This window comes from Actinoplanes sp. NPDC051411, assembly GCF_040682075.1.
Taxonomy (GTDB): domain Bacteria; phylum Actinomycetota; class Actinomycetes; order Mycobacteriales; family Micromonosporaceae; genus Actinoplanes.
In genome coordinates, this window is the sequence record NZ_JBFBAD010000079.1 from 1 (window position 1) to 47,393 (window position 47,393).

Sequence of the window (47,393 nt, forward strand, 5' to 3'; positions counted from 1 at the left end):
GTGGAAAATCCGGACTGACCGCGCGCCCGCCCGGGCCGGCCGGCCCGGGCGGGCCGCATCCGATCGAGCTAGGCCGCGTCGACGTCCTCGATGAAGACCCCGCCCATCGAGCCGATGTGGCTGGCCCCGAGTTCGCCGTCGTCGATGACGACGATCTTCGGCCGGGACTTCCCGAGCACCACCCGGCGCCCGCACTGATCGTCGGTGCAGACGAAGAGGACCTCGGCGGCGTTCTCGCCCTCGCAGATCATCCGGTGCACGTTCATGATCGACCCCTCTCGGCCGTCGGTCCCTCTCTCAAATGTTCCACGGGAGCGAACAATGGACGAAATGCGACAATTATCGCCGGAGACCCGGGCCGCCCTGGTCACCCTGGCCCAGGGGTCCTGCCAGTTCCCCGGCTGCCGCACCCCTATCCTGGTTTTCCTCGGCGACGACCTCGAGGTCAACGTCGAGATGGTCCGCATACGGGACACCGATCCGGCCGGCCCGCGCTACGTCGCCGGCACGACCGCGCGCCAGCGGGACTCGTTCGCCAACCTCCTGCTGCTCTGCGTCCCGCACGGCCGGATCCTCGACCGGGACGAGAAGGCGCACCCGATCGAGCTGATCGAGACCTGGCGCACCGAGGTCGGCGACGACCTCGGGCCGATCACCCCGCGGCGGCTCGGCGAGCTGCTGACGACCGCCTTCACGGCCGCCCGGGAACAGGTCGACGAGGCGCTGACCCGGTTCGCGAGGACCGAGCCCGACGCCGCCCGGCTGCTCGGCGCGGTCATGGGCGACCTTCACCGGCAGCGCGGCCGCTACGGCGCCGATCGCCGGCTCACCTCGGCCCTGACCCAGGTGCTGGACGTTCTCACCGAGCAGCCGCGGCGGGCACCCCGCCCGGAACGGGTCAACGTCGGCTGGCGGTCAGGTCGCTGCTAGGAGAGCCCCGAGGGCGGAGGCCTGGGTGCGCCAGTCGCGCACGTTCGGGTACGCGGCGGAGCCCGCCCCCGACCATCGCTCCCCGAGCCGGTTCAGGGAGTCCCGGTCGGCGTTCCACACGCTGTCCGCCTGCGTACGCGCGTACGCCCGGTAGCTCGCCTGCCCGGTCACGTCGGCCAGCTCCATCAGGTAGCGCATGAAGATGCCCTTGAACTGTTTGGCGTTGTCGTCGCAGGTGCTGGTCGTGGCGTCACACGACTCGGTGAGGAGGCCGTTGCGGGTCAGCGGGCCGGCGGTGATGGCGGCGTCGGCGAGGCGACGGGTGGTGGCCAGCACCGCGCCGTTGCCGGTGGCCCGGTAGACCTCGACGCCGGCGCCGATCGCCAGGCCCTGGTTGTAGGTGTAGACCGTGCCGCCGTTGTTGGCGCAGCCGCCCGTCAGGCCGTCGTTGACCAGGCCGGACGCGTTGATCAGGCCGCTGCCCGTGAACCAGTTCCAGCCGGTCACCGCCCGGTTGAGCCAGGTCGTGTCGCCGGCGATCCGGTTGTGCAGACTCGCCGCCAGCCGCACGTACAGGCCGATCGTGACCGCGTTCTTGTAGGTCCGCTCCCGGTCCCACCAGACGCCGCCCCCGCAGGTCGAGGTGTCCCAGAACCCGTTGACGTAGTTGGCGATCACGGTCGCCTCGCTGAGGTATTTCGGGTCGCGCGTCAGGTCGTACGCCTGCACCCAGGCCAGCCCCCACCAGGCCGCGTCGTCCACCGCCCGGCTGATGAAATCGCCCTCGATCGGATCGGTGCTCTTCTGGCCGGCCGGGAAGGCGGCCTTGTCGACCGTGAAGCTGCGGTCGACCACCCACAGGTAGTCGGTGCGGCCGCTGCGCCGCATCCACGCCATCAGGGCGGTGAGCGCGTCGGCCGAGTTCCACCAGCTGGACAGCCACCACGCGGTGTCGGGCTGGTAGGCCCACACGAGCGCGTCGGCGGCCGCCGCGGCGCGGTCGTTCGCCGGCCGCGCCCACGCCGTACAGGAACCGTTGTTGCCGGTGACCGCCCGCTCAGGAGCGCGGCGATGAGGACGAGGGCTGCCTTCATGACTAACGTATAGGCGTACGTGAATGCCTTGAGCAACGAACGTTGCCCGATCACCCTCGGGGTCGGCCCTTTGAAGACGGGGTGCCGCGGGCGGCACCCCGTCGTTGCTCAGCTGGCGTCGGCGAGCGCCGCGATCGCCGCGGCGGCCTTGAAGTACTTGTTGCGGCCCAGCTCACCGATGGTCTTGATGCCGAGCGCCTGACGGATCAGCTGTCCGCCGCTCTCGCTGACGCCGGCCAGCGCCTCCACCGGGGCGTCCGCGATCTCGGCCAGCGACTTGTCCTGCCAGCCCTTGTCGACGATCGACGTCAGATCCACGGTGCCTGCCATAGTTCCTCCTAGAAACGGCAGAAATCCACTATGGATTCCTCTTTGCCGGATGCGGAGCCTACCCGATCTTGTTGAAGGCGAGGTTTCAGGCCAGCGGCGCCAGTCCGGCGCACTCCGATCGCGGGAAAGTCGGCGCGGCCTTGAGAACGTCATCGCATCCGCCCGCCGCGGTCCGGGCGACCGTCGCCCAGCCGTCCCCCTCATAACGCAGGAAGTAGCGCCGGACGCGGGCGTTCGACTGACACCCCGGCCGGCCGCCGACCCCGCACGCGTCCGGGTCGTCGGGCACGGTCATGACCATCCAGGTGCCGTCGCAGGACTCGACGTTGCCGCGGGAGTGACGGGACACGTCCATGTGCGCCACCACGTCCTGGGCCAGGTCCGGATCGCAGTGGCCCGGGGGGACCTCGCACTTCTTGCCGCTCCCGCAGAGGGTGTAGGCGCCGTTCCTCCTCACCCACACCTGCTGGTTGATCGACAGGAGGCGGTTGCCGAGCGGCTTCTCCGCGGTGAGCACGACCTTCGCCGGCGCGAAGGACGGGCAGCCCGTCCCGGTCGTGTCCTGCACGACGGTGGCGTAGACGACCTTGCCGGTCTCCTCACGCCCGTCGATGCGCGCGTCGGCCGAGCAGCCGGACGCCCCGGTCTGCGCCGTGACGCTCACGGTCACGCTTTCGGCGCCGGGACCGGCCGAAACACCCTTCACCTGAACCGGGGCGGTGACCGGGACCGGAGGGGCATCGCTCGCCGGCTTCGGCGACGACCCGGCGCAGCCGGCCATCCCCAGCACGGCGACGGTGAGGGCACAAAGGACGGAAGGAAGGCGATTCACAGCCCGCCATCCTTCCATCGGCGCCTACTTCCCGTGGACGGTGATCGCCACCTCGGCGTCGGGATGCTGGACGCTGTGGCAGGTGTAGGCGCCCGGCTTGTCGAAGGCGAGAATCTGCGTCTCACCCTTCTCCAGCCGCGTGTTGTCGCCGTTGCCGCCCGGGTCGGGGTCGCAGAGGATGCCGTGGGCGGCCCCCGACTTGTTGACCACGGTGAAGTTGGCGGTCGCGGCGACCTCCAGCTTGGCCGGCGAGAAGGCGTACCCGTCCTTGATCGTGAGGGTCGGCTCGGGCGTGCCGCAGCCGCTGTCGCCCGACACCGTCACGTGCATCTCGGCGTCGCCGGCCGAGACCGTGAACTTCCCCGCCTTCGGAAACTGGACGACCTGCTTCTCCTTCCTGCCGAGCACGCTGGTGACCAGCCCGGCGTCCGGCGAGTCGACCAGCTTGAACGTCTTGTCCGACTTGTTGGTGACGAAGATGAAGGCGCCGCGCTGAAGCGACAGGTCCTCCGGGCTGATCGACCCGTCCGACCCGATCGTCACCTTGCTCGCCTTGGTGCAGTCCGCTCCCCCACCATCGCCGCCCGCCGCCGGCTGCCCGGTCGCCGTGCCCCCGCCGTTGCCGCTGTCGCCGCCATTTCCGGCCGCCGGGGCGGCGGCCGGGGCGGTCGGCGCGCAGGCCGTCAGCGTCAGAAATGCCATCACAAGGCCGGCTGCCTGCCGTCGCACCAGGAATCCTCCAGAGCCCGCGTCGGCCGGGGATCCCCGGCCGCAGTGCACTACGGCCCGGCCGGACGATGAGTTCAACCCGGCCCACTACTTCCGGCGGTCAGCCGGTCCGCGGGATGGCCCGGGAGTTGTACAGGTAACGGCCGTCCCGCAGGAACCTGATCAGCGGGTATATGCCCTCGTCCTTCTCCACGCCGATGAACACGCCGCCCGGGGCGTCCAGAGGCACGTACCGCATCGTGATCGGCTCGTCTTCGACCTCCCGGGATATGCCCTTCGGTATGTACGTGACCTCCAGGGCGCCGTCGGCCGGCTTCACCTCGTAGTCCGCCATGGGCGACGAGTAACGACCGGTGAGCGGCTCGGCCGGGGCCGGGCTCGCCGGGGGCACCGGGCGGGCCGGCACCTTCAGGCCGGCCGTGGCGGCCAGGACCGCGTCCAGCACCTCGTCGATCAGGGCCGGCCCGTCGCCGCCGTTCGTCATGATCGCGACCACCACGTCACGGCCCGGCACCACTCGCCAGCACGCGCGCTGGCCCGGTGTGCTGCCGTCGTGGCCCACCACCGGCACGCCGTCGACGTCGAAGAGCATCAGGCCGAGACCCCAGCCGTACGCCGCCCGGGCGCCCATGTCGGGCAGGGTGATCTGGGCTTCCCGCATCGCCGCGAACGTGCCGGACGGCAGAATCCGGGGGCCGTCCCCGGCCACCCCGTCGGCCAGGAACATGCGGCCGAACCGGACCAGTTCGCGCGCCGCCGCGCTCGGGGTGGAGCCGGCCGGGGCGTTGGACCGGGGCAGCTGCCAGCGCGGATACACCTTCTTCGCGTCGCCGATGTGGCCGGCCGCGACCCGGAACAGGACGGCCTCCTCGGCGTACAGCGCCATGTGGGTGACGCCGAGCGGCTCGATCACGTGGCGGCGGAGGGCCGACTCCCAGGTGGCGCCGCGCAGCCGCGCGGCCAGGGCACCGAGCGCCACGTAGCCCGAGTTGCAGTAGGAGAAGAGCGCGCCGGGCGGGGAGACCTGCCGCGCGTTCGCCCGCATGAACTCGACCAGCCTGCCGGCCGCGTCATCGCCCCGGCCGGTGTCTTCGAACAGGTCGCCGTCGAAGCCGCCGGTGTGCGCGAGCAGCTGCCGGACGGTCACCGCCTCGGACGCGTCCGGGTCGAGCACCCCGAACTCGGGCAGGTAGCGGCGGACGGGCTCGTCCAGGTCGACCAGGCCCTCGCCGGCCAGCTGCATGATCAGGGTCGTCGTCCAGACCTTGGTGACCGACCCGATCTGGAAGACGCTGTCGGGGGTCGCCTCGACGCCGGTGCTGAGGTTGACCACCCCGGTGGCCGCCTCGGCGAGCTCGCCGGCGGCCCCGACGGCGACCGCCACCCCGGGCACCCCGTGCCGCTCGGCGGCCTCGTCGATCCACGCCTGCAATTCGGGGAGCAGCGCCATGCCGACCACCGTACCGGTTTCGCAGCGGAGATCGCCTTTCACCTCGGGCGACTACCAGAGAGACATCGACGTCCAGGAATGCGGCTAATACGTGACCGACGGGCATGCCGAATATCGGTCAGGCGCGGCCAGCAGCCGATCGGCCCACCGTTGCCGCGTTCGCCGCGCCTCACCGGATCCTCACGTCGGGCCGTCACTCATCAATGCGGGCTGCGCCCTCAGCCAGGTATGGCGTCGAATCGGAGCCCGAATCTTCACCCTGGTGGCGACGGTCGCCGTAAGCGCCCCATTCTTTGCCGCGAGCGATGCCCGAACGGTGGTCGACTGGACGTTGATCGGCCTGCAAGTCGGCGCTGGGTTCGTCCTTTTCTGGCTCGAGATGAACAAGCCGTCACCAAAGCGGAAGGAGCGCCGACAACGGCCCTTTCCCCTCCCCGGCGGCGCAGACTCAGCTGGAATGAACTAGGCGCTCCCTGGCGGGACGTACCTGCCGACTACAGCCCCTGCTGGCAGCGTGACGGCACCTGCGACATCGTCCTGGCCGCTACCCGGACCAGCGTCGACGCCGAGGGCCGCATCATCGGGGACGTCAGCATCGATTCGATGACCAGCCAGCCGTCCTGACCATCACAGCCATCTGCGAATGGCTCTGACTCATGAAAACGCCCTAGTTCGCGACGTCCTTGGTCAGGAAGTTGGCCCACGCGGCGCCCAGCAGCACCACCAGATAGACCAGCTGAATGCCCGCGCCCCGCTCGATGTCGCGCCACAACACCGGCTCCCGGAAGAAGTCGATCCAGGCCAGCCAGTAGCGGGTCGGCAGGTAGGGCCGGATCGCCGCCGCCGCGTCCAGTGTGACCAGCACCTGGCTGGTCACCAGCACGGCCAGCGCGCCCATCGCCGCGCCCAGGGCCGAGTCGGTCACCGTGGACAGGAACAGGGCGATCGCCGCCACGCTGAGCATCGAGACGACGATGTAGGCGACCGTGCCGAGCAGCCGCAGCAGCAGCCCGAACGGCGTGATCGTCACGCCGGACAGGGAGGTCACGTCGGCCGGCAGCGCCACCCCGGCCGCGGTCGTGGTCTGGCCGAACAGCAGCGTGCCGGTGAGGTAGGCCGTCACCAGGACGGCCCCGATCGCGAACAGCACGAACGTGACCAGCGACAGCAGCTTGGCGATCAGGAGGCGGGTGCGGGAGACCGGGCGGATCAGCAGGTAGCGCAGGGTGCCCGCGGAAGCCTCGCCGGCCACCGCGTCGCCGGCCAGCACGGCCACCGAGACGGGCAGGAAGACCGGCAGGACCAGGGCCATCGCGGCGGCCGGGTAGAGGGCGCCGTTGCTCAGGACGGCGGACAGGAACGCGCCGCCCTGGCCCGGCGGGGGCGGGATCCTGGTGGTGGCCAGGAAGATGGCCACGATCAGGGGCAGGCCGCAGAGCAGGCCGGTGATCACGTAGGTGCGGGGGCGCCGGAACAGCTTGGCCAGTTCGACGCGGATCATGCGACCCGGTCCGAGCTGGTCGTGGTCGCCTCGAGTACGACGTCTTCGAGGGTGCGGCGCTGCGCCGAGATTCCGGTGACCGCGATGCCGGCCTCGACGAGCCGGGCGTTCAATGCTCCGGGGTCGTCGTGCCGCACGGTGAGTGTTTCGCCGGAGATGTCGGCGACGCGCCCGTCGAGCATCTCCACCACCCGGGACGGCGTCGGCGTGGTCAGCACGACCTGCCCGGTGAAGGCGCGCAGCTGATCCAGCTGGTCCTGCACGACGAGCCGCCCCCGGTCCATCACCCCGACCCGGGTGCACAGGGCGTCGATCTCTCCCAGCATGTGGCTCGACAGGAAGACCGTGGTGCCCTCGCTGTTCAGCGAGGCCAGCAACTCGCGGATCTCGCGGATCCCGCGCGGATCGAGGCCGTTGGTCGGCTCGTCGAGGATCAGCAGCCGCGGCTGGCGCAGCAGCGCCCCGGCGAGCCCGAGTCGCTGCCGCATTCCCAGCGAGTAGGCCTTCACCGGCCGGCGGTCGATGCCGCCGAGGCCCACCCGCTCCAGTGCCTCGCCGACCCTTCGGCGCCGATTCCGGCGCCGGCTGCCGGGTCCGGCCGCGTCGAACAGCGCCAGGTTCGTGCGCCCATTCAGGTTCCCGTACGCGCCGGGGCCCTCGACCAGCGCACCGATGTCCGGCAGGACCTCGCGTACGCGCCGGGGCACCGCACGGCCCATCACCTCGATCTCCCCGCGCGTGGCGAAGACCAGCCCGAGCAGCATCCGGACCAGCGTCGTCTTGCCCGAGCCGTTGGGGCCGAGCAGCCCGTAGCGGTCGCCCTCGCGCACGTCGAGCCCGACTTCGTCGACCGCGACCGTGTGCCCGTACCGCTTGGTCAGGTCGTGGGTGGTGATCATCGACCGCGCTCCGCCAGGCTGCCGGCGACCCGCTGCATGAGTGGCGGCCCGACCAGGCCGGCGACCAGGAACACCCGGTCGCCCGTGCGGACGGCGAGCACGCTCAGCAGCCCGGTCGCGATCAGGGACGCCTCGCTGTCTCCGGGCACGGTCACCTCCTGGCCGTACGTCTGGATCTGCTGGTACGCCTGGCCGCCGTAGCGCCCGGGCAGCGCGACGACGACGACCGACGCCAGGCCCGTCCCGTACACCGCGACCGCCGACAGGCCCGCCACCGAGTCGCGGCGCGGGAGCCCGGCCAGGCCGGCGGGCAGGAAGGCCGGCCGGCGCCGGTTGATCGCGCTGATGATGTCGGGCGCCTCGGTGACCGTGTAGCCGATGCCGGGCCGGGGCGCCGGCGGGGTCAGCACGGCCGCGTCCGGCGAGCTGAAGTGGATCTCGAGGAAGCGGGTGACGAAGACCGGGCGGGTGCCGCCCTTCGCCGTGATCTCGGCCTGCACCGGCAGCCCGTGCGCCGGGTCGGCCCAGATGTCGACGTGCGCGACCGTGGTGTCGGGGCCGGCCGGCACCAGCCGCAGGCCGGCCGCGTCGACGCCGGCGATCCGCCTGGCCGGCAGCGGCTCGACCCGGTCGGTGGCCGCGATCGACAGCACCCGGCGCGCCAGTTCGGGCGGTGTCAGGTCGGCGGCGCGGGGCAGGCGCACGCTCTGGTCGCCGACGACCCGGGTCAGCTGGTTGTCGCCGAAGTCCCAGGTGAACTGGGCGTCCGGGGTCTGGTAGAGGTCGCGTTCGGTGCCCTCGCCGAGCACGTCGACCCGCCAGCGGTCGGGCCCGGCATACCAGGTGCGCATCTCGGTGACTCCGCTGACCAGGGCCGTGACCTGGGACAGGTTGGGCAGCGAGGGGAGAGGCAGGAGACCGGAGCTCTGCGCGTACCCCTGGAAGGCCTGGCCCGCGGAGGCCGCGACGCGGGCGCGGAGCGTGCCCACATCGATGCCGGCCGCCCGGACCGGCCATCGGCCGACGGCGATCGGGATCGCCGCGAGCACGACGATCAGGCCCAGCACGAGGCCCCACCGGCGCAAACCCGGCCCGGTGACGACGGTGCGGCTGGTCCCCATAGGCCGCCAAAGCTACCTCGGGCTTGGTGGAATGTTCATCGAATGCACGCTGCGGCCAGCGCGGGTGCGGTCCAGCGTGTCCCCGAGGGCTTCTCCTACCGGACCTTCGGCGCGGCCGGGACCCGGATGAACGACGGGCTGCCGACACCCCCGGCTCACGACGGGCAGGCGGTCTTCGCCGCCGGCTCCGGGCGGGTACGCCTCGTCCGCAACCACGAACTCGACCTCGACCTCCCGGGCGTGACCCGGAAGGCGCTCGGTCCCCGTAACGCCTACGACCGGGCCGCGCCGGCCGGCTGCACGTCGTCGCTGTACGACCTGTCGTCGGGCCGCCTGCTCGAGAGCTTCCTCGTGCTCAACGGCACGCTGGACAACTGCAGCGGCGCCCACACCCCGTGGGGTTCGTGGCTGTCCTGCGAGGAGACCACCGACGGCGTCGGCGCGGGTTACGAGAAGCCGCACGGGTACGTCTTCGAGGTACCGTCGTCGAGCCGGGGCCCGGTCACCCCGGAACCGCTGAAGGCGATGGGCCGCTTCGAGCACGAGACCGCGCCGGTCGACCCGGCCACCGGCATCGTTTACATGACCGAGGACAACGGCGACCCCCACTGGGTCGACATCGACGAGCCCGACCCGTCCGACGCCGAGGACAACCCCGGTTCGGTCTACTCGCAGGGCCGGGCCGAGGGCGGCTGCCGCTTCCTCGGCCTGGAGGGCTCGGCGTGGACGGTCGGCGGCGTGACGTTCGTGGCCAGCGAGGCCGGCGATTCGCAGAAGACCCTCAACCAGCCCGACACCGTCGGCGTCTCCCCGGATGGCACGGTCTTCCTGGCCGAGGACGGCGACGGCGAGGACGCCGACGGCGGCGACAACTGGCTGCGCGTGCTGACCCCGCGGGGCGGCATCGCCAACCTGGCCCGGGTCATCGAGCCGCTCGACCTGCACTACTGGGACCCGTCGGACTTCCCCGCCCCCGGCCCGACCGGCGCCTCGGAGCTGGCCGGGGCCGCCTTCACCGCCGACGGCCGGCACCTGTTCATCAACGTCCAGTACCCGGGCGTCACGTGTGTGATCACCGGTCCCTGGCATCTCGGTGTCTGATCGCGCCCCCGTCGTTCGTAGTAGAGATGAAAGGCTGACCCCACGACGACAGGAGTGACCCCGATGGCGCAGTACCTGATGTCCGTCCTCAGCGACTCGACCGAGTTGGCGAGCGACGAGGAGGCGGCCGCGATCGACGTCTTCAACGCCCAGATGCAAGCCGACGGCCACTGGGTCTTCGCGGGCGGCCTCGCGGGACCCGGCAACTCGACCGTCGTCGACGCCCGCTCCGGGGACGCCGTCTTCACCGACGGCCCCTTCCTGGAGTCGAAGGAGTTCATCATCGGCTTCTGGATCATCGAGGCGCCGCACCTCGACGTGGCGCTGAAGCTCGCCTCCGGCGGCTCCAAGGCGTGCAACCGCCGGGTCGAGCTCCGTCCCGTCCTGTGACCGCTTTCGACGAGGCCGTCACCCGGGTCCACCACGAGGAGTGGGCCCGGGTGGTCGCGGCCCTGACCAGGCGTTTCGGCGATCTCGACATCGCGGAGGAGGCGGCCGCCGAGGCGTTCGCGGCCGCCGTCGAACGCTGGCCGGCCGACGGCCTGCCGCCGAACCCGGGCGCGTGGCTCACCACCACCGCCCAGCGCAAGGCCATCGACCGCCTCCGGCGCGAGGCCAGACGCGACGAGAAGCACCGGGAGGCGCTGATGCTCTTCGACACCCCGGAACCGCTGGGTGCCATAGACGACGACCGGCTCCGCCTGATCTTCACCTGCTGCCACCCGGCGCTCGCGATGGAGGCCCGGGTGGCGTTGACCCTGCGGATGGTCGGCGGGCTCACCGTGCCCGAGATCGCCCACACCTTCCTGGTCGAGGAGACGGCGATGGCCCGGCGCATCACTCGCGCCAAGGCGAAGATCAAGACCGCGAAGATCCCGTACGGGGTCCCGCTGCGCGACGACCTCCCGGCCCGGGTGACCGGCGTGCTGGCCGTGCTTTACCTGATCTTCAACGAGGGCTACCTGGCCTCGAACCCGGCCTCCGACGCGGTCCGCGCCGACCTGACCGCCGAGGCGATCCGCCTGACCCGGCTGGTGCGCACGCTGCTGCCGGCCGACGGCGAGGCGGCCGGGCTCCTGGCCCTGATGCTCCTGACCGAGGCCCGCCGCACCGCCCGGGTGTCGCCGACCGGTGAACTGGTCACCCTCGACGACCAGGACCGGGCGGTCTGGGACCGCGCGCTGATCGCCGAGGGCCACGCCCTGGTCCGCGCCCGCCTGGCTGCGGGCGAGCCACCGGGCCGCTACCAGATCCTGGCCGCCATCAACGCCGTCCACACCGACGTCCGCGACTGGTCCCAGGTGGTCGCCCTGTACGACCAGCTGGTCCACATCGACCCGTCCCCGATCGTCCGGCTCAACCGCGCGATAGCGGTCGCCGAACTGGACGGCCCGGAGGTCGCGCTGGCCCTGATCGACAAGCTGCCGCTGTCCGGTTACCGCGCCTACCACGCCACCCGGGCCGATCTGCTGCGCCGCCTGGACCGCCGGGCGGAGTCGCGGGCGGCCTACGACCGCGCCATCGACCTGACCGGCAACACCGCCGAGACGGCCTTTCTGATCCGCCGCCGCGACGAGCTCAGCGGGTGAGCCGGCCGGTTTCGGCGGGGTAGCGGGGGTTCGAGGGCAAGACTAGGGTTGCGGCGTGTCCGATGAGGCTTACACGCAGTGGCGTGTGTGCATTCGGGACGAGCGGGGGTCGGCCGTCGGAGGCGGTGTGGTGCTCGGGGACAGGCACGTCCTGACCTGCGCCCATGTGGTCACGGCGGCGGTGGGTGGTCCGTCGGCCGCGGTGCCGGTGGATTTCGTGGCGCGGCCCGGTCTCGCCCCGCAACGTGCGCGGGTCGTGCGCGACGGCTGGTTCCCGCCGCTCGCCGACGAGAGCGGTGACCTCGCGCTGCTGGAGTTGGCCGAGCCCGTGCCGCACGGCACCGGCCGGCTGCTGCGACGGGTGTCGCTCGGTGCGCGCCACCAGGTGCGGGTGTGCGGGTTCCCCGGCGAGGCGCCGACCGGGCTGTGGGTGCGCGCGTGGATGGAAGGCGAGTGTGGACCCGGCGAGGAGTGGATCCAGCTGACCGCCACCGGAGGCGGCCCGCAGGTGCAGGAGGGATTCAGCGGCACACCGGTGTTCCACGACGCGAGCGGTTCGGTGGTCGGCGTCGTGGTCACCCGGCCGGCCCGGGCCGATTCGACGGTGTCCTACATCGTGCCGGTGGAGACGATCCTGTCCTACCTGCCCCGCACCCGGGACTGGGTGAGCGGCGACTCGGGCGTCGACGGCAGCTTCCGGGCCCTGGCCGACGCGTCGCGGGCCGATCAGGCCATGGTGGACAGACTGACCCGGTTCTTCGGCCACGGCGCCGCGGGCGGGGTGATGATCCTGGTCGCCGAGCCGGGCTCGCCGACGCTGGACACGCTGCGCGACGTCGTCGCCCGCTCCAGCCGCGAGCGCCGTCCGGTCGACAGCCGTCCCTCCGGGCACGACTCCTCCGCCCGGCCGGATCCGCTGCTGGGCAGCATCGACCTGGCGCTGGACGTGTCCGGCAAGACCGCCGCCGAGGTCTCCGGCCGCATCTCGACGTGGATGAACACCGGCGGGGCCCCGACCGAGAGGTTGATGGACAGCCTCGCCGGGCGGCCGCCCCCGATGAACGTGGTGCTCGACGGCATCGACGCCGCCGCCGAGCCGCACCAGCTCGTCGACGAGGTGGTCGGGCCGCTGACGGCCCAGGCGGCCGAGCAGGACCGCCGGCTGCTGCTGACGTTCCGCGACAGTGCCTCGCCCAGCCTCTACCGCGCCGCGCTACGCCTGCTCGCGGCCCGGATCGACCAGGTCCGCGACGCCGAGCGCGAGGCCCGGGAACGCCACGAATTCGTCGCGGCGCGGGTCGCGCCGGTGCCGGAGCCGGCGTTGCGGAGCCCGTCGCTGCGGTTGCGGCTCACCGCTCTGCGCGCGGCCGCCGACCGGCCGGGGAAGACCCCGCTGCTGCCGGCGCTGGAGTCGTGCCAGCGCGACGCGGACCGGGCGTTGGACGACGCGTTGCGCGTGCGGCACCGCCTCGACGAGAGCCTCGATGCCCGGGACCGGCTCCGGGACCGGCTCGACGGCTACCGGGCACGCTGCATCGATCACGGGCTGACGGAGGACACCGACTTGGCCGAAATCTACGGGCAGGCGCGTGAGCTGCTCTGGAGTGGACAATGTGACCTGTCCCGCGGCGCGGAGCTGCTCGACAGCTACGCCACGCTGATCCGGGCCCGTCTCAGCGACCGCACGAACGGGTCGGCGCGGCGATGAGCGAGAAGTGCAACCGGCCGGGCTGTGACGGCACAGTGGACAGCACCGGCTTCTGCCAGATCTGTTTCCGCCGCCCGCTGCCACCGGGCACGACCCCGCCGGTCCCGCGCGCCCGCCCCACCGGCGGCCCGGTCGGCGGCGGGGTTCCCGGGTCCGTCCCGTCGACGCCGGCCCGCACGGCGTGGCTGGTGCCGGAACTGGTGTCGGTGCCGGTGCCGGAGCCGCCCGACCCGAGCGAGCACGTGCTCGCCGACCCGCAGGTGCCGGAGCCGAGCCGGGTCTGCGCCAACTGCCACAGCACCGTCGGCCGGTCGTACGCCGGGCGCCCGGCGGTGCTCGAGGGCACCTGTCCGTACTGCGAAACCCCGTTCTCGTTCGTGCCGAAGCTGCGGGCCGGCCAGCTGGTGGCCGACCAGTACGAGGTGGTCGGCTGCGTGGCGCGGGGCGGGCTCGGCTGGGTCTACCTGGCCAAGGACACCCACCTGGACGACAACTACGTCGCGTTGAAGGGCCTGATCACCAACGACGAGGTGGCGCTGCGGCTGGCGGTGGCCGAGCGGCGGTTCCTCACCTCGATCGACCACCCCAACATCGTGCGGATCTTCAATTCGGTCACTCATCGCGACCCGGAGACCGGCGGCGAGACCGGCTACATCGTGATGGAGTTTCTGACCGGGCAGTCGTTGCAGGAGATCCGCGCGGCGGCGGTGCTCGGCGACGCGCCGCTGCCGCTGGAGCACGTGCTGGCGTTCGGCCACGAGATCCTGGCCGCCCTGGAGTACCTGCACGATCGCGGAATGCTCTACTGCGACATGAAGCCGGCCAACGTCATCCGCTGCCCCGACCGCGTCAAGGTGATCGATATCGGCGGCGTCCGGCGCATCGATGACACCGACTCCCCGCGCGTCGTCACGCCCGGCTACATCGGCAAGACCGAGGTCGAGCAGCGTGGCCTGACGGTGCGCTCCGACATCCACACCGTCGGGCGCACCCTGGAGGAGATGCTCGCGGTCAGCCAGCCGGCGGACGCCGGCGACCCGGCCGCCGCCGACGTCGGCTTCGCGGTCGAGTCCATCCGCAAACTGATCAACCGCGCGATCGCGCCCTATGACGACCGTTTCGCCACCGCCGCCGAGATGAACCGCCAGCTCAAGGGTGTCCTGCGGGAGTTGCTGTCGCTGCGCACCGGCCGCGGTCACCCCGAGCCGTCGCAGGTGTTCGCGCCGACGCCGGTGCTGCTCGACGACGGGCTCGGCGCGATACCCGGCCTCCGGTTGTGGACGCGCCGGCCGGCCGGCCCGCTCGACATCGGCCGTCCCACGCCCTCCACCGTGGTCGTCTCCCTGCCCGAACCGCTGCTCGACCCGTCCGATCCCGGGATCGACCTGCTGGCGACCGTGAACGCGAACAACCCCCAGGATCTGATCGACAAGCTCTCGGCCGTGGAAGCCGACTCGGTGGAGATCCAATTCGCACTCTGCCGCGCCCACCTCGCCGTCGCGGCGCGGGAGCGGCCACCCTCGCCCGTCACCTACGAACGGGCTGCGCGGCACCTCGACGCGGCCGTCGCCGCGCTGGAAGACCGGGCGCCGCACGACTGGCGGGTCGACTGGCACCAGGGCCTGTCCGCGCTGGCCCGCGACGATGTGCCGGCCGCCCGGGAAGCATTCGGCGCGGTGAGCGGCGCCTGCCCGGGCGAGATCGCGCCGAAGCTGGCCCTGGGCTACTGCGCCGAGCAACTGAAGAATCCGGACGATGCCGGCCGCTACTACCGGGCGATCTGGCGGCGCGACCGCAGCGAGGGCGGCGCCGCCTTCGGGCTGGCCCGCATCGCCCTGGTCAACGGCGACCGGGCGACGGCGGTGGCGATCCTCGACGAGATACCGAGGGTGTCCCGGCACTACGAACCGGCCCGGATCGCCGCCGTGCGCATCCTCAGCGGCCGGCTGCCGGACAGCAGCCCCTCGGCGGCCGATCTGGCGGAGGCGGCCCGCCGGCTCGCCGAGCTGCGCCTGGACGGTGGCGCGGCGACCGGCGAATCCCGGGAACGGCTGACCGCGATCGTGGCGGCCGCCGAGTTGGAACACGCATGCGAGCATGACCACAAAGGACCGTCCGGGTCCTCGGAAGCCGGACTGTCCGAGGCCGAACTGCGCGCCCGGCTGGAGCGATCGCTACGGGCGCTGGCCGCGCAGGCCCGCACCCGCGACGACCACGGCATCCTGGTCGATCTGGCCAACGGGGCGCGAAGCCGGAGCCTGTGGTGACGGCACCGCCGGGCGGCGCCCGCCGGGAAGGGGAGGACGTGGAGACGGAGCCGGGCGTCGACTTCGAGATGCAGATCAGCCAGAACAAATACCGGTCACCGACCGACACCGGCATGGCCGCCGTGCTGACCGTGACCTCCCGCGGCCCGCACACCGAGGCACCCGCCACCGCACCGGTCGGCGCCGCGGTGGCGATCCTGGTGGACTGCTCGGGTTCGATGGCCAACCCACCGCTGAAGATGAGCGCCGCCCAGAAGGCCACCACGGCGGCGATCGACGCGGTCCGCGACGGCACCCGCTTCGCGATCGTCGCCGGCACGCACACCGCCCGGGTGGTCTACCCGCTCACCACGGAGATGGCCGTGGCCGGCCCGCAGACCCGGCACGAGGCCGCCCGTGCCGTCCATCACCTGTTCGCCGGTGGCGGCACCGCGATGGGCACCTGGCTCGCCCTCGCCGACACGCTGCTGGAACAGCATCCCGGGCTGGTCCGGCACGCGATCCTGCTCACCGACGGCTTCAACGAGCACGAGACCGCCGCCGATCTCGATCAGGTGCTGGCCGCCTGCCAGGGCCACTTCGTGTGCGACGCCCGGGGCATCGGCGAGGACTGGGACCACCACCAGCTGCTGCGGATCACCCAGGTACTGCGCGGCAACGCCGAGGCGATCGGCCATCCCGGCGATCTGGTCGCCGACTTCCAGGCGGTGATCGACCGTACGATGCACCGCCGCGTGCCCGCCCTGCGGGTCCGGGTCCGGACCACACCCGGCGTCCGGGTCCGCGCGCTGCGGCAGGAGACGCCGACGCTGATGGACCTGACCGAACACGGCCGCACCGTCGACGAGCGGACCACCGAGTTCGACACCGGTTCCTGGGCCGGCGACGAGGACCGCGAGTTCCTGCTCGACCTGGCCATCACCTTCCGCGCCGACGGTGCCCCGGCCGACCTCGACGAGGACCTGCTGGCCGCCCGGGTCGACCTGGTGGTCGACGGAACCCCGCGCGGCGACCCCCAGCCGGTGGTCGTGCACTGGACCGACGACGTGGTCGCCTCGACCCGCATCGACGCCGGCGTCGCCCGGGCCACCGGACAGGAGGCCCTCAGCGCGGCGATCGCGGACGGCTGCGACGCACTGCTGGACGGCGATCTCGCGGCCGCCACCGGCTACTTCCAGTCCGCGCACGACATGGCGCACACGCTGGGCGCCACCGAGATCCTGCACCGGCTCGGCGGCCTGGTGGACATCGACGGAGACGGCCGGGTCCGGGTTCGCGGCGACTGGAACCGGAGCGCCCTGTTGCGGGTGGCGGTCAGCTCCGTCATGTTCCCCGGTGACGAGAGCCGGGAGGGGGCCGGGGCCCCGGTGCGGTCCAGGGTCGTCACCGGGCCCGACCTGCGCTGCCCCCGGTGCGAACGGCTCTGGCCGCCGGGCACCCCCGCCTGCGAGGCCTGCCGGCGGGCGCTGGTTCCGGTGACCGGCCCGGAAGGCACCGATGACTAGCCCATCCGTGCCGACTCCGGCAACGACGAGCACCACCCGGCGCACCCTCTGGCGACTGCTTGCGGCGCTGCTCGGGCTCACGGTCGCGGTGCTGGCCGCCTCGGTGTCGGTGATGGCCGGCACGAGCCGCACCGCGGAGACGGTACGCAGCCGCAGCGCCCCGTCCATCCTGGAGCTGGCCGGCGTCCGCACCGCGATGATCCGCGCCGACGCGGCCGCCATCGACAGCTTCCGCACCGGCCGGGCCCGGCTGGCCGGCCCCGGCGACGACTACCAGCGCTACCTCGCCACCGCTACCCAGGGCCTGGCCCAGGCGGCCGGTGACATCGTCGCCGGCGAGACCAGCAGCCTCCGCATTCAGCTGGTCGAGGGGCAGATCGTCAGCTACACCGGTCTCGTCGGGCAGGCCGACGCGCACTACCGGCAGGACAGCCACGACAGCCTCGCCACCGACTACCTGTGGTACGCCTCGCTGATGCTGCACGACGACGGCGGCATCCTGGACCAGATCGACGGCCTGACCGCCGACGAGTCGTCGGCGCTAGCCGGCCGGCTGTCCTCGGGCTGGCTCAGCCCGGCCGCGACGCTGCTGTGGGTCGTGCCGATCCTGGCCCTGCTGGGCGCGCTGATCTACACCCAGCGGTTCCTGCGCGTCCGGTTCCGGCGGCGGCTGAACGCCTGGCTGCTGGTGGGCACGGTGCTGCTCGTGGCCCTGGCCGGGGGCACCTCGTTGGCCCTGGTGTCCAAGTCCCGGCTCGCGCAGACCCGCACCGCGCTGACCGGCGCCGAGCAGCTGGCGAAGGAGCAGGCGGCCGGCGTCGACGCCCAGGGCCAGGGCACTCTCGCCCAGATGCTGCGCGACCTGTGCCCGGCCCGGGACGGGCAGCCCCAGTGCGGCGGGACCGTCCAGCAGTTCCTGTCCACCCACCTCGCTCCTCCCCCGCCGAGCGCCGGCCGGCCCGCGGCCGCCCCGGGGCTGGACGAGGACAACAAGGTCGCCCAGGGCAGCCGCACGGTCAACCGGGAGGCCGAAGCCGCCTCCGGCGCGGCCTCGTACACCCTGGTCGGGCTCGTGCTCGCCGTGCTGCTCGGCACGACCGTCTGGCTCGGGCTGCGGCCCCGGATCGAGGAATACCGGTTCCGGTCACGATGAAGATGTCGACGAGAACGACGGCCGCGCTGATGACGGCGGCGCTCCTGATCGCACCGGCCCTGGCCGGCTGCACCGGCCCCGCCGCCGACGGCGCGGTGACCGTGCTGGCCACCTGGACCGGCGACGAGGAAACCTACTTCCGCAGGGTCCTGGACCGGTTTCACGAGACCACCGGGATCGACGTCACCTACCAGGGCACCCGCGCCGCCCGCGAGGTGCTGCTCTCCGAGGTGCAGAAGGGCACCCCGCCGGACATCGCCGTGCTGCCGTCCCCGACCGAGATGGCGACCTATCGCAGCCGGGGCCTGCTGCGCCCGCTCGGCCCGCCGGCCGGGTCGACCGCGGCCCCGCACTGGCGCGGCCTGGAGATGCTCGGCGCCCAACAGCGCTACGTCGTCCCGATCAAGGCCGACCTCAAGGGCCTGATCTGGTTCAATCCGGCCGCCTCGCCCGAGATCGCCGCCTCGCCGCCCGCCACCTGGGGCGCGCTGAGCGACCTGAGCCGGCGATATGCCACGGCCGGCCGCACGCCGTGGTGCATGGGCGCCGCCGCCAGCTCGGACGCCGGCTGGCCCGGCACCGACTGGATCGAGGACATCCTGCTGCACCGCTCGGGCGCCTCCACCTACCGTGACTGGGCCGCCGGTCGCCTGGCCTGGAACAGCCCCCAGGTGCGCCAGGCCTGGACGGCCTGGGGCAAACTGGTCGGCGCGCCCGGCATGGTCCGCGGCGGCGGCAACGCCGCGCTGCTGACCGACTTCACCGACGCCGACCGGCCGATGTTCACGGCCACGCCCGGCTGCCTGCTGCACCACCAGGCCTCGTTCCAGATCGGCATCCACCGCGACTATGCGAAAACCATGCCGGACGCCGCCCGGGCGAACTTCTTCGACTTCCCCCCGTTCGCGACGGCCGACGGCGGCCGGCCCGACGCCGTCGGGCAGGTCCGCGAGGTCTCGGCCGACCTGGCCGGCCTGTTCACCGACTCGCCCGCGGCCCGCGAACTCATCGACTTCCTGGCCACCGACGAGGCGCAGCGGATCTGGCCGGAATCCTCCGGCGGCACCGTCTTCTCGGTCAACCAGAACCTGCCGGTGGGCAGCTACGACGCGACCGGCACCCGCATCGCCCGCGAGCTGACCCAGTCGTCCGCCGCGTTGTGCTTCGACGCCTCCGACCTCATGCCGTCGAGCATGGCGAGCGAGTTCGAGCGGGCGGTGCTGGAGTTCCTGCACCTCAGCAACGCCCAACAGACCCAGGCCGACCCCGGCGCCGGCAAACCGGATCCACTCGGCGACCTGCTGGACGACCTGGACCGCGTCCGGCAGGGCCTCCGCGCCGACGGGACGACCTGGCTGGACCTGCCGTGCGGTAGTTGAGACCGGCGTCAGTCCTTGCCCGAGGCCCATTTGAGGGTCACCTTGAAGGTCGCCTCACCGCTCGACTCGGCGATGACGAACCCGGTCTTGGCGGTCAGCTTCAAACCGAGCTCCACATCGATCGAGTCGGGCGGGTCGGGCACGTCACGAGCCCGCTGGATGACCTGCTGCCCCATCCGGACGACCCGGGCGACGGCATCGTCGAGCCGCTCGGTCGCCCGGCCGATCACGTCGCCGGCACTGGCGCGAACCAGCCCCTCCGGGCTGATCTCCACCTTGATCGTATCGGTGCCGTCGATCGGAAGCACGACATAAGCGGACACCTTGACTCCTCACGGACGCACGAATCGTTCCCCACCAACCTCTCATTGCTGGCGGCCCGCAGGAAGCGGAGGACGGCGGCGCGGTGGCGCGTCCGGACGGTCCACCGTCGAGCTCCAGGCCCTCGGTGCGAGCCCTGCCGGCCTTCCGGCCGACCGCGAGATCCTGCTGTTAGGCGGGGCAGGCCCGGGGCGCGGTGAGGGGGTCGGTGCCCAGCGCCTTGATGACCAGCGCGGTGATCTGCGGGTTGGTGGGCAGGTCGCTGTGGGAGACCTGGGCCGACGGGCAGATGCTCTGCAGCGGCAGGTTGACCGCGCCGTCCTGGCGGGCCGAGTCGGGCGGCTGGACCGTCTCGTCGTCGGTGGTCCAGATCGAGAGCCACGGCAGCCCCGTGGGCAGCGGCTTGTCGATGCTGTCGAGGATGTCGCTGCCGGGGGCAAGCTCGCGGCAGGCCTGCGGGCACGCGTCGGGGGCCAGGGCGGCGCCCACGCCGGCGATCTTCGCACCGTGCAGCGGCGAGCCCAGCGTCACGATGCGGCGGGCCGACTCGGCGCCGTGGTCGCGGTCGACCCAGAGGCGGGTGACGACACCTCCCGCCGAGTAGCCGATCACGTCGACCGAGGGTGAGCCGTCGCGCCGGGCCGCGCGTACGGCTGAATTCAGGGTTTCGACCTGCGCAAGCAGGTCGCCGGTGCCGTCACCCGGCAGGCTCAGCACCTGGGCGGTGCGACCGGCGGCGGTCAGGTTCTCGGCCAGGCGGTTCAACGCCGTGCTGCTGCCGCCGTAACCCGGCACCAGCAGCACGGTGCCCGGCCGCGCCTGGTCGGGCCGGGGGCCGCCGTCGTCGGCGCGGTTGGCGAAAAGGCGGATGCCGAGGACGATGATCAGGATCAGTGCGGTCGCGGCGGCGCCGAGAAGCAGGAACCTCCGGCGCGGCGACACCACTCCATCATGCTCTTGAGCGATCGGGGAGTTGGAACGTGGAGGAAAACGTCGTTTCCGTGGCTACCGTGGGCAGCCGCATCGAGGCCGAGATCGCCGTCGGGTTGCTGCGCAGCCACGGCCTGCGCGCGGGTGTGACCGCCGACGACGCGGGCGCGCAGGAACCGCAGCTGCAGTTGCAGGGCGTGCACGTGCTGGTCTACCGGGAGGACGAGGTGGAGGCCCGCCGCATCCTCGCCGCGGCCACCGCCGGTTAGGGCCTACGCCCGGCGGTCGGCTTCGAGGTCGTCCTCGCCGATCGCCACGCCGGCGCCGTCGCGGATGACGTGGGACAGGTCGGCCGGGGCGCCGGACTGGGCGGCGTCGGCTTCGACGTCGGACGCGCCGATCAGCGGCCACGGGTCCTCGGGTTCGCCGGCCGCGACCTGGGCGCGCGTGGCCTTGGCGACGAGCCGCATCGCGAGCGGCAGGGCGAGTGGAGACTGGATGTAGGTCATGACGGCCGCCTTTCCCGAGTCCGAGACTCCGAGATTACGCTTCCGACATTCCCGATTTATACGATTTGCGGGAGAGGGGTCGGCGACTAGGGGGCCAGCGACCAGGGGGCCGGCCGCCGGTCAGGGGCCGGCCGCCGGTCAGCGCCGGTAGACCGGGCGGCGATTGCCCCCATGGCTGGAACAGGAGCCCGAGCGGCCACCGGACATGCTGACCATGCCGTCGCTGCACTGCTCCATGTAGCCCTTGCCGTCCCAGAACGCCCCGATACAGCTGAAGTAGGAGCACGTGTCGGAATTCGGGGAGGTGATGTGGGAGCCGCCGCAGAAGTTGTAACCGAAGGGATTCCGGGGCGCGCCGCACAGGTCGACCGGCTTCGGCTTGGCCGGCGGCTTGGTGGTCGGCTTCGGTTTCGGCTTGGTCTTTGAGGCGGTAGGCCGAGGTGCCGCAGTGGTCGCTCGCGCCGCCGCACTGGTCGGCGGCACAGCTGTAGTCGGCAGCACCGCACTGGTCGGCGGCACCGAACTGGTCGGCACCGAACTGGTCGGCACGGCACTGGTCGGCACGACACTGGTCGGCACCGCACTCGCCGCCGGCGCCGCGTCACCCGCCGCCGGCGCCGCCACCCCGGTCGCCGTCGAGCCGATCTTGGCGGCGTCGTGCGGGTCGGCCTTGGGCGGCGCGGAGGGCAGGAACAGGCCCACGACACACAGCAGAAGGACCAGCGCCAGCGCTCCCACCAGCGACGTCCGCAACGGCGACCACCAGGCCAGCGCCGGGGCCTGCGCCGGGTCGGCCGGCACCGGCGGAATCGGGCGCTGCTGCTGATGCCACGCGATGAGCTGGTCGATCTGCGCCACCAGCCCCGGCCGGTCACCGAAGGCGTCGGCCACCGCGAGCCGCAGGTTGAAGCGGAACCCTTTCGCCGCCGCGCTCGGAATCACGACGCCCGACGGCGCCTCGCCACCGGTCCGCAGCAGAGTGACCGGCGCCCGGGCGTCGTCCATCAACCCGGTCAGCGCCTCATAGCGCCATTCCCGCGTATATCCCGGTCCGAAGAACAGCAGGCGCCGGCTCGTCACCACCGCCGTACCCTCGCCGCCGGCCGGAAATCCGGCCGGCACCGGGCCGGTCGGCGCCGAAGGCGGGGTGAAAGGCGCACCGAGCGGGGGAATCGCGCCCACGCCGGGTGCCTCGACGCTGTGCGCCCCGGCGACCGTCAGATAGACCCGCTCGCCCGGATAGTCGGCCGCCGATTCGCCGTGGTACGACGCGGCCGCCGATCGCATCGAGCGCAGGTCGGCGTCCTCATGTCCCCAGGCGTCATAGGCACTCCGCCGGCGGGCGTTCTCCTTTTCCGCCCAGCGCACGCGCCATCGACCGATCATGCTCCTGATAGGACTCGCTTCGGCGGCCGGAAACAATGGGCCGACCGGTCAACCGGCGGTCACCCGATAGATGGCGCCGGCCAGGTCGTCACTGACATAGAGGGCGCCGTCGGGTCCCATGACGGCCATCACCGGGCGGCCCCAGCGGGAGCCGTCCGAGTCCTGGAAGCCGGCGAGCAGGGTCTGCTGGGGGCCCAGCGTGCCGTCGCGCCAGGCGAAGAACGAGACCTCGGGGGCGCGCGGCGGCTTGCGGTTCCAGGAGCCGTGGATGCCGACCAGGGCGCCCGGCCCGTACGCCCCGGGCAGCGTGCCGAAGCTCAGCCCGAGCGGGGCCGAATGGGCGCCCATCCCCTGCTCGACCGGGGGCAGCGAGTCGCAGTCGAGTTTGCTGCCGTCGGCGTTGGTCTGCAGGTCGCGTACGAACGGCCGGTGGGTGTAGCTCAGTGGCGAGTCGGCCGCGCCGGGCTGGAGGTCGGGGTCGGGGTTGCAGTACGGCCACCCCAGGTCGCGTCCCCGGGTGAGCCTGGCCAGCGGCTCGAGCGGGTGGTCGTTGACGTAGTTCTGCTTGACGTCGCCGTGGTCGCTCCCGTCGTACGGGTAGGCCACGTTGTCCCGGTTGTTCACGGCCGTCCACACCCCGCCGTCCGGGTCGATGGCCAGGCCGGTGCCGTTGCGCACGCCCCGCGCGTACGTCTGCGGGGTGCCGCCGCCCGGCGGCGCCTCGAGGATCGTGGCCCGCTCCGGCGTCGCGGACCGGTCCTGTGGCGAGATGTTGCCGGTCGAGCCGACCGAGACGTAGATGGTCTTGTCTTTTCCGATCGCCACGCTCTTCAGCGCGTGCGCGTAGGCCCCGCCCAGCTCGGGGCTCTTGGCGTCGGGCAGTCCGGAGATGACGACCTTTCTGCCGGAGACGGCACCGGCCGCGTAGGCGAAGGTGTCCACCTGATCACTCTCGGCCACATAGAGCGTGTTGCCGTCGAAGGCGAGCCCGTGCGGCTGGTCGAGCCCGCTGACCAGCGTCGACTGCTCACCCGCGGCGGTCAGCGCGACCACGTCGCCGGCCGACGGCCGCGACACCAGCAGGCGGTTGTCGGGGGTCCAGGCCAGCAGGCGCGCACCGGGCACCCGCGCCCAGACCGTCACTTTCCAGCCCGGCGGGGCCGAGAGTTGCCTCTTCTTGTTGAACGGGGAGGAGCCGTCCGCCGCCTGCACCGTGGTGAGGGCCAGCCCCGGCACCGCGGCCAGCGACGGGCCGACCGAGGGCGGCACGGTCGCCCGTGGCGCACCGGCCGACGAGTCGGAACACGCGGCCAGCGTAAAAACCAGGCCGCCGGCCAGCAATGCCCGCGTCAAGCCTCCCATCTCTGAGACTCTAGCCAGGTGAAGGCCGCTTTCGCGCTCGCCCTGACCCTGGCGCTCGCCGGCTGTGACGCCGGCGCGCTCGGACCGGCCGCGCCGACGACGGCGCTGCTCACCATGCCGAACGAGGTCGGGCAGAACGCCGACGTCGCTCAGGACTCGCTGAAGAAGCTCGGCTTCAGAAACGTCGATCTGGGCACGGTGGACGGCCATCACGTGGTCGTCCTCCCGCAGAACTGGACCGTGAAGGCCCAGTCGGCCAGGAGCGGCTCGAAGCTGGCCCCCGACGCGAAGATCGTGCTCGGTTGCGCCCGCATCGGCGACCGTAGATGGACTCTGCCGATTCCCTGACGCCTGGCGTTCCATCGACGTTCACCTACGCCCTGGTCCCTCTTCGTGATCTTCTCCTACGTTCGGTCGGAGTCACGAAAGAGGGCACCATGGACACACGCCTAGCCATCCGGGCTCGCCGGATCACCAAGAGCTTCGGGGAGGTCGTCGCGCTCGACGGCGTCGACCTCGACGTAGCGCAGGGTCAGATCCACGGCCTGGTCGGCCCGAACGGCGCCGGTAAGACCACCTTGCTCGGCCTGCTGCTGAGCCTGGCCGTCGCCGACGGCGGCAGCCTGGAGATCCTGGGCACGCCGGTCAGGCGGGCGCTGGCCGCGCCGGACGGGGTCGCCGGGTTCGTCGACGGTCCCGGTCTCTACCCGTCGCTGACCGCCCGGCAGAACCTGGCCGCGCTGGCCCGGTTGCGGGCCGAGAGCGGCGACAACATCGACGAGGTGCTGTCGCAGGTCGGGCTGGCCGACGTCGCCGACGAGAAGGCGAACAGCTTCTCGCTCGGCATGCGCCAGCGGCTCGGGCTCGCCGCCGCGCTGCTCACCCGGCCGCGGCTGCTCGTGCTCGACGAGCCGGCCAACGGCCTCGACCCGTCCGGGTCGCGGCATGTCCACAACGTCCTGACGAAGCTGGCCGCCGACGGCACCACGGTGATCCTGTCGAGTCACCGGATGGACGACGTCGAGGCGCTCTGTTCCGAGGTCACGATCCTCAGCCTGGGCCGGGTGGTGTTCAGCGGTCCGTTGAGCAAGCTCGCCTCGGAGAACAGCGAGCTGGAGTACCGCCTGGTCACGCCCGATCCGGCGGCCGCCCGAGCGGTCGCGGTGGAGGTTCCGGGCATCCGGGTCGGCGCCGCCGAGGTTCTGACCGTTCGCGCGCGGGTCCCCGCTCTCGACGAGCTGGTGACCCGGCTCGTGGCGGCCAAGATCGCCATCCGCGAGCTCTCCCCCGTCGTCTCACCCCTCGAAGCGGCCTTTCTGGCCCTGACTGGAGACCAGGCATGACCGAGACGCTGACCCGGCCCGAGATCAAGAAGCCGGTCTCCGTCCCCCGCGGCTACCGCTTCGAAATGGTCAAGCTGGTCTCCCAGTGGCGCATCCGCCTGCTGGTCCTGGTCTGCTGGCTTACCCCCGGGCTGTTCGTGGCCGCGGTCAGCCGGCAGAGCACCCTCCCGGTCGACACGCTGTTCGGCCGCTGGATGCACGACACCGGCTGGGCCGGCCCGCTGGTCATGCTCGGCTTCTCCGGCTCCTGGGCGCTGCCGCTGATCACCTCGGTGGTGGCCGGTGACATCTTCGCCTCCGAGGACCGTCTCGGCACCTGGCGGCACCTGCTGGTCTCGGTCCGCTCGCCCCGCCGCATCTTCGTCAGCAAGACCCTGGCCAGCCTGACCGTCCTGCTGATCCTCCTGATCGGACTGGTCGTCTCGGCCTCGGCCGGCGGTGTCCTGGCGATCGGCAACCAGCCGCTGATCGGCCTCGACGGCCACCTGCTCTCGGGCGGCGCCGCGGGTGGGCGGGTCTTCCTGGCCTGGGCCTGCGCGGTCGCCCCGACCCTGGCCCTGGCCGGCATCGGCCTGCTCGGGTCGGTGCTGCTGCGCCGCTCCCCGATGGGCCTGCTGCTGCCGGCGATCGTCGCGCTCGCGTTGCAGCTGGCCCAGATGCTGCCGCTGCCGGTCGCGGTCCGCCTGGCCCTGCCCGGTTACGCCTTCATCTCCTGGAACGGCCTGTTCACCGGCCCCGCGCAACTCAAACCGCTCCTCATCGGCGTCACGGTCAGCCTGGTGTGGGCGGTCGTCGCGACCGGGCTGGCCTACCTGCTGTTCGTGCGCCGCGACTTCACCAGCGTCAACTCCGACGGCTCCAGCAAGCGGGCGCTGCTCGGTGGCGCGCTGCCGCTGGCCGGCCTGATCGTCATCAGCGTCGCCGTGATCGCCGCGACGACCGGCGGCACCGGCTCCGGCATCGACCAGGGCAAGGTGCAGCGCTCGCTCTCGACCGCGTTCGCCCACCTCTACGTTCTCCAGACGTCCGAGCTGAACCGCCCGGACGTCGCCGAAGCTCAGCTCCAGACCTCCGCCGACTGCAACAAGGGCGGCGGCAAGCTCGACCCCGCGGGGCCGGGCAACGACTGGCGATGCGTCGTCACCTGGCACCTCCCCGGTGTCCAGGCACCCGGACAGGCCATCTACCAGGTCGATATCACCGCAGACGGACGGTACGTCGCCGACGGCGACGGACCGAAGGAAGTGAACGGCTACTTCCTGGTTCGGACCCCGGTCGGGGACCAGCCGAATCCGCTCTGGCAGTTCGACGGGAACGTCGAGCTGCTCTCCACCTCCCGGAAGGGATAGCACCATGCAGCAGGTCCGTCGGCGTATTCGAGAGAAACGCCGCCTGAAGATCCCGGTCGTCACCGCTGGCACAACAGCGCTGGTCGTGGTGGCCGGAACGAGCGCGGCCTACGGGTCGACCCACCAGTTCGGAAACGACCAGGTCGGCCAGCCCGGCAAGTACGGTCAGACGGTCTCGTCCGACCAGTACATCAACCCGATCGGCAACCGCCTGGTCATCAACAGCGGCAAGATCATGTCGTCCCAGGTCAGCCCGGACGGCACCCATCTCGCCGCCTCGGTGACCGACGGCGGGGTCGCGCTCGACATCGTGAACCTGAAGGACTACAAGGTCCAGCAGGTGATCGGCAAGAACGCAGCCGCCAATCTGCAGATCAGCGGCAACGACGTCGGCCAGGAAGGCCCGTCGTACTCGCCGGACGGCAAGCAGCTGTGGCTCGGCCGGACCGACGGCTACACCAAGTTCGACGTGAACGCGGACGGGTCGCTCGCCAACCCGGTCAACATCACGATCGCGGCCGACGGCCCGAAGCACGCGCTCAGCGCCGCGGCGGTGTTCTCGCCCGACAGCAAGACCGTGTACTCGGCGGTCAACGGGCAGAACCGGGTCGTCGCCATCGACACGGCGACCGGCACGATCACCCAGAGCTGGACGACCGGCAACGCCCCGCGCGACCTGGTCATGATCGGCTCGAAGTTGTACGTCTCCAACGAGGGTGGCCGTGCGGCCAAGCCCGGTGAGACGACGATCAACTCGTACAACACGCAGGTGCCGGCCAACCCGGTCACCGGCGCGACGACGACCGGCACGGTCAGTGTCATCGACGTTTCCCAGCCGACCGTCGCGGTCGGCACGATCAACGTCGGTCTGCACCCGACCGCGCTGTACGCCCACGGCAAGACGCTGTTCGTGGCCAACACGGCCGACAACAACGTCTCGGTCATCGACACCACCCGCAACAAGGTGGTCCAGACGATCGCGACCAAGCCGTGGCCGGAGGCGTCCGTCGGCTACGAGCCGAACGCGATCACGATGACCAAGGACGGTCACCTGCTGGTCACGCTGGGCCGGGCCAACGCGGTGGCGGTGTTCCGCTTCACCGGCGCGCTCGACCCGGTCAGCTACGTCGGCCTGCTGCCGACCGACTACTTCCCGGCCGAGATCGCGACCGTCGGCGACCAGGTGCTGGTCTCCAACACGCGGGGCATCGACGCCCGCCGCCCGACGACGGCGGCCGGGCACGGTACGCACGACACCACGTCGAGCCTGACCGAGTTCAAGCTGCCGACCGATCGCCAGATCATCGTCGACACGGGCAAGGTCTACCTGCAGAACGGCTGGACCGAGGACTCCCTCAAGAAGGCCACCGGCAACAAGGCCAAGGCGGTTCCGGTGCCTGCCCGCCTCGGCGACCCGTCGACCATCAAGCACGTGTTCCTCCTGGTCAAGGAGAACCGCACGTACGACCAGATGTTCGGCGACATGGCGCAGGGCAACGGCGACCCGGCCCTGGCCGAGTTCGGCGAGAACGTGACCCCCAACAACCACGCTCTGGCGTCGGAGTTCGGGCTCTACGACAACACGTACGACGTCGGCACCAACTCGGCCGAGGGTCACAACTGGCTGATGCAGGCCGACAACCCGGAGTACACCGAGTCGTCGGCGGGTGAATACCTGCGCAGCTACGACACCGAGGACGACGCGCTCGGCCACCAGAAGAGCGGCTTCCTCTGGACCGGCGCCCAGGCGGCCGGCAACACCGTCCGCGACTTCGGTGAGTTCCACCAGTTCCTCACCAAGCCGACCGGCTCGAGCTGGCAGAACCTGTACTGCGACTCGAAGAACATGGCGAACACCGGCGAGCCGTCGGCCTACCAGCTGGCCTCGTCGTCGCCGATCCCGTCGCTGAACAACGTGTCGGTCCCGGCCTTCCCGAAGTTCGACACCAGCGTGCCGGACCAGTACCGGTACGAGATCTGGAAGAAGGACTTCGAGAAGAACGGCCCGGCCAACCTGAACATGTTCTGGCTGTCCAGCGACCACACCGGCGGCCCGCCGAACGCGGCCGCCCAGGTCGCCGACAACGACCTCGCGGTCGGCAAGATGGTCGACGAGATCTCGCACAGCAAGTACTGGAAGGACTCCGCGATCTTCGTGGTCGAGGACGACTCCCAGGCCGGTCTCGACCACGTCGACGGCCACCGCGCGCCGATCCAGATCATCAGCCCCTACGCCCAGCGCGGCGTGGTGGACAGTCGTTACTACTCGCAGATCACCATGATCCGCACCATCGAGCAGATCCTCGGGATCCACCCGATGAACCAGAAGGACACCGCGGCCACCCCGATGACCACGGCGTTCACGGCGAAGCCGAACTACACGCCGTTCACCGCGCTGCCCAACCGGACCTCGCTCACCCTGGGTCTCTCGACGCTGCCGACGTGCGGCGCCGACACCCCGGCCCCGCAGGACCCGACGGCCGCCGCCGCCCCCAAGGCGACGGTCCCGGCCGCCGAGCAGAGCGTGGCCAAGCAGTGGGACACCTGGAAGTCGCAGCAGCGGCTGACCGGCCCCAACGCGGTGCCCGACTTCGCGCCGCCGGCCCAGATGAACCACTACACCTGGTACCAGACGCACGACTGGGCGAAGCCGTACCCCGGCGAGAACAAGATCTTCGCCCCGAACGCGGTGCCCGGCTCGTACATCCCGTCGACCGACACCGACTGACGCAAGCTGTTCACTTCCCGGCCCCCGGCTCGCGCGTCGCGCAAGCCGGGGGCTTTCCCCTGACCAGGCCCACAACGCCCTGGCCGACTGCCACGGCATCCTGGAGGCCCTGCGCCACCTCCGCCGTCGCGGCCTCCCCCTCATCGGCATCGGCTGATCCCGGCCGGGGACGGAACGGTGCCCGAGCCGGACCAGGGCCGAAAGTGGACGAGCGGGAAGTCGGCCGAGCGGGCACTCTTTTCGGCTCCGAACAGGACCGGGGAACACCGGTTCACGGCCTCTGCGAAGATCGTCGGGGGCTGACCAGCGGACATTCCGAAATCGTCGAATGCGGAACCGCGGGGCCGAAAAGACGAGGTGGCCTCGGCCCTTTTCGACGCGGCCGAAAGGCGGTTTCACACAGCGATATCGGCTGGTCACACTGGGCCGATGCTGACGGCAGACGGAAAGCCGGTAGTGCTCGGGGCGCTCCTGGGCCGGGGCGGCCAGGGCGAGGTGCACGCGGTCACCTCGCACCCGGGCATGGTGTGTAAGACGTACTTCCCGGCCACGATGGTCAAGGATCCCTCCCTGGCCCGGCGGCTCGCCGCGATGATCGCGACCAGGCCGCCGGAGCGGCGCGACCGGGCCGGCCACCTGCTGGTCAGCTGGCCCGAGCACCTGGTGATGGACGGCGCCGTGGTCGCCGGCTATCTGATGCCCCAGGTCGACCGGGCCGACACGGTCGAGCTGCACCGGGTCACCAACCCCAGCGACCGGCGGGCGGCCGGTGGCTGGGCGAGCCGGTTCAGCTGGCGCTATCTCGTCCGTACGGCCGGGAACCTGGCCCTGGCCACCCAGGTCCTGCACCGCGGCGGCACGGTGATCGGCGACTTCAACCTGAAGAACATCCTGGTCTCCAGCCGGGCCCTGATCACCCTGATCGACTGCGACTCGATGCAGATCACCGACCCGGCCACCGGCGAGCGGTTCTTCTGCCCGGTCGGGATGGCCGAGTTCCAGCCGCCGGAGCTGAAGGGCGCCGACCTGTCCCGGACGGTCCGGCACCCGTCGAGCGACCACTACGCGCTGGCGATTCACCTCTACCAACTGCTGATGGAGGGCGAGCATCCGTTCCGGGGCGTGTGGAACGGTGTCGGCGACAAGCCGGACGTACCCGTGCTGGCCCGCGACGGCATGTGGGCGGGCCGGGCCGGCGGGCTGCTCCGGCCGCGTCCGGCCGCGATCGGCGCCGAGCTGCTGCCGCCGGACATCCGGGAGATGTTCCGGCGGGCGTTCGAGGACGGTGCCGCCGACCCCGGCCGCCGGCCCACGGCAGACGAGTGGCACAGCGCGCTGGTCCGGCTGGAGGGGCGGCTACGGCAGTGCGCGGCGAAGACCGAGCACTGGTACGACGGCCGGCAGCCGGACTGCCCGTGGTGCGCCCACGAGAACCGGCGCCCGGCCCAGGTCCCGCTCCCGCCCGCCGCGCCTACGATGATCATCCCTCCCCCGGCAGCTCCCCCGTTCCCGCCACTGTCCTTTGTCGTGCCTGCTCCCCCGCAGCGGCGTCGCCGGTCGCGGGCCGCGGTTCTCGCCGTGATCGCCGTGGCCGGGCTCGGCATCGTCTTCGGCGGCCGGGCGCTCGCCGGGTCCGGCTCGGGCAACTCCTCGGCGACCGGCGGGCCCCTCGGGGCGTACACCCAGCAAAGCGGGAGCGGCGCGGACAGCGGGACCACAACGGGGTCCTCGGATCCGAAGGCCGAGGCGGTGGCGCTGCGCAAACTGCTGGCCGGCTCGAAGGCCGACCGCAAGAGCATCCTGCGGGCGATCCCGGACGCGCGGTCGTGCGGCGACCCGTCCGGCGACGCGCAGACCTTCCGCACCGCGCAGAGCCACCGCAGCACCCTCCGCGACCAGGTCAGCTCGCTCGACCTCTCGGCGCTGGACGGCGGCCCGCAGATGAAGTCCGAACTCACCGACGCGTTCACCGCCTCGGCCGAGGCCGACGGCCACTACGCCGACTGGGCCGACGGGCTGAGCGGATCGTGCAGCCGTTCCTCGGCCGACGACAGCGGCGACTACGCGGCGGCGTTCTCCTCCTCGCAGACCGCCGACAAGCACAAGAAGGCGTTCGTCACGCTGTGGAACCCGATCTGCCAGGACAACGGCTGGCCGGCCATTACCGACCTCGACATCTGAAGGGCTGCTCATGGACTTCACACCCCGGGTCAAGGACGACAACCCCGACCCGCGCATCGCCTGCGCGCTGCTGCTGGACACGTCGTACTCGATGAACGGCGAGCCGATCGACCAGCTCAACCAGGGCTTCAAGCTGTTCTGCGAGGAGATCCGCAAGGACGAGCTGGCGGCCAAGCGGGCCGAGATCGCGGTGATCACCTTCGGCGGGATGGCGCGGGTCGAGATCCCGTTCACCGAGGGCCGCGACCTGCAGCCGCGCACGCTGCAGCCGAACGGCAACACCCCGCTGGGCGGCGCCCTCGATCTCGGGCTCAGCCAGATCGAGTCGCGCAAAGCCGAATACAAGCAGTCGGGCCTGGAGTACTACCGGCCGTGGATGTTCGTGCTGACCGACGGGGCCCCGACCGACGGGCCGGCCTTCGCCGCCGCGGTCGGCCGGGTCCGGGCGGCCGAGACGGCGCGCGGCCTGTCGGTGTTCGGGATCGGCGTCGGCCCGCACGCCCAGATGGACGCGCTCACCCAGCTGTCCGGCCAGCGGGCGCCCGTACGCCTGCAGGGGCTGAGCTTCAACGAGTTCTTCAGCTGGCTGTCGGCCTCGTTGAGCAGCGCCTCGCAGTCGAACGCGTTCGGCACCAGCGACAACTCGGTCGCCCAGGCCGAGTCGGCCCAGCAGATCCCGCTGCCGTCGCCGGCCGGCTGGGCGACGGCCTGACCGCCGCCATGTGGAAGATCATCGGAGGGTCGGTCGCCGGCACCTCGCACACCCGGGTCGGCAAGGGCTGCGAGGACGCCCACGCCTGGCGGCTCGGCTCCGGCATCGTCTGCGCCGCCGTCGCCGACGGCGCCGGCTCCAAACCGATGTCCGCCGCCGGCTCGGCGATCGCGGTCGAGACCGTACGCGAACTGGCCGGCAACCTGACCGGCTGCGACCCCGTTCCACCGCCCGAGCAGTGGCTCCGGGCCGTCTTCGACGAGGTCCACCGCCGCATCGCCTCCGAGGCCGGCGGCCGCGAGCGCGACCGCCGCGACTTCGCGACCACACTCGCGATCGCGGTGATAATCGGCGACACGCTCGGCATAGCCCAGATCGGCGACACCGTGGTCGTGGCCGGCGGCCCGGCCGGCTACGAGACGATCGACCCGGACGCCCACGACGAGTACGCCAACGAGACCGTGTTCGTCACCCACCACGACTTCGCCGACCGCATCCGCCTGACCACGCGTCCCGCGCCCACGGTCGACGAGCTCTTCCTGTCCACCGACGGCCTCCGCTACAAGATCCTCGACAACCTGGCCGAGTCCAAGCCCTACACCCCCTTCTTCACCGACGTGGCGGCCTACGCCCGCACCCCGTCCGCCACCAGCGACGCCATCGTCAAATTCCTGGACGGCGTCGACGACCAGACCGGCGACGACCTGACTCTGGTGGTCGCCGTCCGCGAGGCGGAAGGCGGCTGAAGGACCGGCTCCGAAGATTGATCTAGGCTGGCCTCATGTCTGACAAGCCCATGCCCGACGCGGTCGCCGAACTGCTCCGCCAGCCCAACCCGGCCGTCATGGCGACCCTCGCGAAGGACGGCCGCCCGGTTTCGGTCGCCACGTGGTATCTCCTCGAGGACGACGGGCGCATCCTGCTCGGCCTCGACAAGACGCGCGTCCGCATCAAGCACATCCAGCGTGACCCGCGCATCTCGCTGACCGTGCTGGCCGCCGACGACTGGTACACCCACGTCAGCGTCCAGGGCCGCGTCGTGTCGATCGCCGACGACGAGGGGCTGCGCGACATCGACCGCCTGTCGACGCACTACACCGGCCACGCCTACCCCAACCGGACGAGCCCCCGCGTGAGCTGCCAGGTCGAGATCGAGCGCTGGCACGCCTGGGGCAAGCTCCGCGACGCGTGACATGGCCCGTCTGATTTTCGCCGCCCAGACGTCCGCCGACGGCTACATCGCCGACGCGAGCGGCGATTTCGGCTGGGCGGCGCCCGACGACGACGTGCTGGCGGCGATCAACGACCTGGAACGCCGGCTCGGCACGTTTCTCTACGGCCGCCGGCTCTACCGCCCGATGGCGTTCTGGGAGACCTACCGGGCGGAGCCCGACCAGCCGCTGATGCGCGAGTTCGGCGAGATCTGGCGGGCCGCCGACAAGGTCGTCTATTCGACCACGTTGCCCGAGGTCACGACGGCCCGCACCCGGCTCGAGCGTACGTTCGACCCGGCCGCGGTCCGGGCGATGAAGGAAACCTCGGAGCGCGATCTGAGCGTCGGCGGGCCGGGTCTCGCGGCCCACGCCCTGCGGGCGGGCCTGGTCGACGAGGTACGCATGTTCGTCTACCCGCTGGTCGTCGGCGGAGGCACCCGGATGTTCCCGGACGACCTCCGCCTCGACCTGCGGTTGCTGGGTGACCGCCGCTTCCCGAACGGCGTGATGTACCTGCGCTACCAGGTCGGGTACCCGGTCAGCTCCCCGTGATCGACCAGTGCCAGGGCTCGGACGGCAGGTTGGCGAAGCCGTACTTCGCGGCGTTGGCGGCCAGCCACTTGTAGGCCGGGCTGGTGTGGCTGGGGATCGTCTTGCCGCCGGTGCTCAGGTCGATCGCGAGGCCGAGTTCGTGCAGTGACCGGCCGGGGATCGCGGTCGGCACCCGGCACGACGAGGCGGGCGCGGTCCAGACGTCCGGGCAGCCGTTGGTGGTGCGCAGCGCGATCTGCTGCGCCTTGGTGCGGAACCCGCCGCCCGACATCTTGATCCCGGCCTTCGCCGCGTCGTCGATCAGGTGCTGGAACGGGTACGCCACGATCTTGTTGACGGTGATTCCGTACACCTTGGTCGTGTCGGCGGTCGTGAACGTGGCCCGGGTCTGGTCGACGACGTTCTCGCTGAGCGCGGACGCCTGGGTGGCCACCGACGTGATCAGCGCCGGCATCCCGGCGATCTTCTGCTGCGCGTCGGCCACCGCCTGGTTCGCGGCGACGATCGCGGTCGTGGCGGTGGCGACCTTGGCCGCCGCCGCGGTCTGCGTGGTCCGCGCCGCGACCAGCGCGTTCCAGGCGGTGCGCAGCGCGGCGTCGCGGGTCTTCACGGTCGCGTCGGCCGAGTTGAGCGCCTTCTGCGCCGCGGCGACCCGGGTCTTGCTGACCGGTTTCGCCTTCTGCGCCGCGGTCAGGGCGGTCCTGGCGGTGGCGGCGGCGGTCCTGGCGGCCGCGCAGCTCGTCTTGGCGACCTCGTCCTTCACGGTCACGCTGGTCAGCTTCACGCCCGCCGTGGTGGCGGCCATCTGGGCTTTGACCAGGTCGGCGTTGCGGGCCGGCACCGCCGCCTTGAGGGCCGGCAGCGACGCGGTCAGTTTGGCCGACGCCGTGTCCAGGTCGAGCTTGCGCTTCATCAGCTGCGACCAGGTAACCCCGGCGGTGGCCGGGCCGGGCGCGGAGGTCGCGGCCTGTGCGGGTACGGCCGAGCCGGCGACGGCCAGCAGCACCGCCAGGGCGAGCATCGGTTTCCTCACAGCGCACGGCCTCCCCAGGACGACGCGGGCACCGGGCGGCCCACGAGCATGGGGATGAATCGGTGGCGCGGGCCACAGCTTGAGGAAAGTGCTCAAGTCTGCGGGGTGCGGCTCGGTTGCCGTTCGGCAGGATGCCCCGCGCCACCCGGGGTTCACCCCCGGTTCCGCCCCGGGACCGATGGATTCCCGGGCGTACGATCTTGGCCGTACGGGTGGGCGGTGGAAGGCGGTCGGCGTGACCAGGTCCCTGCTGACGGTGTCGCTGGTGGCGGCACTGGCACTGTCCCTTTCGGCCTGCGGCGCGGGCAAGCCGGCACCGCAACCGACCGCCACCTGCCCGTCCGCGGCCCCGGTGACCACGCTCCCGGCGCCGGTGGGCAACCCGGGTCCGGGCCAGGTGCGCTGGTCGGTCCTGCTCGACCGGTGCGCCGGCGCGGCCCGGTCGGCGTTCAGCGACATCCGCAGCCAGGAGATCGGCACGGTGGGGCCGGGCAACGAGTTGATTCTCGACCTGAACGGCACGATAAGCCGGTTCGATCTGTCCACCGGCGCCCGTTCGTGGCAGCGGAAGGTGGTCGCGCCGGCCGCCGCGAGCGACTTCGACCGGGTCGAGGCCACGTCCGACCTCGTGCTGGTCACCCTCACCGCCCGGTCGGACGACAACAAATTCACGTTCCTCGACGCCCGCACCGGCGCGCCGCTGGGCGCGCTGGGCCAGGACCTCGGCGGCCTCGCCGAGCTGGTCGGCGGCCACGTCGTGATCAGCGCGCACGGCACCGTCAGCGGATACGACCCGCGAACCGGGAAGACCGGCTGGCAGGTGAAATACACCCGGCCCCCGGACGACCCGTACTCGAACGAGGTGGCCCACGACGACACCACGCTCTATCTGGAACCACCGGGCGGCGCCTCCGGCGAGATCATGCGGATCGACGCGGCGACCGGCCACCGGCTGCCCCCGCTGCGGCTCCCCGCGGCCGCGGGCCTGACACCGTCCCGGATCGAGCTGTTCGGCGCCGCCCAGGGGAGGCTGGTGCTGGACGAATACGGCACGACGCGGACCTCGGCGCCGCCCGGAGGCACCGGCGTCTACCAGGTCGTCCGCGGCGTCGCCGTCGACACCCGCACCGGCGCCCTGGCCTGGTCGCGGCCCGGGCAGATCACGATCGCCGACAGCGGGCCGTTCACCGACTACGGCGACGACGGCGCCTACACCGCGATCGATCCCCGCACCGGCCGGCCGACGTGGACGATCGCCGGCAACGCGCTGGACACCGGCCCCGGCCGCTACAACGTCGAGCCTCTTGCGGACCATCTGGTGCAGGCGGCCGAGGGCGGTGCCGACCTGTCCGAGGACCCGGGAAGACTCCTGGGCGTGCCGCCGGCCGGCTTCGCGAAAGCCCACCCCGCCTGGCGTTCGGCCGCGCTGCCCCGGCCCCAGCTCGTCGCCGCCGACCAGCGGACGGCGGTGGTCACCACCTGCGACGCGTGGGGAAATCCGGTGAACCCGGCCGGCTGCGCCGATCGCGAGCTCGTCGGGATCGCCCTCACCCAGCCGCAGGCCGGCCGGTGAACCCGCTCGGCCCCCGGCCCTGGCCGGTCACGATGGGCGCGACCGCCGCCGTGGTCGCGGCCGCGCTCGCGACCGCGCTCAGCGTCCTGCTCGGACTCACCCAGCAGGAGATCGCGAACGCCTCGTCGGCGGCCCGGCAGGCGACCCTGTTCTCCGATGTCTACACCGACAGCAGCGCGATGGACGCCGACCTGACCCAGATCATGCTGCTCGACGACGCCCCGGCGCTGGCCGCGCAGAGAGCCGAGGCCGTCGCCGGCTATCGGAGCGACAGCAACGCGGTCGACGCGGATCTGGCCTCGCTGTCCGGTGACCGCGTGTCCACCCGGGACACGCGGCAGGACCTCACCGCCTACCGCGCCCGGGCCACCACGGCCGAAGCCGCCCCGACGCGGGCGGCCGGCCTGAGCGCCTACGACGACGCCACCGCCCTCGCCCACCGGAAGTTGCTGCCGGCCGCCCGGTCAGCGGCCGGCAACCGGGCCGCGGGCATGGACAACGCCGTACGCCACGAACGCGTCCTCAGTGTGTTCGGCACCGTGGTCGCGATCCTGCTCGGACTGACCCTCCTCGCCCTGGCCGGGCTGGTGCTGCTGATCAGCCGCCGGCTCTGGGGCCGGAGAATCGGCCGCCCGCTCGTGGTCTGCGTGCTGGTCACGCTGGCCGTGGCCGGGGCTTCGGTCACGATCTTCCACCTCGGCGACGCCCGCGCGCGGGCCGGCCGCGACGACGTCACCGGCTTCCTGGCCCTGGACCGGGCCGCGGGCGGGGCGTACGACGTGGCCGCCGACCCGGCGCGTTATCTGATCACCGGGAGGGACCACGAGTGGTCGAAGGACGCCGCCGATGAGGAACCGCAGGTCCAGCGATCGGTCGCCGGTGTGACCCGGATCGAGTGGTACGCCTACGGCAACACGCTGACCGGTCTCTTCGCCGGCATCGACCAGGGCCGGATCGCGGCGGCCGACGTGTCGCTGTACAACGCGGGTGGCAGCGCCGCCGATGGGTTCAGCGCGTTCCGCGGTTCTCTGCTCGCGAGCGAGCTCCCCGTCATCTCGGCCGGCGGGCAGCGGCTTTCCACCGCCCGGTCCCTCTACCTTGTCTGGTACGTCATCCCGGTCGCCACGATGCTGGTCGTGCTGTTCCTGGCCGGTCAGGCCGTCCGGCGCCGGTCCGGGACACCGTCGATCCGGTAGGCGGTGGCCTGGATCTGATACAGCTCGGCGTACGTGCCGCCCACCCGCATCAGCTCCTCGTGGGTGCCCTGCTCGGTCAGGCGGCCCCGGTCGAGCACCACGATCAGGTCGGCGCCGGTGACGGTGGAGAAGCGGTGGGAGACGATGACCGTGACGGCGCCGGTGTGGGCGGCCAGGTGGCGGGCACGGTCCATGTAGCGCTCGAAGATGGCCTGCTCGCTCGGGGCGTCGAGCGACGCGGTCGGCTCGTCGAGGATCATCAGGAGGGGGTCGCGGCGCATCGAGGCGCGGGCCAGGGCCAGGCGCTGCCACTGGCCCTCGGACAGGTCGATCCCGCCCAGCCGGCGGCCGAGCAACGTGTCCAGGCCGGCCGGGAAGGTGCCGTCGAGCGCGCCCAGCACGCGGGAGGTGTCGTCGAGGTGGGGCAGGTCGCCGAGGCCGACGTTCTCGCGGACCGTGGTGTGGAAGCGCCCGAAATCCTGGAACGCGGCGGTCGAGCGGGCCCGCCATCGCGCGGTGTCCAATGCCGACAGTGCCACCGAATCGACGGTTATCCGGCCGGAATCGGGCCGGTAGAACTTTTCGAGCAGCTTGACCAGCGTGGTCTTGCCCGAGCCGTACTCGCCGACGATCGCGACCACCGAGCCCGCCGGCAGAGTCACGCTGACGTTCTCGAGGGCCGGCCGATCGGTGCCGGGATAGGTGTAGCCGACGTCGTCGAGTTCGATTCCCTCGACGAGCCGGGCGGCCGGTTCCTCACGAGCGGTCCTTTCGGCCCGGGCGTGGTCACGCAGCCACCGATAGGGCTCGACATATTGCCGGGAACCGGCGGCCGCCGACGTGCTCTCCACCGTGTTCTGAATGGACGACCGCAACGTGACCGCGACCGTCACCAACAGAACCAGGTCACCGGCACTCGCGGTCCGGAAAGCGGCCACCAGAATCCCGCCGACGAATCCGGCCACGAACACCGTCCAGCCGCCGAATGACCAGGCGCCGGCCGACGCGTACGCCCGCAGCCGGAGCCGCATCGCGGCGCGCCACGCACTGCTCTGCAGCTCGACCACCGACCGGCCGGCGCCGGAAACCCGCAGTTCCCGGCCCGGCCCGGCGGTCGTGCCGAGTTCGAAAAGGTGTTGCTGGAGGCGGTAATCGGAGGCGGTGCGCAGATCGGCCCGTTGAATCGCGCGGGTGCCGCGGCTGTCGCACCAGATCGGCACGGCCGCGAAAGCGAGCAGAAACAGCAGCCACGGGCTGATACTTCCGAGCAACAGCAGGACGATCAGCAGATTGAGAATGCCGGCCACCGTGCGAAGGCCGTTCCACGCGCCGCCGGCGAGCCGCCCGCCGGCCTTGCGCACCAGCGCGACGCGGTCGAGGAATTCGGGGCGTTCCAGGTCGTCGAGGCTCTCGATCGAGGCCAGGTCGCGGTGGATCCGCGGGTGCACGTCGAGGCGGCCGACCCGGTCGGCGATGCTGACGGTGACCGAGTCGGTGATCTCCTGCGCGGCGATGAGCAGGGCATAGGCGACGGCCGCGAGGGCGGCCGCGGGCACCGAGGTACGGTCGACGGCCGCCCGCAGGGCGAAAGCGCTGGTGGCGATTCCCGCCACGCGAACCACCAGCGAGACAACGGCGAGAGTGGTCAGCCCGGGAACCCGGCGCCACGACAGGCGAAGCATTTCCGCCCACAGCCTGATCATTGAAAACGCTCCGCCTGGGTCCGGAACAACTTGGCATAGGCGCCGTCGAGGTCCATCAATTCGTCGTGGGTGCCGCTCTCGGTTATGGAGCCGCCCTCGAGCAGCACGATCCGGTCGGCCTGGCGCACCGTGGAGAGCCGGTGCGAAATCAGCACGACGCCGGTGTCGCCGCGCTGCCCGGCCAGACGCCGGAAGACCTCGAATTCGGTGCGCACGTCGAGATGCGCGGTCGGTTCGTCGAGAACGAGAAGGCGGGCACCCTTCTGCACCGCATAAAGCGCGCGGGTCAGCACCAGTTGCTGCCATTGACCGCCGGACAGATCGACACCGCCCGGCCGGTTGCGGCTCAACGGCGTCTGCCAGCCCCGCGGAAGCCGTTCCAGCACCGGCCCGAAACCGGCCCGGGCGGCGGCGACATCGGCGGCGGCCAGGTCGGGCGGCTCGTGCGCATAGCCGAGCGTGACATTGTCGATCGCGCTCAATTCGTAGCGGATGAAGTCCTGGAAAACCACGGAGAGCCGCGTGTCACCGCTCGTAACGCGGCCGCTCGTCGGCGGATAGAGACCGGCCAGCAATTTGATCAGCGTGGATTTCCCGGCCCCGTTCAGCCCGACGATGGCCAGCAGTTCGCCCGGCCGGATCTCGAGATCGAGGCCGTCGATCACCATGCGCTCGGTGCCCGGATAACGAAAGCCGACATTCTCGAACCGGACCAGCTTCCCCTTCTTTGCCGGTGGTCCGGCCGGGCGCGCCAGGCGCGCTTTCAATTCCCCGTACGCGTCGAGCACCTCGACCGCGCCGACCATCTGATAGACCATGCCCCCGGTTCCGATCGCCAAAAAGACCGTCCACGCGGCCACCAGCACCGCGGTCTGCACCGCAACCGTCGTCGCGCCGCCGGCCGCGGCGCGCGTGACCAGGACGTAGGCCGGGAGCAGGCCGGCCAGCGCGAGCCCGAACTGCAGCCAGGACTGCCGGGACACCCGGCCGATGTGCGCCCAGAACGGCCGGTTGCCGTCCTCGATGTGCCGCTGCATCCGGGCCACCATCCAGTCGGCGAACCCGAACACCCGCACGTCCTTCCCGGCCGCCGCCTCCCGCCAGACGTCGGCGTGCAGTTCCTCGCGCATGGCCCCCTGAAGCTTGGCGACGGCGGCGAAGTACTGGCGGGTGCGCAGCGCGAGGCCGAGAATCGCCGGGACCAGAAGTACCGGCACGAGCCACCACCGGTAGTGGGCGAGGACGGCGCAGGCGGCGGCCACCCCGATGAGCCCGGCGAACCATCGCAGCTGGACGAGCGCGCCGTCGGCCGGGCTGGTCACGCCGTAGTCCGGTTCGGCGCCGGTCCGCCGGATGAGCGCCTGCACCTCCGGGTCCTCCAGCGGCGCGATCCCGTCAGCGCCGGTGGTCAGCAGGAGAATGTCGCGGCGGTGACCGCCGTCGATCTGGGCCCGGGCGGCGAACTCGAGCGGCTTGGCGAGCGCGTCGGCGGCGTGCCCGGCCAGCACGACACCACCGAGCGCGAGCACCGGCACGAACGCGGCGCCGGCCGGATCGGCCGCCCCCTGCACCCGGCTCACCGCCCAGCCGAGAACAATCGCCATCGCGCCCGGCACGCAGGCCGCCGCCACCAGGACCGCCGCGAGGCTCCCCGCCACCGGCGGGCTCGCCGTGCGCAGGGCACGCAGCAGAGTCAACCGGTCGCCGAGCGCCTTCATCGACCACGTCCCTCCCGATTCCCTCCGTTTCTAGCCGGGCCGGTCAAACCCCGTCGCGCGAATCAGATCGATGTCGCTGCCCCACTCGTCGAGCACGTCGCCGTGTCCGCGACTCCGGGCCAACGCCTCGACCTCGGCGAACAGCCGGAGCGGCGCGGCGACCACACTCGCCGGCGCCAGAGCGGCGTTCCACTGCCCCGGCAACGGAAAATTCTCCAGCTCCCAGCCGAGATACTTGTTGTACGGCCGAAGCCGCCCGTGCAACGCGAACACGGTCTCCAGCAGCCAGGGCACGCTCTCCATCTCGTCCAGCCGCGCGGCGTCGGCCCGGCCCTCCCGGCGGCTCTTGGCGCACCGGTAGAGCTGATTGACGTAGGCGTCCAGCGCCGCCCGCGCCCGCCCGGCCGCCTCCTCCGGACTCAGGCTCGCCTGCTTCTCGACCAGCGCGGCGACACCGCCGTCGAGCCGGTCGAGCAGCACCCTGGCGCCGCGGAAGCCATAGCGCGGCCAGCTCACCGACGTGTCAGCCAACGCCGCGACGGTGCACACGACCTGGTCGAGCGTGGCCGTACGGGTGGCGTGCCGCCAGGGTTCCGCCTGCTCAGCCACCACCACGGTCACGTCGTAGTCGGACCAGGCGGTGGCCAGGCCGCGAGCCCGCGACCCGGTCAGCACGACCCCGAGAACCCCCGGGTCACCCTCCGCCCGAGCCAGAACCTCGTCAAGAACGCTCACTTTCCTACTTTCCCAGCCCCGCCCGCGCCACGTCAGCCCGGCTCACCGACGGCCCGGCGCAGCCGCCGGATCCGGTCGCCGCCCCGCCGGTACTCGTGAACGACCCAGTCCTTCCCCTCGGCCGCTACCCCTTCCAGAATGTGCAGGGTATTGCGCAGCCCAGCCGCGTCGACGGTCAAGTCGGTCACCGTGCCGGGCGTCTCGCCCTTCCCCGCCCGCTCGTCCCGGGAGCCGGTCACAGGCACCTCCAGCCGGTAGCCGCTCATCAGGTCAGCTCGAACGTGCGCTCGTACCTGTCGCCCTCCGTCACACGGACCGAGGCGACGGCGTCGAAGCGGTAGTTGGTCCGCTTGCGGTCTCCGGCAGTGACCTTGAGAAAGTCGAGCTCGACATCGACTTGGCGGACGCCGTCGGTGGTGAGTAGGAAGAGCAGCATCTGATAGCGGGAGAACCGCCAGGGGCCCTTGTGTTCGCGGGCGGCCTGGCACGCGATCGCACTCCAGCCAGTCCGCCATCTCCGAGTCGCTCGGCGTGTCGGCCAGCTTGGCCACCCAACGGTCGTACGCGGCTCTGCTCCGGGTATAGATTTCCCGGTTCTCCGCGAGTTCGTCGGCAAACCGGCGCCGCTCGACGGCGATGCGAAGAAGGCTGATCGCGCCGGCCCATCCACTGACGACTACCAGCGGGACGGCGATCGCTGACCCGGTGCCGGATGAGCCAGGCGATCGCGTCCGCGTCCACGTCGCTCTCGCGATACGAGGTGACGATCTCGTCGCGAATGGCGCCGCGCAGTCCGTTCGTCCCTTCCAGTCACGTCTGCCGGTCCACCCCGGGGGGCACGTATCGCCGGAAACACGCGCGGAAGATCCGGCCGACCTGCTCGACGAAGCCACCGACGGGCGGCGGCCGGCGCTGTCGAGGCACTCCGTGGAACTGTCGTTCCTTCGCCCGCGACCGTTCATTGCGGAAACGCCAGTCCGTCCCGGCCCGCGCCCAGAGCACACCGAGCAGGACGCCGGCCACATAGGCGAGGATCGCGGAAAGTCGCCCTCGTTGAAACACGAGCAGGCCGAGGTAACCGGCGGCGATGACGAAGACGAAGCCGCCGGCCAGGAGCCGGAGCGCCTCCCAGCCGGTGGTCCTTGCCGGTTCCGGCCACACCATCCGAGGGGGCTCCGGCTCCGGCTCGAAGAACTTCCAGGCCCGGTCCTTCCTGCCGTGGTCGTGCTGACCGGCTGCGGCGTCCCGGACGGTCTGCCACCACGCGTGGTCCTCAGACGGCCCCTTGAGCAGCATTTCGAGATGACGGGTGATCTTCCGTCGCTGGACTTCGCCGAGCTTCTCCAGGTCTTCGAGCTCGGCTGACCGATTCTGGTCCTCGTCCGCGATGCTCTTCAGCAGCCCTTCGATGAACCGGACCCCGTCGGCCCACTCGCCGGGGCCGGATTCGGTCTTCTCGTACGCCGCCTCGACCCGGGAGAAGTCCTCCTTCGACAGTATCTGGAGAGCCCGTCCGCTCAGGAGCGCCAAGAGCAGGTGAAATCGGCTGGCCGGGGTTCATCGCAGGCTTCTGACCGAGCTGATGATGGTGGCCAGGCGGGTGCTGAGTTCGGGTTCTTCGCTCACGAGGCCGCGGAGCTTTTTCAGCATTGTCGTCAACGACCGCAGGTTCGGCGGACTGTCGGTCAGGGCCTTCTCCGCCTCGGAAAGCTCGGCCTCGGCGGCGCGGTAGTCGTCCTCGTCCAGTGTTCCGGCCGCACCGGAGCGATGGAGGTGGCGCCGGAGGCCGGCCAGTTGCTCGGCGAGGTCGGCGTTCGCCGCCGGCCTCTCGTTGATGCGGATGCCGCCGTACACGTGGCCCGCCTGCACGCCGACCCGGGCGTTGCCCGACGCGATGTTTCTGAACGCTTCGGAGACTTCTCTCTCCGGGCTGTCGGGCGCGGCCCGGGACAGTTCGGTGGCGAGGGCCATGGCGAAGGCCGCCGCCGCGGCGACTGCCTTGGGCTGCCACCGGTCGCGGTCGGTGGTTTCCTTGGTGCCGTCGGCCCGGTCGCTGATTCCCCGGATCACCAGGGCGGGAAGTCCTCCGCTGAGATGTGCGGCCTGCGCGATGCCGGCGCCTTCCATCTCGATCGCCAGCGCGTCGTGGTAGTGCTCGCGGACCCACCGGGCCTGACCGGACACCCGGGAGTTCAGCACGACCTCGCCGGCGGCGATCGGGCCGAAATGGATGCGGGCCGGGAAGGTGCGATGGACGTGGCGCGCGATCTGTTCGGCTCGGTGGGAGGTCTCCCAGGTCCGCGGCCGGCTTTTGGCGCCGCCGTCTTCGCTGGTGGCGCCGTGGTACGCGTAGATGTGTGTAGCCACGACGAGGTCTCCCAGCTCGATGGTGGACTGCAGCGCGCCGGCGACGCCGACGAAGATCAGCGCGGCCGGGGCGAACACGGCTATCGCGCGCTCGGCCAGCACCGCCGCCGGGTGGTTGCCTTTGCCGACCAGGGCCAGGGCGATCTCGGCCCCGCCGTCGGCCAGGCGCCCCACTTCGAAGCGGGTTCCGTGCTCGTGGGTGCGCACCATGGGGTGGACGAGTCTTTCCCGCACCGCCGCGTACTCCAGTTCCAGCGCGGTGAGGATGACGATCGGCCGGGTCTTCATGGGGCGTCTCCTTCCTGGGCGTCCGCGGCCACGGACCGGGCCATCGGGGGGTTGAGCGCTTGACGTGGCCCGGCGCGGAACAGCTGGGCGGGACGTCCCGTGTCGGTCGCACGGGCGGATTCGACCGGTACGACGAAGCCGTCGGCCCGGCGGACTTTGCGGTAGAAGTTGCGCGGGTCCAGCCGGATGTCCCAGACGGCCTCGTAGACCCGCTGCAGCTCGGAAAGGGTGAAGACGGGTCCGCAGAACGCCGTGGCCAGGGCGGAGTGTTCGAGTTTGCGGCGCGCGCGTTCGATGCCGTCGCCGATGATGAGCCGGTGGTCGAAGGCGAATGTCACGTCGCCGGCCAGCACGCGGCCGGCCGGTTCCCAGCGCGCGTGAGCCGCATCGGTGCCGGCGACGGGCTCCGGCAGGCGGGGCAGCACGGCCAGGTAGGCCACGGAGATGACGCGCCCGCGGGGGTCCCGGGCCGGTTCCGCATAGACGCCGAGTTCCTCCAGGTGCAGCGAGTCGACGAGGAGTCCGGCCTCCTCGGACAGTTCTCGCCGGGCCGCCTCGTGTAGCGGCTCGTCGCGGTGGCTGAGGAATCCGCCCGGGAGTGCCAGGTGTCCCCGGAAGGGTTCGATGCCGCGTTCGACGAGCAGGACGTGCAGTTCGCAGTCGCGCAGGGTCAGGATCACCAGGTCGACGGCCAGCATCACCTCCGGCGGCGACCATGTGTAGTCAGACATGTACGCAGAGTACGTACTTGTCACTCTGACAAGCGGCGCCGGCCACGTCATTTTCAGATACGTCGATATCCGGCCCGCGCCCATGGCGGCGGCCCGTCAAAATAGGCGCCGCGCATGCAACCCGGCCCACGCCGCCGCGCCTCTTAGCGGTGACGAAGGGAGAACCCACCTTGGGAGCCGAAGACGCGGACGAATTCCGCGAGTTCGTCCGCGGAAGGTTCGAGCCGCTCCGTGCGCTGGCCTATGTGACCTGCGGTGACTGGCAGGCCGCGGAGGACGCGGTGGCCGGGGCCCTGGCGAAGCTCTACCTGCGCTGGAACAAAGTGGCGACGCCCGACGCGTACGCCCGGACGATGGTGGTCCGGGCCGCGATCCACGAGAAGCGGCGGCCCTGGCGCCGGGAGCGGGCGGTCGGTGACGCGCTGCCCGAGGTGGCGGGGCCGGATCCGTCCGGCGCGGTCGACGAGCGCCTGCGGTTGACCGCCGCCTTGAGTTATGTGCCCACGCGGCAGCGGGCGGTGCTCGTCCTGAGGTTCCTCGAGGGTCTCAGCGTCGAGGAGACCGCTGAGGTCCTGGGGTGCCGGCCCGGCACCGTCAAGAGCCAGAGCGCGCGGGGGCTGGACACACTGCGAGCCGTGTTGGCCGCCGAAGACATCACCCTGCACGCGTACGAAGGGAAGGGCAATGTCCTACGACATTCAGGACGTCTTGAAGTCAGTACAGGGCGGGGCGCCGGCACCGCACACGACGACTGACGACATCATCGGCCGCGCCAGACGGAGGCGGGCCCGGCGTACCGTCGGCACCGCCGCGGCGGGTGTGGTGGCCTGCCTCGGCCTGGTCCTGGTCGCGGCGAACCTGCCCGGCGGCCAGGGTAACGACGGGGGCATGCCGGCCGCCGGTCATCCGGCCGCGAGCCAGCCGACCGGGCCGGTGCCGCCCGAGAAGCCGCTGCCGGTCAAGCGGATCGACTTCAGCACGACGCTCGGCAGCTATCGGGTGGGCCCCTACCAGGTCGGCCCGGCCGGCCAGGTCACGGCGGGCTACCAGCAGATCCCGGTCTACCGGGACGGCGAGACCTGGCAGGACGACGCCACCAAGGTCGACTATCCCTATGCGGGATCGATGATCACCGTCTACGCGCCCGGCGTGTACGACCCGGGATCGTTCACGTTCGGTGAGGACGCGACCCTCAAGATCAGCGACCCGTACACCGTCAAGATCGGCGACCGGGCCGGTCTGGCGATCGACTTCACCTATTCGGTGCCCGGCAACGAGAGCACCAAGTTCGTGCGGACGGCGCTGGCCTGGCAATACAAGACCGGCGCCTGGGCGACGCTGGTGCCGAACTACAACCACGGACCTCTGCCCCGGGCCGACGCCGTGCAGATCGCGGCCGGGCTGGTCACCTCGGCCAAGAAGCAGCAGCTCAAGGTGCCCTACAAGCTGGGTTACCTGCCGAAGGGCTGGCAGGCGGTCGCGGTCGACCAGCCCTCGTTGCAGGTCGGCACCACGCTCTCGGCCATCTACCTTCACCAGGGTCCGGAGGCCAACCCGGCCACGGTGCAGGACGGGTCGGCGCCGGGGACCATCAGCATCGGGGTCTATCACGGCCGCGACTCGAAGGATCCGCTGGTCGAGGGCCTGAACTGCTTCGCCGCGCGGCACGAGTGCACGATCCTGCGCGGTGACTATCAGATCTCCGTCGGTTCGTGGGACCAGTCCGACGCGATCGTCAAGAAGATCGCCCAGGGCCTGCAGTTCAAGGACTTCGGCGATCCGAGCACCTGGATCGTCCCGAACGCCTGACGTGAAGCGGCCCGGGAAACCGGGCCGCGGGACCACCCGACGAAAACACACCAAAAATGGGTGTT

Annotated in this window: 46 protein-coding genes; 23 read left to right on the forward strand and 23 right to left on the reverse strand. The window is 71.5% G+C overall.

The genetic code is table 11. The features are described from left to right. Window positions 1-68 precede the first annotated feature (68 nt). A complete protein-coding gene (locus tag AB0M88_RS34615; RefSeq protein ID WP_364110009.1) occupies window positions 69-266 on the reverse strand; it encodes a hypothetical protein in 198 nt (65 codons plus the stop codon). A 64-nt stretch (window positions 267-330) separates the two neighbouring features. On the opposite strand from AB0M88_RS34615, the gene AB0M88_RS34620 reads away from it, so the two are divergent. Beyond that, on the forward strand, window positions 331-930 hold the full coding sequence (locus AB0M88_RS34620) for a hypothetical protein (RefSeq protein ID WP_364110010.1): 600 nt from the start codon (window positions 331-333) through the stop codon (window positions 928-930). On the opposite strand, the gene AB0M88_RS34625 is transcribed toward AB0M88_RS34620, so the two are convergent. From AB0M88_RS34625 to AB0M88_RS34660, 8 genes are all read right to left on the reverse strand, one after another. Then, window positions 916-1,902 (reverse strand): glycoside hydrolase family 76 protein, encoded by a 987-nt coding sequence (locus tag AB0M88_RS34625; RefSeq protein WP_364110011.1) that lies wholly within the window; start codon window positions 1,900-1,902, stop codon window positions 916-918. The genes AB0M88_RS34620 and AB0M88_RS34625 overlap by 15 nt on opposite strands. Window positions 1,903-2,132: 230 nt before the next feature. After that, window positions 2,133-2,354, reverse strand: a complete 222-nt coding sequence (locus tag AB0M88_RS34630) for a hypothetical protein (protein ID WP_364110012.1) — start codon at window positions 2,352-2,354, stop codon at window positions 2,133-2,135. 85 nt (window positions 2,355-2,439) lie between these two features. Further along, window positions 2,440-3,186 carry a hypothetical protein gene (locus tag AB0M88_RS34635; protein ID WP_364110013.1) on the reverse strand — a complete coding sequence of 249 codons (747 nt, stop codon included), beginning with the start codon at window positions 3,184-3,186 and terminating at the stop codon, window positions 2,440-2,442. A gap of 24 nt (window positions 3,187-3,210) precedes the next feature. Further along, entirely contained in the window at window positions 3,211-3,888 is a 678-nt protein-coding gene (locus AB0M88_RS34640; protein WP_364110014.1) for a hypothetical protein, read from the reverse strand. 127 nt (window positions 3,889-4,015) lie between these two features. Continuing rightward, on the reverse strand, window positions 4,016-5,365 hold the full coding sequence (locus AB0M88_RS34645) for a serine hydrolase domain-containing protein (protein WP_364110015.1): 1,350 nt from the start codon (window positions 5,363-5,365) through the stop codon (window positions 4,016-4,018). A 667-nt stretch (window positions 5,366-6,032) separates the two neighbouring features. Further along, window positions 6,033-6,866, reverse strand: coding sequence for an ABC transporter permease (locus AB0M88_RS34650; protein ID WP_364110017.1), 834 nt, complete (start codon window positions 6,864-6,866; stop codon window positions 6,033-6,035). Further along, window positions 6,863-7,765: an ABC transporter ATP-binding protein gene (locus AB0M88_RS34655; protein WP_364110018.1), complete on the reverse strand. Its 903-nt coding sequence runs from the start codon at window positions 7,763-7,765 to the stop codon at window positions 6,863-6,865. Before AB0M88_RS34655 ends, AB0M88_RS34650 begins: the two co-directional genes overlap by 4 nt. Then, window positions 7,762-8,886: a hypothetical protein gene (locus AB0M88_RS34660; protein ID WP_364110019.1), complete on the reverse strand. Its 1,125-nt coding sequence runs from the start codon at window positions 8,884-8,886 to the stop codon at window positions 7,762-7,764. Before AB0M88_RS34660 ends, AB0M88_RS34655 begins: the two co-directional genes overlap by 4 nt. A 42-nt stretch (window positions 8,887-8,928) precedes the next feature. On the opposite strand from AB0M88_RS34660, the gene AB0M88_RS34665 reads away from it, so the two are divergent. From AB0M88_RS34665 to AB0M88_RS34700, 8 genes are all read left to right on the forward strand, one after another. Then, the gene (locus tag AB0M88_RS34665) at window positions 8,929-9,987 is read left to right on the forward strand and encodes an alkaline phosphatase PhoX (protein ID WP_364110020.1); all 1,059 of its coding nucleotides are present in this window, start codon (window positions 8,929-8,931) and stop codon (window positions 9,985-9,987) included. 63 nt (window positions 9,988-10,050) lie between these two features. Then, complete coding sequence (locus AB0M88_RS34670) at window positions 10,051-10,377, forward strand: YciI family protein (protein WP_364110022.1); 327 nt, start codon at window positions 10,051-10,053, stop codon at window positions 10,375-10,377. Beyond that, the gene (locus tag AB0M88_RS34675; RefSeq protein ID WP_364110023.1) at window positions 10,374-11,576 is read left to right on the forward strand and encodes a DUF6596 domain-containing protein; all 1,203 of its coding nucleotides are present in this window, start codon (window positions 10,374-10,376) and stop codon (window positions 11,574-11,576) included. The genes AB0M88_RS34670 and AB0M88_RS34675 overlap by 4 nt, the downstream gene beginning before the upstream one ends. Before the next feature lie 55 nt (window positions 11,577-11,631). Continuing rightward, the gene (locus AB0M88_RS34680; protein WP_364110024.1) at window positions 11,632-13,284 is read left to right on the forward strand and encodes a serine protease; all 1,653 of its coding nucleotides are present in this window, start codon (window positions 11,632-11,634) and stop codon (window positions 13,282-13,284) included. Next, window positions 13,281-15,551, forward strand: coding sequence for a tetratricopeptide repeat protein (locus tag AB0M88_RS34685; RefSeq protein WP_364110025.1), 2,271 nt, complete (start codon window positions 13,281-13,283; stop codon window positions 15,549-15,551). Before AB0M88_RS34680 ends, AB0M88_RS34685 begins: the two co-directional genes overlap by 4 nt. Before the next feature lie 38 nt (window positions 15,552-15,589). After that, the gene (locus AB0M88_RS34690) at window positions 15,590-17,056 is read left to right on the forward strand and encodes a vWA domain-containing protein (protein WP_364110026.1); all 1,467 of its coding nucleotides are present in this window, start codon (window positions 15,590-15,592) and stop codon (window positions 17,054-17,056) included. Continuing rightward, complete coding sequence (locus AB0M88_RS34695) at window positions 17,049-18,209, forward strand: hypothetical protein (protein ID WP_364110027.1); 1,161 nt, start codon at window positions 17,049-17,051, stop codon at window positions 18,207-18,209. Before AB0M88_RS34690 ends, AB0M88_RS34695 begins: the two co-directional genes overlap by 8 nt. A gap of 2 nt (window positions 18,210-18,211) precedes the next feature. Then, window positions 18,212-19,588 (forward strand): ABC transporter substrate-binding protein, encoded by a 1,377-nt coding sequence (locus AB0M88_RS34700; RefSeq protein WP_364110028.1) that lies wholly within the window; start codon window positions 18,212-18,214, stop codon window positions 19,586-19,588. Between the two features lie 8 nt (window positions 19,589-19,596). On the opposite strand, the gene AB0M88_RS34705 is transcribed toward AB0M88_RS34700, so the two are convergent. Then, a complete protein-coding gene (locus tag AB0M88_RS34705) occupies window positions 19,597-19,911 on the reverse strand; it encodes a CU044_2847 family protein (RefSeq protein ID WP_364110030.1) in 315 nt (104 codons plus the stop codon). A gap of 169 nt (window positions 19,912-20,080) precedes the next feature. After that, window positions 20,081-20,851: a lipase gene (locus AB0M88_RS34710; RefSeq protein ID WP_364110031.1), complete on the reverse strand. Its 771-nt coding sequence runs from the start codon at window positions 20,849-20,851 to the stop codon at window positions 20,081-20,083. Window positions 20,852-20,910: 59 nt separating this feature from the next. Between AB0M88_RS34710 and AB0M88_RS34715 the strand changes: the two genes are divergently transcribed. Further along, a complete protein-coding gene (locus AB0M88_RS34715) occupies window positions 20,911-21,108 on the forward strand; it encodes a hypothetical protein (RefSeq protein ID WP_364110032.1) in 198 nt (65 codons plus the stop codon). Between the two features lie 3 nt (window positions 21,109-21,111). Here AB0M88_RS34715 and AB0M88_RS34720 read toward each other — a convergent pair whose 3' ends face one another. The 3 genes from AB0M88_RS34720 to AB0M88_RS34730 form a co-directional block, all read right to left on the reverse strand. Then, a complete protein-coding gene (locus AB0M88_RS34720) occupies window positions 21,112-21,348 on the reverse strand; it encodes a hypothetical protein (protein WP_364110033.1) in 237 nt (78 codons plus the stop codon). A 138-nt stretch (window positions 21,349-21,486) separates the two neighbouring features. Continuing rightward, window positions 21,487-22,734: a hypothetical protein gene (locus AB0M88_RS34725; RefSeq protein WP_364110034.1), complete on the reverse strand. Its 1,248-nt coding sequence runs from the start codon at window positions 22,732-22,734 to the stop codon at window positions 21,487-21,489. 48 nt (window positions 22,735-22,782) lie between these two features. After that, window positions 22,783-24,096 carry a gluconolaconase gene (locus tag AB0M88_RS34730; protein WP_364110035.1) on the reverse strand — a complete coding sequence of 438 codons (1,314 nt, stop codon included), beginning with the start codon at window positions 24,094-24,096 and terminating at the stop codon, window positions 22,783-22,785. A gap of 18 nt (window positions 24,097-24,114) precedes the next feature. Between AB0M88_RS34730 and AB0M88_RS34735 the strand changes: the two genes are divergently transcribed. The 9 genes from AB0M88_RS34735 (at window position 24,115) to AB0M88_RS34775 (ending at window position 34,175) form a co-directional block, all read left to right on the forward strand. After that, a complete protein-coding gene (locus AB0M88_RS34735) occupies window positions 24,115-24,444 on the forward strand; it encodes a PASTA domain-containing protein (protein ID WP_364110036.1) in 330 nt (109 codons plus the stop codon). Between the two features lie 89 nt (window positions 24,445-24,533). Beyond that, complete coding sequence (locus AB0M88_RS34740) at window positions 24,534-25,439, forward strand: ABC transporter ATP-binding protein (protein ID WP_364110037.1); 906 nt, start codon at window positions 24,534-24,536, stop codon at window positions 25,437-25,439. After that, window positions 25,436-26,788, forward strand: a complete 1,353-nt coding sequence (locus AB0M88_RS34745; RefSeq protein WP_364110038.1) for an ABC transporter permease — start codon at window positions 25,436-25,438, stop codon at window positions 26,786-26,788. The genes AB0M88_RS34740 and AB0M88_RS34745 overlap by 4 nt, the downstream gene beginning before the upstream one ends. A gap of 4 nt (window positions 26,789-26,792) precedes the next feature. Next, window positions 26,793-29,516 (forward strand): alkaline phosphatase family protein, encoded by a 2,724-nt coding sequence (locus AB0M88_RS34750; protein WP_364110039.1) that lies wholly within the window; start codon window positions 26,793-26,795, stop codon window positions 29,514-29,516. Between the two features lie 429 nt (window positions 29,517-29,945). Further along, on the forward strand, window positions 29,946-31,697 hold the full coding sequence (locus AB0M88_RS34755; protein ID WP_364110040.1) for a hypothetical protein: 1,752 nt from the start codon (window positions 29,946-29,948) through the stop codon (window positions 31,695-31,697). A 10-nt stretch (window positions 31,698-31,707) separates the two neighbouring features. Then, window positions 31,708-32,409: a VWA domain-containing protein gene (locus tag AB0M88_RS34760; protein ID WP_364110041.1), complete on the forward strand. Its 702-nt coding sequence runs from the start codon at window positions 31,708-31,710 to the stop codon at window positions 32,407-32,409. Between the two features lie 8 nt (window positions 32,410-32,417). After that, window positions 32,418-33,155, forward strand: coding sequence for a PP2C family serine/threonine-protein phosphatase (locus tag AB0M88_RS34765; protein ID WP_364110042.1), 738 nt, complete (start codon window positions 32,418-32,420; stop codon window positions 33,153-33,155). Between the two features lie 35 nt (window positions 33,156-33,190). After that, window positions 33,191-33,601, forward strand: a complete 411-nt coding sequence (locus tag AB0M88_RS34770; protein ID WP_364110043.1) for a PPOX class F420-dependent oxidoreductase — start codon at window positions 33,191-33,193, stop codon at window positions 33,599-33,601. 1 nt (window position 33,602) lies between these two features. Continuing rightward, window positions 33,603-34,175 carry a dihydrofolate reductase family protein gene (locus tag AB0M88_RS34775; RefSeq protein ID WP_364110044.1) on the forward strand — a complete coding sequence of 191 codons (573 nt, stop codon included), beginning with the start codon at window positions 33,603-33,605 and terminating at the stop codon, window positions 34,173-34,175. Here the strand turns inward: AB0M88_RS34775 and AB0M88_RS34780 are convergent. Continuing rightward, a complete protein-coding gene (locus AB0M88_RS34780) occupies window positions 34,162-35,208 on the reverse strand; it encodes a D-alanyl-D-alanine carboxypeptidase family protein (protein WP_364110045.1) in 1,047 nt (348 codons plus the stop codon). The two genes, AB0M88_RS34775 and AB0M88_RS34780, sit on opposite strands and share 14 nt — an antisense overlap. A gap of 235 nt (window positions 35,209-35,443) precedes the next feature. On the opposite strand from AB0M88_RS34780, the gene AB0M88_RS34785 reads away from it, so the two are divergent. After that, the gene (locus tag AB0M88_RS34785) at window positions 35,444-36,781 is read left to right on the forward strand and encodes a PQQ-binding-like beta-propeller repeat protein (RefSeq protein ID WP_364110046.1); all 1,338 of its coding nucleotides are present in this window, start codon (window positions 35,444-35,446) and stop codon (window positions 36,779-36,781) included. Continuing rightward, entirely contained in the window at window positions 36,778-37,977 is a 1,200-nt protein-coding gene (locus AB0M88_RS34790) for a hypothetical protein (RefSeq protein ID WP_364110047.1), read from the forward strand. The genes AB0M88_RS34785 and AB0M88_RS34790 overlap by 4 nt, the downstream gene beginning before the upstream one ends. Here the strand turns inward: AB0M88_RS34790 and AB0M88_RS34795 are convergent. From AB0M88_RS34795 to AB0M88_RS34830, 8 genes are all read right to left on the reverse strand, one after another. Then, entirely contained in the window at window positions 37,935-39,680 is a 1,746-nt protein-coding gene (locus AB0M88_RS34795) for an ABC transporter ATP-binding protein (protein WP_364110048.1), read from the reverse strand. The two genes, AB0M88_RS34790 and AB0M88_RS34795, sit on opposite strands and share 43 nt — an antisense overlap. Continuing rightward, window positions 39,677-41,398 carry an ABC transporter ATP-binding protein gene (locus AB0M88_RS34800; RefSeq protein ID WP_364110049.1) on the reverse strand — a complete coding sequence of 574 codons (1,722 nt, stop codon included), beginning with the start codon at window positions 41,396-41,398 and terminating at the stop codon, window positions 39,677-39,679. Before AB0M88_RS34800 ends, AB0M88_RS34795 begins: the two co-directional genes overlap by 4 nt. A gap of 30 nt (window positions 41,399-41,428) precedes the next feature. Further along, window positions 41,429-42,133, reverse strand: coding sequence for a nucleotidyltransferase domain-containing protein (locus AB0M88_RS34805; protein ID WP_364110050.1), 705 nt, complete (start codon window positions 42,131-42,133; stop codon window positions 41,429-41,431). A 32-nt stretch (window positions 42,134-42,165) separates the two neighbouring features. After that, entirely contained in the window at window positions 42,166-42,399 is a 234-nt protein-coding gene (locus AB0M88_RS34810; protein WP_364110051.1) for a hypothetical protein, read from the reverse strand. Next, on the reverse strand, window positions 42,399-42,569 hold the full coding sequence (locus tag AB0M88_RS34815) for a hypothetical protein (protein WP_364110052.1): 171 nt from the start codon (window positions 42,567-42,569) through the stop codon (window positions 42,399-42,401). Before AB0M88_RS34815 ends, AB0M88_RS34810 begins: the two co-directional genes overlap by 1 nt. Window positions 42,570-42,943: 374 nt before the next feature. After that, on the reverse strand, window positions 42,944-43,663 hold the full coding sequence (locus AB0M88_RS34820; protein WP_364110053.1) for a hypothetical protein: 720 nt from the start codon (window positions 43,661-43,663) through the stop codon (window positions 42,944-42,946). A 27-nt stretch (window positions 43,664-43,690) separates the two neighbouring features. Continuing rightward, entirely contained in the window at window positions 43,691-44,788 is a 1,098-nt protein-coding gene (locus tag AB0M88_RS34825; RefSeq protein ID WP_364110054.1) for a 5'-methylthioadenosine/S-adenosylhomocysteine nucleosidase, read from the reverse strand. Then, a complete protein-coding gene (locus tag AB0M88_RS34830; RefSeq protein WP_364110055.1) occupies window positions 44,785-45,519 on the reverse strand; it encodes an NUDIX domain-containing protein in 735 nt (244 codons plus the stop codon). The genes AB0M88_RS34825 and AB0M88_RS34830 overlap by 4 nt, the downstream gene beginning before the upstream one ends. Before the next feature lie 170 nt (window positions 45,520-45,689). Here AB0M88_RS34830 and AB0M88_RS34835 point away from each other — a divergent pair, with 170 nt between their 5' ends. Together AB0M88_RS34835 and AB0M88_RS34840 are read left to right on the forward strand one after the other, a co-directional pair. Beyond that, window positions 45,690-46,274: a SigE family RNA polymerase sigma factor gene (locus tag AB0M88_RS34835; RefSeq protein ID WP_364110056.1), complete on the forward strand. Its 585-nt coding sequence runs from the start codon at window positions 45,690-45,692 to the stop codon at window positions 46,272-46,274. Continuing rightward, window positions 46,204-47,328 (forward strand): hypothetical protein, encoded by a 1,125-nt coding sequence (locus tag AB0M88_RS34840; RefSeq protein WP_364110057.1) that lies wholly within the window; start codon window positions 46,204-46,206, stop codon window positions 47,326-47,328. Before AB0M88_RS34835 ends, AB0M88_RS34840 begins: the two co-directional genes overlap by 71 nt. The last annotated feature ends 65 nt before the right edge of the window (window positions 47,329-47,393 follow it).

Excerpts from the sequence above, each read along its gene's own strand:
- AB0M88_RS34695 (WP_364110027.1), top strand. The coding sequence starts at position 17,049 with ATGACTAGCCCATCCGTGCCGACTCCGGCAACGACGAGCACCACCCGG.
- AB0M88_RS34815 (WP_364110052.1), bottom strand. The coding sequence starts at position 42,569 with ATGCTGCTCTTCCTACTCACCACCGACGGCGTCCGCCAAGTCGATGTC.
- AB0M88_RS34745 (WP_364110038.1), top strand. The coding sequence starts at position 25,436 with ATGACCGAGACGCTGACCCGGCCCGAGATCAAGAAGCCGGTCTCCGTC.
- AB0M88_RS34650 (WP_364110017.1), bottom strand. The coding sequence starts at position 6,866 with ATGATCCGCGTCGAACTGGCCAAGCTGTTCCGGCGCCCCCGCACCTAC.
- AB0M88_RS34795 (WP_364110048.1), bottom strand. The coding sequence starts at position 39,680 with ATGATCAGGCTGTGGGCGGAAATGCTTCGCCTGTCGTGGCGCCGGGTT.
- AB0M88_RS34770 (WP_364110043.1), top strand. The coding sequence starts at position 33,191 with ATGTCTGACAAGCCCATGCCCGACGCGGTCGCCGAACTGCTCCGCCAG.
- AB0M88_RS34765 (WP_364110042.1), top strand. The coding sequence starts at position 32,418 with ATGTGGAAGATCATCGGAGGGTCGGTCGCCGGCACCTCGCACACCCGG.
- AB0M88_RS34775 (WP_364110044.1), top strand. The coding sequence starts at position 33,603 with ATGGCCCGTCTGATTTTCGCCGCCCAGACGTCCGCCGACGGCTACATC.
- AB0M88_RS34750 (WP_364110039.1), top strand. The coding sequence starts at position 26,793 with ATGCAGCAGGTCCGTCGGCGTATTCGAGAGAAACGCCGCCTGAAGATC.
- AB0M88_RS34685 (WP_364110025.1), top strand. The coding sequence starts at position 13,281 with ATGAGCGAGAAGTGCAACCGGCCGGGCTGTGACGGCACAGTGGACAGC.
- AB0M88_RS34725 (WP_364110034.1), bottom strand. The coding sequence starts at position 22,734 with ATGATCGGTCGATGGCGCGTGCGCTGGGCGGAAAAGGAGAACGCCCGC.
- AB0M88_RS34760 (WP_364110041.1), top strand. The coding sequence starts at position 31,708 with ATGGACTTCACACCCCGGGTCAAGGACGACAACCCCGACCCGCGCATC.
- AB0M88_RS34670 (WP_364110022.1), top strand. The coding sequence starts at position 10,051 with ATGGCGCAGTACCTGATGTCCGTCCTCAGCGACTCGACCGAGTTGGCG.
- AB0M88_RS34740 (WP_364110037.1), top strand. The coding sequence starts at position 24,534 with ATGGACACACGCCTAGCCATCCGGGCTCGCCGGATCACCAAGAGCTTC.
- AB0M88_RS34755 (WP_364110040.1), top strand. The coding sequence starts at position 29,946 with ATGCTGACGGCAGACGGAAAGCCGGTAGTGCTCGGGGCGCTCCTGGGC.
- AB0M88_RS34630 (WP_364110012.1), bottom strand. The coding sequence starts at position 2,354 with ATGGCAGGCACCGTGGATCTGACGTCGATCGTCGACAAGGGCTGGCAG.
- AB0M88_RS34665 (WP_364110020.1), top strand. The coding sequence starts at position 8,929 with ATGCACGCTGCGGCCAGCGCGGGTGCGGTCCAGCGTGTCCCCGAGGGC.
- AB0M88_RS34645 (WP_364110015.1), bottom strand. The coding sequence starts at position 5,365 with ATGGCGCTGCTCCCCGAATTGCAGGCGTGGATCGACGAGGCCGCCGAG.
- AB0M88_RS34655 (WP_364110018.1), bottom strand. The coding sequence starts at position 7,765 with ATGATCACCACCCACGACCTGACCAAGCGGTACGGGCACACGGTCGCG.
- AB0M88_RS34660 (WP_364110019.1), bottom strand. The coding sequence starts at position 8,886 with ATGGGGACCAGCCGCACCGTCGTCACCGGGCCGGGTTTGCGCCGGTGG.
- AB0M88_RS34615 (WP_364110009.1), bottom strand. The coding sequence starts at position 266 with ATGAACGTGCACCGGATGATCTGCGAGGGCGAGAACGCCGCCGAGGTC.
- AB0M88_RS34825 (WP_364110054.1), bottom strand. The coding sequence starts at position 44,788 with ATGAAGACCCGGCCGATCGTCATCCTCACCGCGCTGGAACTGGAGTAC.
- AB0M88_RS34840 (WP_364110057.1), top strand. The coding sequence starts at position 46,204 with ATGTCCTACGACATTCAGGACGTCTTGAAGTCAGTACAGGGCGGGGCG.
- AB0M88_RS34730 (WP_364110035.1), bottom strand. The coding sequence starts at position 24,096 with ATGGGAGGCTTGACGCGGGCATTGCTGGCCGGCGGCCTGGTTTTTACG.
- AB0M88_RS34640 (WP_364110014.1), bottom strand. The coding sequence starts at position 3,888 with ATGGCATTTCTGACGCTGACGGCCTGCGCGCCGACCGCCCCGGCCGCC.
- AB0M88_RS34830 (WP_364110055.1), bottom strand. The coding sequence starts at position 45,519 with ATGTCTGACTACACATGGTCGCCGCCGGAGGTGATGCTGGCCGTCGAC.
- AB0M88_RS34620 (WP_364110010.1), top strand. The coding sequence starts at position 331 with ATGCGACAATTATCGCCGGAGACCCGGGCCGCCCTGGTCACCCTGGCC.
- AB0M88_RS34700 (WP_364110028.1), top strand. The coding sequence starts at position 18,212 with ATGTCGACGAGAACGACGGCCGCGCTGATGACGGCGGCGCTCCTGATC.
- AB0M88_RS34810 (WP_364110051.1), bottom strand. The coding sequence starts at position 42,399 with ATGAGCGGCTACCGGCTGGAGGTGCCTGTGACCGGCTCCCGGGACGAG.
- AB0M88_RS34720 (WP_364110033.1), bottom strand. The coding sequence starts at position 21,348 with ATGACCTACATCCAGTCTCCACTCGCCCTGCCGCTCGCGATGCGGCTC.
- AB0M88_RS34800 (WP_364110049.1), bottom strand. The coding sequence starts at position 41,398 with ATGAAGGCGCTCGGCGACCGGTTGACTCTGCTGCGTGCCCTGCGCACG.